The sequence below is a fragment of the Acinetobacter pittii genome, from assembly GCF_034067285.1.
In the GTDB taxonomy this organism is placed as follows: domain Bacteria; phylum Pseudomonadota; class Gammaproteobacteria; order Pseudomonadales; family Moraxellaceae; genus Acinetobacter; species Acinetobacter pittii_E.
The window spans coordinates 519,045-576,715 of sequence record NZ_CP139286.1 but is presented as its reverse complement, the minus strand read 5'-3'; the positions used below and the strand labels follow the sequence as shown (position 1 = coordinate 576,715).

The following is a 57,671-nucleotide window of genomic DNA, read 5'->3' as shown; positions in this document are numbered from 1 at the left end:
TTTACAGCGTGCCGAAGGTGGTCAAGAAGTGCTTTGGCAAAAAAATATTAATGAGATTATTTAAAAATAGATTAGATTAAACATGGTCTCTACTTTTTAAAGAGACCATAGGCAAAAGATTTTATAGAAGAAAATTATGCGCATTATTGGTCATCGTGGTGCACGCCGAGAAGCCCCTGAAAATACATTAGGTGGGTTTCAGCACATAAAGAATTTAGGTATTCGCGGTGTCGAATTTGATATTCGTCAGCTTCAAGACGAAGAGTTGGTTGTCATTCATGATGACAATTTTTTACGTACAGCCGGAGTCGATCAAATTGTAGAGCAATCGACATTGGCTCAAGCGTTATCATTTGACCATCGTCAAAACTGGCCTGACTGGCCAAATTCAGAGCCAACACCTACACTCACAGGCGTTTTAAACTTACTTAATAAATTCGATCATATTGAAGTGGAAGTGAAAGCTGTAAGAGACATGGCTTTAGCTGAAAAACTCGTTCAAGAGCTTGAGACTGAATTACAGGGTTTTGAGAAAGTCGTCACCATCACAAGTTTTGATCTTCAAATTTTAACTGCTTTACGCGATATAAACTCTCAATTTAAACGCGGATTGTTAGTCGAGCTTCCTGTTGGGGTAACTGCGATAGAACTCGCCCATCAATATGGTTGCTGTCATATTGGTTGGCACGATCAGCTGGCAACAGATGAAATGATTAAACTGTCTCATCAAGCTAATTTGAACATTAGTGTGTGGACAGTCAATGATGTAGAAAGAGCAAAAAGGCTACGTGATTTAGATGTTCAGGGCTTAATTACAGATATTCCGACCACGATGTTACAGGTCCTATAAATATAAAAAAGGTGGTAAAAACCACCTTTTACTTCTTTTGTGCCTGAATGAGGCGTTGCCCATTCTGATCAAGTAGATATAGCGTATTACCTACGAGCTGGAAGCGTTGAATACGTTGCAAAGCATCTACCAATTCTGCCTCTTGCGCCAAAGCACCATCACAACTTGAATGGCCTGCATTTACTTGCATATCAAGTTTTTGCTGGCTGAAATTAAATGTATAACGACCAAAAACTCCATTACAGCCAGTATGTCCAGACACTGTTTTGACCGAAGAATTTAAAGATAGAGTCGGCCACTGTGTAAAAAATTTTGCCTTATGACCGCTGATCTGAGTGATCTGCCAATCAATATCTTGAATGCCATCCGGACTCACTCTCTTTTTTACAATAGGAGCTTGAATCTGATGAACTGTTCTTTTTGCTTGAACGTTTTTTGTATTCTGTTCGGGTGCACTTTGACATGCGGCTAATACAAGACTGATTGTGACCAAGACACACTTCAAAGATAATTTTCTTGAAATATCAATGCGGTTCTTTTTTTTCAATCGTTGTACGTTCATTAAACAACTTCTCCTGCTTGAAAAACTCTCTGACATAGTTTAATTCTGTTACGGTTCTTTCAATACATCTGTACAATAATGCTAGTGATTCTCACTAAGCACGTGCTAATATGAAGGATAGAATAGCAATATATCTTGATGATTGGTTTTGCTATGTCGTTTTGTCTTTGTACCTTGTTTCACAAGGATTCTAGGAGCGCTGCCGGATATGACTTCCGCCCCACTCAAAGCCCCAATTAACTGGACCGCTAGCATTACCTTAATTGGTTTACCAATTCTTGCCGCAATCATAATCCCGATTTATGCGTATTATTATGATTTTAGTGTAAGCGCATGGGTAAGCCTATTTTTTCTTTTAGCTCTAAGTAGTATGGGGATTACTGCTGGTTACCATCGCCTTTGGGCTCACCGAGCTTATGAAGCGTCGTTACCGCTTAAAATTCTTTTAATGATCGGTGGTACATTTGCCGTGCAAAATAGTATTTTGTTCTGGGCATCTGGTCACCGTACTCACCATCGACATGTTGATGATGTTGATGAAGATCCATATTCAATTGAGCGTGGTTTTTGGTATGCCCATATGGGTTGGATGATCCGTGATCATTCACCATCTGAGCCGGATTTTAAAAATGCACCAGACCTACTCAACGATAAATTGGTCATGTTCCAACATAAATACTATGGTTTATTGGTAGTTGCAGTTCATGTTGGTATTTTAGGCTTAATCGGTTGGGCGACTGGCGACCTATGGGGTGTAGTACTCTTGGGTGGTTTAGTACGTTTAATCATTAGCCATCAAGTGACTTTCTTTATTAACTCACTTTGCCATATGTTTGGTAAACGTCCTTATACAGACGAAAACTCAGCACGTGACAATTTCTGGTTAGCCATCGCCACTTGGGGCGAGGGTTACCACAACTATCACCATATCTTCCAATATGACTATCGTAATGGTGTGAAATGGTGGCAATATGATCCAACTAAATGGTTGATCTGGTCATGTTCTAAAATTGGTTTAGCTAAAAATTTACGTCGTATTCCAAGCTTTAATATTAAAAAAGCAGAATTGGCGATGAAATTTAAATATGCTGAACAAGACCTTGCTATTTATGGTCATGATGTAAATGCAGACATTACTCAAATGAAGCAACGTATTGCACAAGAGTACGAAGCATTTACACACACCTTAAATGATTGGGCGAAACTTAAAGAACAAGAGTTACAAGCTAAAAAAGCAGCAATGGCTGAAAAGATTCATAGAATGGATCATAAGCTTAAAGTTGATTTCCAATTGCTTGAACATCGTCTAAGTCATCATCGTGAATGCTTAGAAACACTTATGCGTAGTGTTAAAAAGAATACCAATGTAGTATCAGACTAAATTAAATTCTGATCTAAAATAGCTCTTTCGGGAGCTATTTTTATGCCTGCTTTTTAACTGTGTTATAGTGAAATCCGCTCTCTTTATTTTGCTAAGCCTATGCAGTTTAATCCGCTCTACCCTTCACTTCCGTCTAAATTATTTCATGTTCAGCAGCCATCACCGTTACGTGGTGCAAAGGCAGGACATTTTAACAGCGCATTGGCTGATGAACTGCAATGGTCAGAAGACGATAAAAATGCATGGGTTGAGATCTGTAGTGGACAACGTACTTTCACTGAATTTCCTCCACTTGCGATGGTTTATGCTGGCCATCAATTCGGACAATGGGCAGGTCAACTTGGTGATGGTCGTGGTTTACTGATTGCGCAAATATTGAATACAAAGGGCCAAACCATCGACCTTCATCTCAAAGGTGCAGGCCCTACGCCTTATTCAAGAATGGGAGATGGGCGAGCAGTATTACGTTCTGTGGTCCGTGAATATTTAGCAGGACATGCGCTAAATGCTTTAGGCGTCGCTTCTAGTCACGCAGTCGGTTTTACAACCTCGACTCAAGGTGTACAGCGTGAAAAACTAGAGTTAGGTGCAATGCTACTTAGAACATCTGAATGTCATATTCGTTTAGGACACTTCGAATGGATTAATCAATATGCACCTGAGTTGCTGTCAGAATTTACTCAAAAATGTATTGAATGGCACTATCCAGAATGCCTAGAAACTGAAAATCCAATTTTATCTTTTGCAAAAAAGGTAGTTGAACGTACTGCAATTATGATTGCGAAATGGCAATTGGTTGGATTTGCTCATGGTGTAATGAATACCGACAACTTAAATATTACAGGTTCAACACTCGATTTTGGTCCATATGGCTTTATGGAGCGTTTTCGCCCAAACTGGATCAACAATCACTCGGATTACCAAGGTCGTTATACTTACCAAAATCAACCAAGTATAGGCCATTGGAACTTATGGACGTGGTTAAATAACTTAATTCCTCTTGCTGAACCTGAACAAAAAGATCAGTTCAAAGAAGAGTTAGCACGTTGCTTAGAACAATTTGAACCGATCTTTTTAGAGCACTATGGGCAAGGTTTATGTCAAAAGATGGGACTTCCTCATTTCCATAAAGACAGTCTTGATTGTAGTTTTGCTTTTTTAAGAATCTTACAAACTGAACAACTCGATTACACGCAAAGTTTTATTCGTCTTCAAAACAAAGAATACAAAGCTTTACGAGATGATTGTCTTGATATTCGTCAATTTGATGCGTTTATTAGCCAATATGACAGCATCCGTGAGCATCAAGATATTGATGAACTTGATGCCAATATGCAAAAAGCAAATCCAGTTTATGTTTTACGGAACCACATGGCGCAGCGTGCTATTGAAGCAGCTGAGAAAGATGATTTTAGTGAAGTTGACCGTTTATTTAAACTACTCAACCATCCTTACACAAGACAGCCAAATTTGGAAAACCCGGAAGATTTAGGCCCGTTACCAAGCGATATGCCTGATGTGGCAGTGAGTTGTTCGTCTTAATTTTTTATCCACATTTTCTGTGGATAACATTGTGGTTATCCACAGAATAACTTTTATGAAGACTTACTCTTCAGGATATTCGAAGCGGTAACCTACACCATAAACAGCTTGAATCCATTCATGGCGGTTACCAGTTTCAGCCGCTTCACTAATTTTTCGGCGCAAGTTTTTGATATGGCTGTCAATCACGCGATCGGCAACATCAAAGCTATCCGGATTAATATGATCCAATAATTGTGCACGCGAATAAACTTGCCCCACATGCTCTAAAAATAGCTCAAGTAAGCGAAATTCGGTTGGCGTTAAGCTCAATGATTTTTGTTGATACCAAATTCTTTGCTGAGCTTTATCGATTCGGAACGAATCATTTTGTTCAGGCTCTGCCTTACGCTCTAAACGGCGTAGCACAGCTTGTACGCGAGCAACAAGTTCTTTTGGACTAAATGGCTTACATACATAATCATCAGCGCCCATGTTGAGACCTAGTACACGGTCAATTTCTTCGGTACGGGCAGTGACCATAATAATCGGTAAATCTGACTGCTCACGAACTTTACGGCAAATAGTCAAACCATCCATTCTTGGAACCATTAAGTCCAAAATCATCAAATTTGGTTTACGTTGCTGGAAACTCGCATAGGCATCCTGACCATCATGAAACATACTTACTTCAAAACCGGCAGCTTCAAGATAATCACGTACCAAATGCGCTAATTCGACTTCATCTTCAACCAACATCACATGTTTCATGAGATTTTTTTCCTTTTATATTTAACTCTGCTTTTTGAAAGTAAGTACACAACGTAAACCACCTAACGGTGAATGTTCAAAACTAAGTGTACCACCAAGCGCTTGCGCAATTTTACAAGACAAAGCTAAGCCCAGCCCTGTTCCACCTGTACTACGCGTACGCGAATCATCTACACGATAGAAGCGCTCACCTAAACGGGATAATTGCTCATCACTTAAACCAAACGGGCTATCATCAACATATAAAGTCCACTCTTGAGGAGTCTGGCTCGTATGAATATGAATTTTGCCACCTGTTTCTGTGTAACGAATACTATTACTAATTAAATTAACAACAATCTGTTTAAACCGATCACGATCTAATAATAGCGGAGAACTTGTTCCTTCAACTTGAATTTCAAGCCCAGCTTGCTCAAGTTTTGGTTTAAAGTTTTCAACTTCCTGTAATACCACTTCCCATGGATTTACAGAACTCAAATAACACTTAAGCTGCTGAGCATCTGCCTGTGCCAAGTCGGCAAGGTCTTGGGTTAATTTTTTCAGGCTTGATACCTGACGCATCATCGCATCTAGATGTTCAGGGGTTGCTTTTCGAATCCCATCTTGCATGGCTTCAATTTGAGCTTGCAATACAGCCAGCGGCGTTTTTAATTCATGAGAAGTATCTGCTACCCATTGACGTCGCGACTCTTCATGCTGATGTAAAATTTCTGCTAAATGGTTCAATTGAGTGGATAGGTCGCCCAGCTCATCATTTCGTTTAATAACAACTTGATGTTGATAATTTCCTTTCGTTAATTCATTGGTTGCATTTAATAAACGCTGAATCGGTTTTTTAAAATAAGTCGCCATCAATAGCGCTGCAACTAAACTTGAAAGTAAGGTTAAGGCATAAATTAAGAGCAAATAGCGCTTTTGATTACTAAAGAAGTTAATACTCAAAGCATCTTCTTTATCCAAAACGGGTTTCAAACCCAAATATCCAACCACTTGATTGTTTAAGATAATGGGACGAAATGACATCTGATCTGAAGAAGGCGGTTCACCCACTACAAACTGGTGCTGCGCGTCATATAGAGATAAACGTGAACTCAATCCTAAGCGGTCTGGTAAAGCGATAAAACGCTTCTTACCATTTTGAGTTTCAATATCTTTTAAGCTTCCCTTCTTTGATTTATTTTTATCATCACTTGGACGAAACTGGTTTGCACTTAAAGGGAAACGCAATCCTTCAAAGGGTTGATATTGAGAAGGTAAATTTTGCTCAAGCGTTCTTAACTCTTCATCACTAAAAATACTATTTTTATTAGTTGGTGCAACTTCAGGCGAAATATTAATAAGCGCATGCTCATCAAAAGAATGCTGTTGTATGGCAATATCATATTGACGACGAAGCCACCACTGCGAAAGACGATCGTAGTCATCGGGAGCCGCGGTTCCTTCGATTTGTAAAATCTGTGCCTGAATCGCATTCCCCCAATCATGGTAGACCGTATAGACATCACCCAAATTGGTAATGAGGCGGTCGAGCTTCTGCATTTCAACGTCAGCCACATATTTGGCAAAGTTCTTTTGCATTGTCCAGTGCAAAACGCTCAAGCTTGCAGTCGCAATAAGTAATGTGGTGAGCAAGACTGTCAAAAATAACCGTAATGCAATGGGAACACGTAGAACGTTCAAAAGCACTCTCTCATTTTTACCCTATATTTGGCATTGTAACCAACAACGAAAAGAAAAACTCTCCATTGTTTCTACATCTTTATTATCTAATCTTTAAGGCATCGGTAAACACAACATTAGAGGGCTTTAAATATGAAAATGACGGCAAAAATTGCATTATTCAGTGCGGCAATTGTAACAATGGGCAGTTTGGCGGCGTGTCAATCGACAACTCAACCACCTAAGCCAGAGCGCGGAATGATGCAAGATGGCCCGCGTGAGGGGCACCACCGTATGAAGCACCGTGAATTTACTCCAGAACAAAAAGCAGCATGGGAACAACATCGTGCAGAACGCAAAGCGCGTTTTGAACAAATCCAAAAAGCTTGTGATGGCAAGGCCAATGGACAAACAGTAAATGTTCAAGTTGGCGATAAAACACTTGAAGGAACATGTAACCTTCGTTTTGAACCAAAACGTCCTCAACCACCCGTTAATGCCCCTGCTCCTGCAGCTGTTCAAGCAAAATAATTCTAAAAATCATCAAGCAAAAGGCGCCCATAGGCGCCTTTTGCTTATACATAACTATTTACGATTTTGACTATTTGTATCATATAAACATAACCAAAAGTATTTACACTCAAAGCACTTACATCATTTAAGTATTTTTTTCTTGACTTTGCAGTCACAAAGTAAAGGTACTGAGGTGCTTGTGCAGTTATGCAAGTTGTTGCACGATGTAGTAGTCCAAGGTGCCTCATGGCACATTATCATAGATTAAGATTATAACTCTGGTTTCACCAGTATTGAGGAACCCGATATGCCACAATACAAAGCGCCCTTACGTGATATGCAATTCGTTTTGCATGAATTATTAAATGCTGAAGAACACTATGCAAAATTACCTGATTTCCAAGGTAACGTAAGCCGTGAATTGGTTGATCAATATTTAGAAGCTGCGGCGGATTTCTGTGAAAATGAACTTTCTCCTTTAAACCAAGTTGGTGACCGCGAAGGTTGTACTTGGAATGATGGCGTAGTTACTACTCCAACAGGTTTTAAAGAAGCTTATCAAAAATATATTGAACTTGGCTTTCCGTCTTTATCAGCAGAAGAACAATACGGTGGCCAGGCTTTACCTAACTCTTTAGGTATTGCAATTTCTGAAATGGTAGGTAGCTCTAACTGGGCGTGGGGTATGTACCCAGGCTTGTCTCACGGAGCTGTCCGTACATTAGAACATCACGGTTCTGATGAACAAAAAAATACTTACTTACCAAACCTTGTTTCAGGTGTTTGGACGGGTACGATGTGCTTAACTGAATCTCATGCTGGTTCAGACTTAGGTATTATCCGTTCTAAGGCAGAACCAAATGCTGATGGTAGCTATGCAATCTCTGGCGAGAAAATCTTTATCTCTGCTGGTGAACATGACATGGCTGAGAATATCATCCATATCGTTCTTGCTCGCCTACCAGGTGCGCCAAAAGGCACTAAAGGTATCTCATTATTCATCGTTCCTAAATTCCATGTAAATGCAGATGGAACTATTGGCGAACGTAATGCGGTACGTTGTGGTTCTATCGAACACAAAATGGGTATTCATGGTAATGCGACTTGTGTCATTAACTTTGACCAAGCGAAAGGTTACTTGATTGGACCTGAAAACCGTGGTTTGAACTGTATGTTCACCTTCATGAACACAGCACGTATTGGTACTGCTGTTCAAGGTTTAGCAGCATCTGAATCATCTTTCCAAGGTGCGTTGACTTATGCGAAAGAACGTTTAGCAATGCGTTCACTTTCTGGTCCTAAAGCTCCAGAAAAAGAAGCAGACCCAATTATCGTTCACCCTGCTGTGCGCAACATGCTTTTAACTCAAAAAGCGTTTGCTGAAGGCGGTCGTGCACTTGTTTACTTACTTGCTCAATACGCTGACATCGTTGAAAAAGGCGAAACAGAAGAAGAGCGCAAGTTTGCTGACAACATCTTGTCTTTATTGACTCCAATTGCGAAAGCATTCTTGACTGAAACAGGTTCTGAATCTGCTAAGCACGGTGTACAAGTCTTCGGTGGTCATGGCTTTATTTCTGAGCATGGCATGGAGCAAATCGTACGTGATACACGTATTGCTTGCTTGTATGAAGGTACAACTGAAATTCAAGCACTTGATTTGTTAGGTCGTAAAGTATTGCAAACTCAAGGTGCAATGCTACGTGACTTCACTAAGATCATCCATAAATTCGTAGAAGCAAACAAAGACAACGCTGCTATGAAAGAATTTGTTGAACCGCTTGCGGCTCTTAACAAAGAATGGGGCGATCTGACTATGCAAATCGGTATGCGTGCGATGCAAAACCCAGATGAAGTAGGCGCTGCTGCTGTAGATTACCTCTACTTCTCAGGTTATATCACTTTAGCTTACCTATGGGCTCGTATGGCGCTTGTAGCACAAGAGAAATTAGCAGCCGGTACTACCGATGTTGACTTCTACAATGCGAAAGTAACTACTGCTCGCTTCTACTTTAAGAAAGTATTACCACGTGTACGTTCTCATGTAGATGTGATTGCGGGTGGTCTAGATCCATTAATGTCATTAGACGCTGAACATTTCGCTTTCTAATCATAGTTAGTTGCGATATGCAATGTTAAAAAACAAAAAAGGACTGCTCAGTTTTGACGGTCCTTTTTTTATAAAATCAATGATAAATTTACACTTTAAATTCCATATCCATTTCGTTTTACAGGATATCTAGCACAGGCCAATGTGCACAAAAAAGGTGAACGATTATGCCAATTTACAATGCTCCTTTAGCTGATATGAAATTCATCTTAAATGATGTATTTAAAGCAGAACAATTTTGGCAGTCTAATGAGAAACTTGCTCATGTAGATGCTGCAACAGCTGAAGCAATTTTAGAAGAAATGGCTAAATTTGCTCAGAACGTGACTCATCCATTAAACCGTACCGGTGATGAAGAAGGCGCTCGCTATGAAAACGGTGAGGTGTTCACACCAGCTGGTTTTAAAGATGCATTTCGTCAATATGCAGAAGGCGGCTGGATTGGCTTAGGTGCCGATGAAGAATGGGGTGGCCAAGGCATGCCAAAAATGCTCACCGTTCTTTCTGATGAAATGTTATTTGCGACAAACCCATCATTTATGCTCTACCCGCTTCTTTCAGTGGGTGCAGGTATGGCTTTAAGCAGCTACGCATCTCAAGAGCAAAAAGAAACATATTTACCTAAGATTTATTCAGGTGAATGGTCTGGCACAATGTGCTTAACCGAGCCACATGCAGGTACTGACTTAGGTATTATCAAAACTAAAGCAGAACGTAATGAAGACGGTACTTATAACATCACAGGTACTAAAATCTTCATCACTGGCGGCGACCACGATTTAGCTGAAAACATCATTCACTTGGTCCTTGCTAAAACTCCAGATGCCCCTGCTGGTTCACGTGGTATATCGCTATTTATTGTACCGAAGTACCTTGTAAATGAAGATGGTTCTTTAGGCGACCGTAACCATGTTGGCCCAGGTTCTATTGAACATAAAATGGGTATCAAAGCATCTGCAACTTGTGTGATGAACTTTGATGGAGCAAAAGGTTACCTCGTTGGTAAAGAGAACGAAGGTCTTGCTGCCATGTTCGTTATGATGAACTACGAACGTTTATCAATGGGTATTCAAGGTTTAGGTGCATCTGAATTTGCTTATCAAAATGCTGCTCAATACGCGACTGATCGTTTACAAGGCCGTAGTGCAGCTGGTGTTCAATCACCAAATAAACCTGCTGACAGCATTTTAGTCCATGGTGATGTACGTCGTATGTTGTTAAACGCACGTGCAAATAATGAAGCATCTCGTGCATTTGCTGTATATGTAGGTCAGCAACTCGATATCACTAAATTCTCAACTGATGCAGCAGCAGTGAAAAAAGCCAATGACCGCGTTGCGCTTTTAACTCCAATTGCAAAAGCTTACCTCACAGATACAGCATTCCAAGCAACTTTAGATGCTCAGATGGTGTTCGGTGGTCACGGTTATATCCGTGAATGGGGAATGGAACAATGTATTCGTGACCTTCGTATTGCTCAAATCTACGAGGGAACTAACGGCGTTCAATCTCAAGATTTAATTGGTCGTAAAACCATTAAATGTGGCGGTGCGTTCATTGCTGAATACATCACTGAAATTCGTGACTTCGCAAATGACTTAGATACTGATTTAAACTTCATTAAAGATGCAACTTTAGATGCTGCAACTGAAATTGAAGCGATCACTCAGTTTATTATTGAACAAGCTGCTGAGAATGTAGATTTCCCGAACTCAGCTGCGGTTGATTATTTACATGCAGTGGGCTTACTCAGCTTCGCATATATGTTTGCGAAAATTGCTGCCGCTGCTAAAGATAAGTCTGGTGATTTCTATCAAAATAAACTTGCTTTGGCTCAGTACTTTGTTGAACGCATCTTGCCAGATATTGATGCGCGCATTGCTAAGATTAAAGCTGGTTCAGACTTAATTATGGGCTTTAGTGAAGATTACTTTACAAATCAAGCTTAATTAAGTTTTCCACAAAAACGCCTGACAATTCAGGCGTTTTTTATTTTATATTTACTATTTCAATTGGCATGAAATTTGTTTAATTTCTAAGCATTATTAAGTAAACAAAAGACCTTACTATGCCCGATTCCAAAAAGTATGAACGTATTCTGGACCGATTTGGTCATTATGCCGTTGAAGCTTTTCATTATTTAGCCCTGTTTATTATTGGCTGTATGGTGGCCTGGTCCGCAGCCAATACAGTTTTTGAAATTCTGACCGTCAAAAAGTATGCTTCAATTGATGATATTTTATTATTATTTATCTACTTAGAGCTGGGAGCAATGGTTGGAATTTACTTTAAAACCAATCATATGCCAGTGCGATTTCTTATTTATGTCGCGATTACGGCCTTAACCCGTCTACTCATTTCAGATATCCAACATGACCACAAAGCGGATATCGATCAAGTCATTATTACTGGCTCAATTTTGATTTTAGCCTTATCTATTCTTGTCGTACGATTTGCTTCATGGCACTACCCATCAGTAATGAAAGAGAAACACGCAAAAACCTCCAATAACTTGAAAACCCCTCAACCGCAAGATGACGAGTTAGCATAAAAAAGGCCTCAATATTGAGGCCTTTTTATTTTTACATTTAACGAACTCGGTAAATGTTGTGTCTTGAGTCGACCAATAAGTATTGATTAGGGGTTTTAACCCAATGGTATCCACGTGGTGGCGCATATAAACGGTGTGCACGCCAGTCCGAAACATAATAACGGCTATTGCGATATTGAGTAGGAATGCGTTCACCACGTTTAAAAGCAACATAGTTGCCATAGTGTTTACCACGATCAGCATTTGACCAAACTGGCGCCCGATGATCATTACGGTAATCATGACGGCGGTCATCACGATGCTCATATCGATCATAGTGTTTACCATGGTTATTGTCCCAACGGTGCCCAGAATCGGCCATCGCGGTAGCTGACATACCTAACATTAATGTCGAAAGTACAAGAACGATTGGCTTTTTCATGGCCTATTTCCTTTTAATCTTGATATGAAGCTAGATTAGAAGAGACTCAAGGAGAAACCATGTATAAAACCGCTTTGATTGCTAAACTTTGTAATGACTATAAAGAAAATATGAAGAATCTGTATCTGTGCTACCATTACCATTTTTCAAACTAGGTCAATTGCTGTGTCTGAAATCAGTTTTGAGCGTCTTCATCAATTTTTTTGCAAAGTTCCAAGTGTACAAGAAGCCCGAATTATGGCTCATGGAGCAGATGGCGAACATGCTTGGTGGTTTAAGTTCAGTATTGACGTAGAGCATGCCCTTGCATGGCAAACTGTTCAAGAATTAGGACATGTTTTAAACTATCTCTCGACGAATGAACGTCTACCGACTTTATTCTTTCCTGTTTCTCCACCACCGTATATGAACGGTGAAGCTAAAGACTTTTTATCGTGGATTATTCAATGTAATCATCCTGAATTTTCTCCTGATGTGGTCTGTGACTGGCTTGAAGCACGTTTACCGAACCCTGTAGATGATGAGACACAGTGGAAAATTAAGACTGATTTGAGTGAAATAGAAAAACTTGATGATAAAGCGTTGGATCAATTGATTCCGCCAGCGCCTTAAATCGGACTTATGGCACAGCCTTTACTTACAGTGATATTCTAATTTCTTTTGTATAGGCTAATGCCTCACTTTTGAGAGGTCAAAAGTGACAAAAACCTTTGTTTCACTGATGTTGCCTCCCTGCCACACAGTGAAACAGCGACATCCATGTCGCTAATCACATTGCTACTTTTTGGAATACTCCAAGGCTGTTCTCGTTAGAAAGTCGACAATCCTGACCATTCCATAAAGCGGTAAATCCAATACTTCACTTTAGACTCATCTGCATACTTCGCGTAATCCACGCTCATCTGTCTACCTTGTAAGTTTGACCAAGAAGTATTGAAGTAATCTTGCGCATCTTTAAAGACTTGGTCTTGAACTTTGCCAATGACCAACATATCTGTTTCAAGGTTGTAATTTTTTAAATTACGGGCTGTAAAATTGGCAGATCCTACAATCAACTCAGCTTGTTGAGCACTATATTTTAAGATCATTTTGCTATGGTTTTGCTCACCATGGGTATCACACCAGCGGATTGGAATGCCGGCAGCATGTAGTTCTGAAGCTACCTGACGGTTAGGAATACCATTCTTTTGTCGACCAAACGCATCTTTATTTGGGTCAAGTAAAACTCGGACAATAACGCCTCTCTCTTGAGCATTTTTTAGTGCTTGAATAATTTTACGTTCAGACAAATAGAACATACTTAAATCAAGATGCTCTTTCGGCTTCGCTGAATTAATCAATTTAAGTACAGATTGATAAATCGCCCCTTCAGTTAACACCTGAACTTGAGGTTTGGTTACGTCTTTTTCAAAATCGCCTAATATAAGTGATGGTGAACTACTGCCTGACATTTGCGCAACAGCAGCTTCAGTTTGGAGAACATCAGCCGCTGTTGCCCCTGTTACAACCAACGCGACATTAGAATGTCTAGAGCTGCCATCATGTGGATTTGCTGAGGTCACCAATGACTTCCAACCAGCATCAGTATCGACTACCACAGTTTTACGGTGATTTGCTTTAAAGTTAAATAAATTTAAATAGCTGCGCAGTGTAATTTTTTCATCACCGAATGGATTTGGTAACCAGCCCTTTTCAGGATTATTGCCAACATTTTGACAGCAGATGTACCAGAACCCTGACCAAAACGGATTAGAAGCACGCAAAGGAGCTAAATTGGTTTCAATCACATCGACACCTGCCTGACGTAATTGACGGTAGTGTTCAGGGCTTAGACCACCATAGACTGAGTTAATCGGGTCGGTAATCATAACGATCTGAATTTGGCGGTTCTGTCTTTTCTTACTCACTAATGCATCGGTTAACTCTTGCATTAACGGTCTTTGCTTGAGTTTCGAGTCACCCACTTCTGAATTAAATAAGAACATATCCACCACAATCGTAGATTTTGCCTCATCAATCATTTTTAAAATTTCATCAAAAATGTGTTGATCAACCTGTTGCTGTCCTTTGGCATCAAGATAGGTTTTATCAGCTAAAAATTTGATATCGGCATGTCTAAGCTTGCCACTAAAGTTAATCCCTTGTGGTAATGGTTTTACTGTGTGGTAAATCGCCGATGCAAGATATGCAAGAGCAACAACGCAAAGTAATACCGCCATATAACGACGCCCTGACCAATTTATTTTTTGATGAATTCGTTGAAAAATACGCATAAAAAAGACCTAACTTGATGCTTTCAAATTAGGTCTTTTAGATTGATTTTTCAAGTTTAGTTTCGTGTTAAAGCCTTAGAAACTAAAATCAACACCTACTGTAAAATTGCGTCCAACTTGTGGAATATTTGATAAGAACGAAGCATGTTGATAAACCGTGTCATCTAACAAGTTATTCGCTTTCATATAAACACGATAATCTGTTTTTGCACCATATTGTCCAGAATATGCCAGACCAAGATTGAGCATGTTATAGCCTTCAGTTTCAGTCTCGTAAGCTGCGATCTTATCTTGATTAAAGACATGGTAGTACTCGGCAGAACCACTAAAGCCATCGCCAAAATCTGCATCAACTTTAGTCCCTAAACGTCCCGCTGGAATACGTGGAGCGTTCCCTTCTGCATCAATTTTACCGCGTACATAGTCACCAAAAGCACTGACCTTGTACATTGGGGTAATTTGATAACCAATTTCACCCTCAGCCCCATAGAAACGTGCTTTATCTTGAGTATATTGGACTAAACGGAAGTCTTTATAACGGTCAAGGGTTTGTGCATAGATGTAGTCATCAAACCAGTTATGGTAAACATGCAGATGATAATCAAGTTTGTCATTATCAAAATGTAAACCTAATTCAACATTATTCGATTTTTCCTTACTGAGTTGATCATTCCCCAACTCATAAGTATTCGTCGCAAAATGTCCACCATTTGCATATAACTCTTGAGCTAAAGGTAAACGCTCTTGATGTGAAGCAACAAAAGACAGTTTATAGTTCGGTGCAAACTCCCAATTCGCAGCACCTGCGTAAGAAAATGCCGAACCATCAAAATCTTGTTTAGAATTATCGTCTACATCAATCTCTTGCTGATCTGCACGTGCAGAAAGCTCAAAATGTACGTCTTTCCATTGTTTATGTTCTAAAGCAAATATGCTCCACTTTTTGGTAGTGGTCGGAGCCATAAAAGCTTCTTCACCAGTTAAATCTAATTTTTGTTGGCCTAGCTGTGCTCCGATCACCCCTTCCCAACTTGCAATCGGGTTATGCACTAACTCAATACGACCATCATAGCCTTTGTTTTGGAATCTGGTCGCAATTGTTCCTTCTTCAATTTCGTCGTGCTGATAGTCAGTATAGCTCGCTTGTGCACGTAACTTTTGGAAGCCTGCGAATGGATCATTTAACTCGGTTTTAAAATCATAACGCTCAGATTTTAAGTCAATCCATGGACCGCCATGTTCGTGATCATGTTCTTCATGTCCATGATCGTGAGCTTCTTCCCCATCTTCATGCTCATGTTCATGTGGATCACAATGCAAATGTGGTCTTCCACCTAGATGAGCGCTACAACTTTCGTATTCATGGCTATGCCCAGGCAAACCATATTGATCCCGACGATTGCTATAAGAAATACCCGTATAACCACGGTCATAAATCCAAGACAAACCAACGTTAACTGAATCACCCTGAGCAAAAGTATTGTCTACACGGCGCTCTTTTTCACCTTCATGAATATAATTTGGTGCAATATAATTATTTGCATCACGTGTTAACCCCTCAACACGTAAAGCAACTTGGCTACCCAAGCCAACAGTTACGCCAGCGCTTGCCAGTTTTTCATCACTTCCAGTGTTATAACGTAAGCCAACTTGTCCTTCATAACCGTTTTCAGGCATTTGCGTAGGGATCTTGTTATCAATTACATTGACTAAACCACCGACAGTTCCAGCGCCAAACAATAAAGTTGAAGGTCCCCGAATCACTTCCACTTGTTTTGCAAGCACAGGATCTACAGTTACCGCATGGTCAGGAGACAATGTCGAGACATCAATATTTTCTGATGAGTTTTGAAGAACTTTAACCCGTGGTCCATCTTGCCCACGAATCACTGGACGACTCGAACCTGCCCCAAACTGATTGGCATAAATTCCAACTTCACTACTGAGTGCATCCCCAATGGTGGCAGCACCTTGCGCTAAATGCTTTTGATCAACCACAGTATCTGCAACGGCAAAATCTTGTGACGTTTGCTCAAGTGGATGGGCCTTAATCCGAATAGTTTCTAACTTTTCAACATTTTCACTTTCTGCTGCAAATACAGGTATCGATATTGCTGCCAAAATGGATATGGTCAAAATATTTTTATAGAACAACATGAGGTGATTCTCTGATCGCTACGCCTTTTGTTTTGTTATATTATAACATTTCAGTTGTTTTGCAATAAAAAACATTTCTAATCAGATGATTCGTTAGACTGGCCAATTAAATGATGTGAGTAAATCCTAATTTCTAATGCCTTTTACCATCTCTCATGCCGTTATAGCACCACCTCTTTCCAAGCTTAGTCAAAACACTTTACCGATTGCTGCATTAGCAATTGGCAGTATGACGCCCGATCTTTACCGCTTATTTACAATGCAATCAGGTATGTTGACTCATCAATGGAAAGGACTTTTCTACCCAAATCTTGCATTAGGCTTATTATTCTGTGCTATTTGGTATTTACTTTATCGGCCTGTAATGTATCGTTTTTTTGGCATTCAACATGATCTTGACCTCCACTCTATAAAACGTATTTTTTTATTTTTGATTGGAACATTACTTGCACTTATTTTAGGGATTGCAACTCATTTAATTTGGGATGGTCTAACACATTCTGACTTTCGGACTTTTGCATTTAAAGATGTATTAGCAACCACAGTTCATCTTTTCGGGCATCCTTATCCCTTACATCGTCTTTTGCAGCTAGGCACCTCAGCTCTTGCCTTACCTTTTATTGTCTGGATGAGTGTTCACTATTATCAGCGCTATAAACAACACTGGAAAGTAAACTATAAAATTAAAATTTTCGCATGGTGCCTGTTAATTCTATCTACACTGCTAGGTTTATTCTCTTTTTGGGATTATGCCCGCTACATTCCTCATGAAGTTTGGCATGCCGATACTTATTATTTCACTGGACGTTCTATTAATGAATTTATGCAAGGCTGGCTAAGTACCTTTAGCTTAGGATGCTTACTATTCTTGGTTTTAGATCGACAAAAAAGAATGGGGTGAATACTTAAAGTTGCTGCCAAATTGCTCATTTTCAGCTTAATTTCTGCGGTTTTTTGATCTAGTTCTTGTGGCAAACCATCCAACAAGGCATAATCGAAAACTTACTTTTTTGACGGTGCGCGGTTTACGCATCCGTCCTTTCAGCCAATATAGTTTGGATAATCTTCATCATGATGCGAACTCATTACTGTGGCTCTTTAACTGAAGCCCAAATCGACCAGACCGTTACACTATGCGGTTGGGTACATCGTCGCCGTGACCATGGCGGTGTTATTTTCCTTGATATGCGTGATCGTGATGGTCTCGTTCAAGTGGTTATTGACCCAGATACTCCAGAAGCATTTGCAACTGCAGATAAAGCACGTTCTGAATATGTATTAAAAATTACAGGTCGTGTTCGTCGCCGTTATGAAGGTACTGAAAACCAAAATATGGTGAGTGGTCAAATCGAAGTTTTAGGCAAAGAAATCGAAGTTCTTGCTGCTTCTGAAACTCCGCCATTCCCGTTAAATGATGACACTATCAACGTGTCAGAAGAACACCGTTTAAAATATCGTTTCTTGGACATCCGTCGTCCAGAAATGTTAGATCGCTTACGTTTCCGTTCTAAAGTAACTAACTTGATCCGTAATTATTTAGACGATCACGGTTTCTTAGACGTTGAAACTCCGATTTTAACTCGTGCAACTCCTGAAGGCGCACGTGACTATTTAGTACCAAGTCGTGTACAAAATGGTAGCTTCTACGCACTTCCACAATCACCACAATTGTTTAAACAATTATTGATGGTTGGTGGTATCGATCGTTACTACCAAATCGCAAAATGTTTCCGTGATGAAGACTTGCGTGCTGACCGTCAGCCAGAATTTACTCAAATCGACATTGAAACTTCGTTCTTAAATGACGATGAAATCATGGATTTGATGGAAGGCATGACTGTTAAACTATTTAACGACTTGCTTGGCGTAAAATTTGAAAAATTCCGCCGTATGCCATATAGCGAAGCAATGCGTGATTATGCATCTGACAAACCAGATTTGCGTATTCCGTTGAAACTCGTTGACGTTGCAGACTTAATGCAAGAAGTAGAGTTCAAAGTATTTGCTGGTCCTGCAAAAGATCCTAAAGGTCGTATTGTTGCGTTACGTGTTCCAGGTGCAGCATCATTGCCACGTAGTGCAATCGATGAATACACCAAATTCGTTGGCATCTATGGTGCTAAAGGTTTAGCGTACATTAAAGTTAATGAACTCGCTAAAGGAATTGAAGGTCTTCAATCTCCAATCGTGAAATTCATTGAACCGATTGTACTTGAACTGTTGGAACGTGTTGGTGCACAAGATGGCGATATCGTATTCTTCGGTGCTGATAAAGCTAAAGTCGTAAATGATGCAATGGGTGCACTTCGTGTCAAGATTGGTCACGACTTGAATCTTTCAACTTGTGAGTGGGCTCCACTTTGGGTTGTTGATTTCCCAATGTTTGAAGAAACTGATGATGGCAAATGGACTTCTGTTCACCACCCATTCACTCTACCTAAATCTAGCGTAGAAGATGTGAAGAGCAATCCGGGTGAAGCACTTTCTGTTGCTTACGACATGGTATTGAACGGTACTGAAGTTGGTGGTGGTTCTCTACGTATTTACACATTAGAAATGCAAAAAGCGATTTTTGAAGCGCTTGGTATTTCTGATGAAGAAGCAGAAGAGAAATTCAGCTTCTTGCTGAATGCACTTCGTTACGGTGCTCCTCCTCACGGTGGTTTGGCATTTGGTCTTGACCGTTTAGTTATGCTTATGACTGGCGCGACTTCTATTCGTGACGTTATTGCATTCCCGAAAACTAAGACTGCTGAATGTCCACTTACTCAAGCACCTGCTCCTGTTGAAACAAATCAGCTTCGTGACTTGGGCATCCGCTTACGTGAAAAGCCAAAAGCTGAAGAATCTAAATAATTTTTAGATTTGTAAATTAAAAAACCCTGCTCATGCAGGGTTTTTTAATGAAAAATATCAGCCACATATTCGGTTTATCTAAGCTATGCTTTGCGAATAAGCAGGTCAGTGGCATAATAGGTTGCTTTTAATTTAGAGGTCAGCTTTATGGCTATGCGCCCTGATGTACGTCGACATGCTTTAATCGTGATTGTATTCTCTCTTGCGCAATGGTTTTTGATGCGCTATATCCTTGCAAATGAATTATTTAACATCACTACAAGTCAACGTATCCTTTATTTCTGTGTAAGTAGCTTAGCAGGTGCATTGCTTATTTTTGTTGCGCTGATTTATATGGTTTTAAAAGGAAATGCGGATAAAAATTAATATCCGCATTCCATATAAAATTTAGAAAATCTTAAATTTATTTCCCAACATAATTATCACATAACTGAAGTAGTTCTGGATGTCTGTCATGTTGATGGACAATAGGAATAATTTCTTCATTACGATTGATAATAAAACCTTGTTCATTAACTGCAATTTGATCTATTGGGTATAACCCAAGAGTTACAATAATTGATTCAAAGGGCTGACAGCGAGTTACATCAGCTAAATTATTAGTAATTAATAATTTATTATGCATGGCTTGATCATAAATTCTTTCAGACATTTTGTGATATGGCTGTTTGCAGAATTCTTCAATCATCTTATTGATATAGACTTTAATTGATTCATGATCACCAATAGTGACACCTGAACAAGAAACTTGCTCATCTTTTGCAAAATTATAAAAGTCCTCTCCATAGGCATCCTTAATCCATTTTTGGTTATATTGCTCAGTACCAATCGTATAATCTGGATTTTCCATCCCTACCAATAGTCCTTTGCCAAGATTTTTGAAAGGGTTACTTTGGAAAAAAACATCTCGAACATCGCTAAGCAATACATGTGAAGCATCAGGATGACTTTCTACAATTTCCTTATATTCAAAGAAACGGCTCACATGTGGATAACCAGTAATTTTAAGAGCTTTAATTTTTGAATCAGGAACTGCTTCATTTACAGTTAAGCTAATAATTTTTTTTAAAAGATTTTTTACAAGCTTAAACTTATAAATACCTGAATATTTTGATTTTGATTTAAATTTTCCAATAGTTGAAACTTTAAATTCAATTTTAAAACCTTTGATATCTGAGAATGCATTCACAAACTCAGTCATTTGCTCTTTATAGATAATTAAAGACAATATTCCATCAAAGTTAGCCTTTTCCAAAGAATAGACAAAAGAAGAGATGAGGTCAGCATTGTATCCCGTTGCCGACCCGATAATAATATTTTTGTGCTTAATCATAAAATTAATATAAAACCGAAAAAACGGCTAAATTATATATTTATTAAGTATATATTTCTTTAATTTAACTCTTAAGTAACGTAATAAATCACCGTCATCTTGTGAAAGCGGAGTGATTAAGCTTCTTTCCTTTTCTAGATAACTTAACGCATCATCATTTTCAATAATTGGGTGATCGAATAAAAAGCTAACATAGAAACTAAAATCTCCTCGTCCCACCAGCTCTTGCCAATGGTCATAAATTTTTATCGGTTGATGATAATCAACTAACATTTGAGCCATTTTACGATCTACAACATAGGCATAAGCATAGGCAAGTTTTTCAAGATAGTCGTAATCAACTTTTAAAACTTTTTGGTTATACAATTCTTCGAGTAAAAACTTCCCACGAACACGATTGCATATTTTCATTTGAATACCGCCTAAGCTTAGGAAAAAGCAAGGCCCTAAGTTCAAAGAACGAATATGTTTTTCTAAATCTTGGAAATCAATTTCAAAACGTTCAATTACATCATCTTCAAAAATAATGGCATATTCGTCATCAGAATTTAAAAAATCTTTTAATGCAGCAATATGTGACATTGCACAACCAAGTTCACCAGGCGTCATTGGTTTTTTCTTGCCTGCTACACCCTGTTGAAAATACTCACTCACACTTAAATTTTTACCTATAACCCCAAATTGCTTAAATTCATCGCGATATTTGTAAAATGTTGCTTGAGAGTACAACTTTTTTAAACGTTCACTATTAGCAGATTCAATACTGATTAAATATTTTTTCATTTCATTCAAATGTTAAAATGAGTCAGGGATAGTCTATCTAATTATAGTTATATCGAGTGTAAAATTTAATGCTAAATCGCCTGATTCAAAAAAAATGGTACAAGTACCAACAAGCAAAAAAAGCAAAATCTTTTGACTCTCATTGGTATATGCGTTTTGGCTGGTTAGAACAACCTTTTACAGCACTTAATCAATTAGACTCTCTGTTTGAGATCCATTCCCCTAGAAAGTTTACCTTTGCAGATAGCTTTTATGCTTATGAAAATGGTCGTCATTTCATTTTTTTTGAAGAAGTTGATGACGAACATCCGGTAGGTTTTCTTTCTGTTTTAGAAGTCTTTAAAGATGGCACCTACACACCGCCTGAAACTATTTTAAAACTTGATTATCACCTCTCCTATCCTTGTGTATTTAAAATAGATAACACTTGGTACATGGTCCCTGAAACATCGGCCAATAAAACAATTGAACTTTGGAAATGTACTGAGTTTCCACTGAAATGGGAAAAGCATTCTAATCTGATCGAGAATATCGAAGCAGTCGATAGCACCCCTTTTTACCATGAGGGCTTATGGTATCTTTTTACCTCAACGCGTCGTGATTGTAAGAAATTTGGTGACCGCCTAGACCTTTTCTTTACCGAAGATATTTTAAATCCTAACTGGCAAGAGCACCCAATGAATCCAGTGTGTCGAGGCAGTCAGCAGTTCCGTATGGCAGGTAAACCTTTTATTTATAAAGGGCAACTTGTTCGTCCAAGTCAAGATTCATTAAAACGTTATGGCGGCAATATCGAATTAAAAGCGATTACTCAGCTTAGCCCTACAGCTTATGAAGAAAAATTACTAGAAGTGGTTTTACCAGATTGGAATCAAGCAGATGACGGTTGCCATACTATTAATGTTGAAGATAACTTCGTGGTACTCGATGCTATCCGCCTTACACCAAAAAATAATTAAGTCTTTAGCAGGCCTTTATAAATATTAAACGTCTGCTCGGCCATGGCTGGTACAGTCAGTTCAGCCTTGGCTTTTGCATATAGCGAGCTAAAGTCACTTTGTGCCTCTGGTTGAAGTGCACATTGAATCGCTCTTGCTAAACCTTGTGCATCTCCAATTTCTGCCAGATATTGTTCTGGCAACCACTCGATCACACCATTCACTTTGGTTGAAGCCATTGCTTTATCGGCCTGTAAAGCTTCAACCATAACAAGTGGAAAACCTTCTCGGTCTGACGATAAAACTACAATATCAGCCAACTGCACCAGATCACGTGCATCAGTTCTAAACCCAAGAAAAGCGACCCGATTTTGCATGTTTAATTCACTGACTTGTTTTTCCAAACTTGCTCGAAGTGAACCATCACCAATAATCCATAAATTGGCATCAATCTGCTGCATCGACTCAATCAGTAAACTGATATTTTTTACTGGCTCTAGGCGCCCAATGCATATAACTACTTTTTTGCTTGTGTCTAGCTCAGCAAAATCTTTTTGAATCGATTGAAGTAACTTTTCTTTATTTTCAGTTGTAAGTACGGGCTGAGGATATACCCCGTTATAAACTACGTGTGCTTTAGACTCTGGGATGCCTTGCGTAAGCGCTTGGCTCACCGCAATAACTGCATCACCTGCTAAATAAACAGACTTATTCTTTTTAGTACCATGAACAGTCGTTACAAACTTTGGACCAGATAAAAATGGCTTAATGCGGGCAATCAGCTCAGCCGCTTTTCCTGCTTGTGCATGAACAATGGCGGGTTGAATTTGCTGGATAAGATTTTTAAGTTGCCAGAGTAAAAGAATATTCCAACGGCTACGTGCAAAATCGACGGCATGAAAATGTACTTGTTGGCTAAACTTGTCTACATAGCAAGGATGTGCAATCACATGTACTTCATGATTTAAAGCAAGCTCATTAACAAGGTTAAAAGTGTGCTGCTCTAAACCACCAACACCACCACTAGTTGCTAATACCTGAACAATTTTCATAGCTTGCCTACTTATTTTTTATCTTTATTCATGGTCTGTTCAAACAGCTTGGCTTCTTTTAGAAAAGCATAAAACGCGTTAATCATACTATTTACGAAACCACGCCAACCATTTAAGAAACTACGGCGAATAAAATAAGACTTCATAAAAGTCACAGGCATCACCAAAATCAATTTAGCCACACTTGGAGACTTTCCTTTTTGGTATTTCTCTAATGCTTTCAAGTTGGAATATTGGTTATTTTTTTCGACCTTAACGAAAATGCTCGACTCGCCATAATGATAAATATCATGTTGAGCACGCTGAGACTCTCCCTCTACAATCACATTTTCATGGACTTTATTGGCAAGGTCATAATGCCCTTTAGACTTACGAAAAAAACGCACTTTTGCATGTTTTTTAGTATGTTTACTGTTCGGAACACCTAAGAACACATCATTAATTGGTGTGATTAATGCATCAAGTCTGTTCTGCTGGATGGTCTCAACAATTTCTTGTTTTAACTCGCTAGATAAGACTTCATCGCCATCTAAATTGAGTACCCAATCATTTCGGCATTTTGCTAGAGCCAAACTTTTTTGCCCTGCATAGCCTTGCCAGTCTTGATGTGAAATTTGCGTATTTTCAAAACTCTGAGCAATTTCATAAGTATTATCAGTACTGCCCGAATCTAAAATAATTACTTCATCAAACTCACTAACACTTTGCAAAGTTCGTTCTAACCAAGCACCACAATTTAAGGTGACAATATAGACACTACATGGAATTTTATTCATAACTTATAACGTCCTTTAGCAAGGGCGATACGCATCTGTAAAGCATTCATGGCACCATGCGTGCTGACACGTGGAATATTAAATTGATTACTTACTTCATACGCTTCGATTTTTTTACGAGTCGATACGGCGTTTTTAAAGCCAATCTCTTGAGCCATTTTCTGGTGCTTTTCGTTAAATCGGCCAAATGGATAAGCAAAGCTCGGACATTTTCCAACTAACGCTTCAACGTCACGTTTAGACTGCAGCATTTCATCATAAGCGGTTTGGTCATCAAGCTTAAGTAAGTTCACATGATGTTGGGTATGCGCACCAAACTCAATGAAACCAGATTTGGCCATTTCATGGATTTGCTCATGAGTTAGCTTTTCAATTCCTTCAATTTGAGTTGCCAAATAAATGGTTGCTTTTGCATTATATTTTTTAAGTAATGGATAGGCATACAGATAATTGTCCATAAAGCCATCATCAAAACTTAAAGCAACGACATTCTTTTGATTACGGTATTGTTCAAGCTCAGAAACAAAGCAAAAAGTAGCCTTTTTACGCGTCAACAACTGTAAGAGTTGCTCAAACTTTTCAGGAGGCATGTTCATACCTGAGGCTGCATCTTTAGGAGTAACCTGATGCAACATCACAATGCGTGGTAGTTTAGTCGAACGAAACGGAAGCCAGAATGTATAATTACCCAGCACATATAACAGTGCAGCAAGTGCTAGTAGGCCTACCGCAACGGACAAAAACCACATCATGCATACACCTCATGTGACCATTCATAATCTTCTGAAAAGGGCTGCTTAAATGTCACCTCAACCATAAATTGGGTGATGCGCTTAGCATTGAAAGATTTGCGTGTTTTCTCCCAGCCTTCTTTCGCTATTTTTTCAGCCTGATCTGGGTTTTGATTAAAGAATTGGATCTTCTTGGCCAAATCAAACTGATCATCAAAGTACACCACTTCCTGCTCGGTATAGAGCTTCTCAAAGCCCGGAATTCGTGGACTAAAGGTGAGTAAACCATTACCAGTCAGTTGTACAATACGGTCAGAACTATACAAGGTAACATCATTACGGCGTGAGTAATTAAGTCCCATTTTTGTTTCAGAGAGAACTTTATAATACGCTTTACCATAAACACCAGGTTGTTCAAAACAACCATAATATTGATAGTTCACATGACCTTGTTGCAATGCATCTGCCAAGTCCTTTAAGAACTTTTCACGCTCAGGTTCTTTATAGACCACACCGCAGAAAATAAAAGTCTTGTCAGTCTTAGAGTTTGAAAATTGCTGTAGTGTTTCTACATTACGGTGACCGACATTTGGCAAATAGGCCACGCTTAAATGAGGTTGCTTTAACTTTTGTAGATATTCTCCGCCTGTTGTACAGAAAATAGCATCTAAATATGGCGAGAATGCTTTGACAAAGTCGAGTTTGTTTTCAAGATAAAGCGGATCAACATACCAAAATGCAATTTTAGTATTTGGATAAGATTCTTTAATTTGTCTTAAAACGTCTGGACTCATTAAGTCACTATGCCCAATGAGCACCAGATCAGGTTCAATATTATTAACGACCTTTAGAACTTCTTTATTAGCCCAATTGGCACCCAGTTTTTTTGTTTTAAAAATGGTTCCCATACGAGCCATGTCACGAAAACTAAAATCATAAACGAAATGGCCATTTTCAATTAATCCGGCAGAAATTTTACGGTCTGTGCAGTAAAAGTGGGCGCCTTGTTTATTAAAGCCAAAATTTGCAATATGCAATATTTTCATTTATTTACTCAAAATAAAAAATTTAATTCTTTGATAAAAGATATGTTGCCACACGGTCCGCTTCTTTAAAAGCATAAGGTTGTGGTAACTGTACAACACAAGTCTGCTGTGAAATTAATTGTGATTCTAACATTTGATCAACTGAGTGCGTAATCCGGTCGTCTTTCAAACGGTCCATTGCCATCACCCCAACTCGACAACCTGCAGTAAGTGCCTCAAAAATCATAGACACGCTGTCTTCTGTGACCCAGACAGCTTCTGCTTTTTGCATTTCCTCAAAAATCCAGCCTTGAGGTGTTTGCTCAACTGGAAATATATGTAAATGCTGGGCAAAGCTTTGTTGCTTTAAAATATCGACAAACTCTGCCGGAGTTCGACGTGAAGTCGTCAGAATAATTTCAGCGTCTGGATTATTCTCAACAATTTTTTTAACACTACTTAATACTTTATCTTGGTTCCATTGATGTCGTTTAGATGAACCACCTAATGCAATTAAAACTCTAGCTATTTGATGTCGATTTTCATTACGAATAGGATTTAATGCGCCACGTGTGACAATCACATGGCTATTGGCGTGAATGCCGTCATGCTCTGGAATAACCGCATAATCAAAGCAACCAATCGGTAAACTCGGCTTCATTAGAATAATCGTTTTAGCCTTTTTAAAAATTTTACCGACTAACCAAACACGAAAATGTGTATGACTTCCCACGCCAAATACAAAATCAGGCGCTTGTTTAAATAAGGAGGTTTTTGAAGAGAAAAGTGCCTGAATTAAAGAAATAATCGGCAAATCAGTAATTAGGACCTCTTCAAAAGTTGTTTCTGGCTGTTGTCTTTGCATTGCCTGAAATAAGCCTAATGCTTGTGAGCGGTGTCCTGCCTTACCATCAGACACATAGACAATATGCATAGAAGCTCCCTAAGCCAAAAAATAAAAAAAGGCGAAACCGAAGTTCGCCTTTTTATGTTAACGGATTAACTTATTTTACGTAAGTTAACCAGTGTTCATATTTCGGGTTTTTACCTTGAACTGCATCAAAGAAAGTTTTTTGGATTTCAGTGGTAATTGGACCACGGCAACCTTCACCAATTTGACGATCATCGTACTCACGAATTGGTGTTACTTCTGCAGCAGTACCTGTAAAGAAAGCTTCATCTGCAATATAGAATTCATCACGTGTAATACGGCGCTCAACGACTTGATAGCCAAGATCTCTAGCGATCGTCATTACTGTTTGACGTGTAATACCATCAAGTGCACCACCAGCGATATCTGGAGTATGTAAAACGCCATCTTTAATCAAGAATACGTTTTCCCCTGAACCTTGGCATACATAACCTTGTGGGTCCATGAGCATTGCTTCATCGTAACCTGAGTGTGCAACTTCTTGGTGAGCAAGAATTGACAATGTGTAGTTACCAGATGCTTTTGCTTTACACATGGTCACGTTTGGATGGTGGTGAGTAAACGATGAAGTTTTAACGCGAATACCTTTTGCCATCGCTTCATCACCAAGGTAAGCACCCCACGCCCATGCTGCAACAGCGGCATGAATTGTGTTATTTGTTGCTGCAATACCAAGTTTCTCTGAACCGATCCAGATGAGTGGGCGTAAATAGCAAGAAGCTAATTTATTTTCACGAACAACATCGATTTGTGCTTGTTCAAGCGCTGCTTGATCATACGGCACTTTCATTTGATAAATTTTTGCTGAATTTAACAAACGTTTTGTGTGGTCTTGAAGACGGAAAATGGCAGTACCTTTAGGAGTTTCATAAGCACGAACACCCTCAAATACGCCCATACTGTAGTGTAAAGTATGGGTTAAAACGTGAATCTTTGCATCACGCCAATCAATTAATTGTCCATCTTGCCAAATAAAACCATCACGATCAGCCAAATTCATGGAACACTCCAAATTGTTATAAAATCATTCACTATCCAACTCAACCGAAGCGGTTGGGTCTATTAATCTTTGCCATAAATTGCAAACGACCGCACGGGTACTACGCCAGTCCGCTGCGCTTACTTGCATGGATTGATTTGCAAGGGCTAAACGGTGGCTTTCGGCACGTTCACTAAGATAGGCTCGAATTAATGCTGTGGCATCTTCACTGGATAAGCAGTCTGCTTTAGCAGCATCTTCTAATATTCTTACATTATCAGAATAATGGGCGAGATCGGGTTTCGTCCCGCTCCATGCAAGTACAGCATACTGTGCCATAAATTCGATATCTACGATACCACCTGCGTCCTGTTTTAAATGAAAAATACCATGTTTTTTTTGTTCAGAAGACGAACCTAGGTGGTCTTTCATTTTCTGACGCATTTTCAACACTTCTTCACGAACATAAGCCTCATCTCTAGATTGAGTCAATATCTCGCGGCGAAATATTTCAAATTTCTGGCAAAGTGCCTCATCACCAGCAATAGAACGTGCACGAACCAATGCCTGATGCTCCCAAAGCCATGCACTTTTCAACTGATAGTGTTCATAAGCCTTAAGACTGGTCACCAATAAACCAGCCTCACCTGAAGGTCTTAACCGTGTATCAATTTCATAGACACGACCATCGAGTGTTTGCGTAGTCATGAGTGACATAAACTTTTGAGCAACACGCATCGCAAACTCAAAGCCACTAATAGACTTGGTTCCATCTGTATCAGCTTGTTCATCTAGATAGTGAATAAAGACAAGGTCTAAGTCAGAACCATAGCCCAACTCAATACCACCCACTTTGCCATAACCAATGACAGCAAAAGCTTTATAGTCGAGTGAGCAGCGTTTTCCATCAACATCGCACGGGTAACCATGACGTTTTGCTACTGTCTGATAAGCCAAATTCAGTGTTGCATTCACACTAACTTCAGCAATATCAGTTAATGCATCAGATACCTTCATAAGAGGACTTTCAGCTAGCACATCACTTGCAGCAACAGTCAATACATTGCTTTTTTTAAAGAGGCGAAGTGCTCGCATTTGGTCTTCAACCTGATCAATCTCAATACGAAGTAACTGCTGACGTAATGAGTCTTCTAAGTCCTTACGTTTTGGTAGCTCAAAGTCCATCGACAAAAACTCATCCAGCAGTACCGGATATTGAGTTAACTCTTCACAAATCCACGGGCTTACAGTCGCCATTTTTACTAAGCGTTGTAAAGCCCCTTTACTTTCAATCAGCATCACCAAGTACACGGTTCGACGCATAACCGATTCAATAAGCGGCATTAAACGTAATAATGCAGTTTGTGGGTGTTCTGACTGTAATATCGCTTCAATTAAATGAGGCCAAAACGTTTTTAAACGTTGCACAGCATTTGAAGGAAGTTTTTTGAGTGCATGCCCATGCCAAAACTCATGAATCAGATTTTTCGCATTGTCATCTAGTACTTCATCTAGCTGCTGCTCTAACTGCCCATAATTCTCTGTTGCTGCATTAGAGCTGGTATCTTCAATGAGTTGCTTAAATTGAACTTTGACTTTTTGACGTTTCTCATTAAGAACATCAATAAAATCATTCCAGCTTGCGAAACCCAAAGTATCGATAATGCGTTGTCTTAGGTCTAATTCTTCTGGCAATAACTGGGTTTGCTGATCGTTAAGAGCTTGAATTGCATGTTCAACACGGCGTAAGAACAGATAAGCATCTTCAAGCTCTAATACGGCCTGTTTTTCTAACAAGCCTGCCTCACCAATATGCTCAAGACTGACTAAACATTGACGGTCTTGCAGCTCACGTTTAGAACCGCCGTAAATAAGCTGGAACACCTGCACAATAAACTCAATTTCGCGAATACCGCCTGCTCCGAGTTTAATATCATCCTCAATATGACGACGCAGAACTTCGCGTTCAATCATCGCTTTCATATCACGCATGGCAGCAAACGCCGTGTAATCGACATAACGGCGGAATACAAAAGGACGAGTCATTTCTAACAAGTCCTGTCCTTCTTTACCACCGGTTACTACACGCGCTTTAATCCATGCATAACGTTCCCATTCACGGCCATGCTGGCTTAAATATTTTTCCAAAGCTGCATGACTAATCGCTAATGCCGAGCCATCTCCCCAAGGGCGCAAGCGCATATCGACTCGAAACACAAAACCATCAGCAGTAATGTGCTCAAGTAAATAAATGAGTTTTTGTCCCCACAAAATACAGAACTGCTGTACATCAATACATTTGCGGCCATTGGTTTCGCCTTGCTCATCAAAGGCAAAAATTAAATCGATATCACTCGATAAGTTAAGCTCTTGAGCACCAAGTTTACCCATGGCAACCACAATCAAGTCTTGGACTTTGCCAGAATAACTTAACGGTTCCCCATGTTTCGCCACAAGTGCTACACGCGCAAAATCCTTTGCTGCACAAATACTGGCATCGGCAAAATCAGAAAGTTCGCGAGTAAGTGTAACAACATCGGTAAGCTGATTGGCATCCTGCCAGATCCAGCGGAACATTAATCGACTACGTAAAATGCGCAATCCACGCATCCAAAACGTTTCATCACCAATCCCATCTAATGTGGTTTGTACACATTGGTAAATCTGTTCTGTCGAGAGCGGTGCAGTAAATTGATCTATTTGATAATCTTGTTCTAAAACAGCTTGATGCAAGCCTAAAACTTGTTCTGCGTACTGACTCGCACGCAATGTTTTTTGTAACTGCTCCGCATTCATATAAAAAGCTCTTTTCCTCGTACTCTCTTTTTAGTTATAGCAGTTCGAGTAGTGCCAGGAAAAGGGATTAGACTAATTTTGCCTCCGATGAAGAATGATGTTCGGTAAGCGCCTCATGACTTTCTTGGGCCGAAGGTAGTAAAACTTTAAAAGTTGTTCCAACTCCTTTTTGGGAATTTACACTAATTTTTCCCTGATTAATCTCGACAAAACGCTTGCAAAGACTCAGACCTAAACCCGCACCTTTTTCCCCTGCAGTGCCTTTAAAGCTAGCGGTAATACGTGGATGGAACAAGTTTGCCATTTGTTGCTCGGTCATGCCCAGACCTGTGTCTCGAACAGTAATTTCTACATTTGCATCCGCTTGTCGAGCTTCAATAAAAACTTTCCCCGATCCATCAACGTCGGTAAATTTCAGCGCATTTGATACTAAGTTTTGAATTACAGAGGTCATCATGTTGATATCGGCATAGATTTTTAGATCTTCCGGAACATCATTCACCAGTTCAATATTTTTCTTTAAAGCTAAGGTATGCAGTACATCACAAACGATATTGCTGACTTGTCTAAGCTTAAAGTTAATTGGGTGATAAACAAAACGCCCGCCCTCTGCCATCGCCCATGTCAGCAAACTTTCAAGTAAGTTATAGGTCGATTGTGAGGTGTCATATAAATAATCTGCAATATTTTGAATACTCGATTCATCTAAAGTTTCACGCTCTTTGGCGAGTACCTCAGAGAATCCAAGCAATCCATGAAAAGGCGCACGCAAGTCATGCGAAATAATTGAGAAGAATTTTGTTTTACTTGAATTAATCGCAACTTGTTGTTCATAGAGTTCGTTTAACTCTTCATAGTTAAACTTCAACTCAACCTGCTGCATAAAAGTAGAACAATAATCGAGCAACAATTGAATATCATCATCTTCAAATGTTGCTGCATCATCATCAAAAAACACAGCAAAACCCATTGAGGTTTTATCGGGGTGTAAAAGATGTACAGCCAGTGCCCTGCTGCACTCAATATTTAATTCTTTTAAATAATTGATTAAGTTTTGATATGAAGGATGTAAATGATTAATAAACTGTTGCTTTGCAAAGCACTGTTTTAAATGTTTCGAAGGCTTAAAAGAGATTGCCGTCATACCTTCAGGGCAACGGTGCCAAAAGTAAGGTTCCTGATTAAAAGTCAATAAGGCTTTTTTACAATTCAAAAGACGAAGACTAAATCGGAAAAATTGCTCGATATAGTTCTGCTCGGCATTTAATCCAAGCAACAAAGATATTCTACAAGCACTTAACTGCTCAACCTGATTTAGTTCTAAACGTTGGAATGTCATTGCCCGCCTCACAGATTTTGTCGTTTTTGGTCGGAACCGCTCTCAAGAAATGTACTTATAATCATTATGATCTACTACAAACTTTAACACAGTACATTAAAAGAGCAACGTTCTTTTCAAAATAGAAATGTGAAGTTTCAATTAAAGGTTTTCAGATACATAAAGTGGGTATGCTTTAGAAAAATACAACAAATGTTTGAAGGTGAAGAGTTGAAAGATGTGGGAAATGCGAGTTTATAAAGCGGCTTTAAGAGTACTATTTGAATAAGAGCTTAGGGGGCTAGACCGAGCAAGGTTAACATACCTATGAGCACGCAGTGAAAACGGTGGATATAAAGCCCTCTCATACGATCTCTTCTATAAAAAGGCATAATGAGCTATTCAAGCGAAAAATATGGTTTTTTAGCAGAGGTTTGTCTGCTGGATGTTCATGGCTAAACGCCAATCTCGTTCCGCATATAGATGGTAAATTTCGAACGGCTTAGATACTATTAATTATCAACCACTTTCTAATATACAAATTAATTAACAAAATATGGAACTTACGACTTCTTTAGATATTATTAAAAGCCAATTAGGCCCAGATGTTGCCAATAGTATTGCTCTTATAGTATCTATTATTGTTATATATGGTTTTCTAGTAAAAACAGGAATTATTGAACATATATCATTAATTGCATCTTATAAACAGAGAAAAAAAGACAAACTAATAGCGAATATAGATAAACTAATATCCGAATCAAAACTCGATGATAAAACTAAGGTTGATATCGAATATCACCAGAATGTACTTTATTTGCAAAAAGAATTAGGTATTGAAGAAAAAAATTTAGATAAACTTAAATATTTAAATGGAATTATTGAAAGAGATAAAGGCACTGATACATATGAGCGATGTAAAGATGTATTTACATTCAATAAAGACACTCAAAAATTAGCATTCAAAGATGGAGTAAATCCTGAGAATGCCGACAGAAATAGCCATATTGGTATTATTTTATATTTTATAATCATTGTACTTTCGTTCGTAGCAATGTTTTTTATTAATGATGCGTTTAAAGATAGCATTACCACTAAAAAAGATCTTTTATATTTAATAATTTTTTCTACATCAGTCTTACTAATCGGAGTTTATATTGCATTTAAAGTATTAACTTACTCTATGAAATTAAAATATGCCAAATGGTTATTAGAAATGGATCGTATTGATTGAATAATTAGTTATAACCTATTCAAGATTACAATATAATTTAATTTTATTAAAAATTCTAAATTTCTTTAATTTTCTCGACGGAGTGTATTGAGATCGTTTACTATAAACAGTACACTCTACGTCCGTTGCACTGGGGAAAGTGTATATTGAATTTCTATATTCAATCACTTACTTTACAATTTTAAAACTAATAAGATATATTCTTTATGCAAATAAATTTTCTTTGTTTTCATACTTGTAAGAATGAAAACTCGAAAGAATATATTCTTCAAAATGCACCATTTCACAGTGATCCAACTGCAACTCAATGGTTAGGTCAGGGTTACTATTTATGGACGGATTCAGACTACTTTGCTCATGAATGGGGGAAGTATCCTCCAAGAAATGGTAAATATGCCATTACAAAATTTGATTTTGTTCTGGATAATGATGAAGTATTCTTAGATTTAGTTGGAAATGTTGAAGATCAATTAGCTTTTAGAGATTTAGTAGCTATATACAGAGATGGTTTACAAAGCGTAATTGATAAATGTAGTGATGTTGATAAACAGAAAACAGCACGTAAGAAACTTTCTGAATTATGCGTTTCTACAGTTATTAATTTCTTTTTGAGTAAAAGAAAATTTCCATATATAGCTGTGAAAGCACAGGATATTGATTCAAGAGAAACTGATAAATTACGATTTGTTTTGAGTGGAAAGGGTAACAATTCTTCACTGTTTTACCCTACAAGACAGCAAATTGTAGTGTACGAAGATGGTAAAACTGTATTGAAAAATAAAGTTCTTCACCATATTCAATAGCAATTAGTCTACTTAAAATAGGTGACTTATGAAAAAGCATCATATAGATATGCTAGAAGCTGCAAAAAATCTTCTTGCAAATATGAGTTCAGATGAATTACTTGATGAATTCTTAGAGCTTCAAGAAAATTCTTGCGGACCAACTGTACATGATTTTTTTCAATCTTTAATGTTATCTACAAATGATCTTTATGGTTTTAAACCAATAAAAAATGATAAAGATTTTTATGATGATATGTATAAGTTGGACCTTTCTGAATGGTCAATTCGTTGTATATTAAGATATAGTGCAGATTTCAATATTAAATCTGCTAATGACGAAAAATATCATCTTCATCCTCAAGAAATGAAAAAGAATAATTCTTTTCTTGATGAGGACTTTGATTTTGCTTTAGCGTCTTAAGAGCTCAAATATGAATATAAGTCTTGTTTCCACAAAAGCTCTAAAAATTGATTTAGAACCTCTACTTGAAGAGGATATTGTGGATTTGGATGAGGAGTTTGATTTCCGCTTCGATTATTCTGCACACCGTCCAGATAGAGTAGATGTAAAAAATTCTTTTGCTATTGCATTTAAAGCATTACTTCAGGCTCCTAAAGATTCTGTACAATGTAGTATAGTTTTTTTAGCCCAATTCCATACCGATACAGATTTTGAAGATGATTTTTTAGAAACTCATTTTGCTTTAATTAATGCACCAGCAATCGGTTATCCTTTTTTGAGAGCGTTTATTGCAAATATCTTTGTTAATGCCGGATATGAACCATTAATGCTTCCAACTATTAATTTTGTGAATTTATATAAAAATAAAATTAAAGATTCTGATTCAAGAGATTAAAAAAACCCACTTCGGTGGGTTTTTTATCACATTTTAGATGGAGACAGGATTAACTTCTCCAAAGGATTTGAATCCTACTATTTTGTCACCAGCCCACTCATTAACAGTATTTTCAATACGGTTCTGTTCAGGAATAATTTCATTAAACCAATAAGCTTCTCTTGCATCCTTAATTGATCCAAACCCACCAGCATTCGATGGAATGATTCCTAGCAGCTGTGGTGGTGTTCTAAAAGCCACCAAAATATCATCACGAGTAATAGATTTGATATTCAAAAACTCGTCCTTTGCAGCAAGTTCACTAATTGGAATGAGTTGAAGCCCATCTTTTTTCCACCTAGTGCATGAAGAAGTAATTTTTTAAAGTTCCCAGGTCCACGTGGTTATATTTCATTGCTTAATTTTACATAACAACGTTCCCAACTTTTCATGAAATATCCCCCTATTTAAACTATTTACCTTATGAATTAGCTTTTCCACTATCAGGCGTTTTTACATTTTTAACAGCTTTAATAAAATCGGTATTAGCTTTAATATTCTCATGCATCAAGTTTTCACCACCTGTATAACTTTCATGATGTATGCCATTGCCAAAATATTTATAAGCTAGGTCAAAGCGAATCTTTTCTTTCATTTCGTCTGGCATTCCTTCCATATAACGTGGTAATGCATCTAACTCTTTAGCTGTACGATAAGCTTCATCTGCCAAACGACGGTTCATAAAAGAACGTTTTAAAAGGAAAGCAGCTAATGTGGTAGATAAAATTAATAAAGATATTTTTTGGATATAAAAAATAGTTGAGTGATTTTCATAAAATTGTTCAGCTAACTTAAACTTAAAAATAGTCGTATTAATTTCAATATACCAACCGAAGAAATATAAGAATAAAAGTGCTAATGAGAAGTAAAATGCAATTTCATATCTCTTCGCGAGCATTTTAAACTTCTCAGAATCATCGGCAAAGATTTCATGTACCTTTTTATTTTTTAAATCATCATTTATTATATCGACTTGTTCAATTTTATGAGCTAGTTCATTATGATTCGTCTTAAGTTCATTTATTATTTTTTCTGCATCATCTTTATACAATTGAAATTGTTGAACTAAGTCAACTTTATTTATATAAGCTTTCATATCAGTGATATTTGAATCAATGATATCGATTGATATTGACCATAATTTTTCATCAAATTTATTATCTTTAATAAGATTTTCTAAATCTAAAACAACCTCATAAATTTTTTTAGATTTTCTTATAATAAAATTTAAAGAAGGCAAATCAATATCATTTAGATCAATTAACCTTTCAATTATAATTTTAATATCAGATTGGAAATAATTATTTAAATCCTTAAAGTTTTTTATATCCTTATCTGTAAGAGCCTTTTTTATTATATTAAAATAATCAGTTAATTGTTCAAAAAGGGACTGAATTTCTCTTTTATTGTCTTTTAAAAGGGCAATAGCGTTATTTTTAATTTCAGTTAAATCGTTTACAGGAACTGTCACAATATCCCCTAATAAAAATTATTTTATAAAGTCTTGACGCGTAATAGTATCTAAGCTTTTCTAAACTTTCTACAATAAAAATCAGCCCAACAAAAAAACCCCTAAGCCGTTAACTTAGGGGTTTTCGTAGAATCTTACGATTCTGAATATGGTCCCGAGGGTCGGACTCGAACCGACACGTCATCTCTGACAGCGGATTTTGAGTCCGCCGCGTCTACCAATTTCACCACCTCGGGAGAGGAAGTATGTTTGTGTTGCGTATATTAGCGCGTTTGTAAAACTTGTCAAATCCTAAGTGAATATTATTGTTCACTTTTAGATCATTTAAACATTTTTCATGATTTCGGCTAGAAGCACAGCCATACAAAAGTGAAAAAGTTTATACTAGGCGCAATTTTTGCGGTGTTTTTTCTCAAATATGCAACTGTCTGACTTTTCCTTTGAATTACCTGATGAACTTATTGCCCGTTATCCTCTTGAATCACGTAGTGCTTCACGGTTGTTGCACTTAGACTCAAAAAGTCAATATCACGATCACATGTTCACAGACATTATCGATCTGTTCGAAGAAGGTGATTTGTTAGTGCTTAATGACACCAAGGTCATGAAAGCTCGACTTAAAGGAAAACGCTCTACAGGTGGTGCGATTGAGATTCTGGTTGAGCGCATCCTGAACCACACCACAGCGTATTGTCATATTAAATCAAGCAACTCGCCTAAAGCAGGTGCCGAGCTTTTTGTCGGTGCAGATAATATTCCTGTGATTGTACGTGGTCGTCATGAAAACTTATTTGTGGTTGAGTTTTCACAGCCGATCTTGCCTGTACTTGAGCAATATGGTCAGTTACCTATTCCGCCTTACTTCAATCGTGAAGCAGAGGAAATTGATACGGAACGCTATCAAACGGTTTTCCATAATCCTGAAAAAATTGCCAGTGTTGCCGCTCCTACTGCAAGCCTGCACTTTGATGAAGAGTTATTAGCAAAGTTAGAGCAAAAAAATGTTCAAAAATCTTTTGTGACTTTACACGTCGGTGCTGGCACCTTCATGCCTGTTCGTACTGATGACATTACCAATCATGTCATGCACAGTGAATGGTGTGATGTACCTCAAGAAACTATTGATTTAATTTTGGCGACTAAAGCACGCGGCAATAAAGTGATTGCTGTGGGTACAACCGCGACACGTGCTTTAGAAAGTGCAGCTCAAGCGCATGGCGGTAAAATTGCAGCTTGGACTGGCGACACGCAAATCTTTATCTATCCAGGTTATGAGTTCTGCATCGTAGACCGTTTAATTACCAACTTTCATTTACCAGAATCTACCCTGCTTATGTTGGTATCAGCACTATCAAATCGAGACAACATTTTGGCTGCCTATAAACATGCAGTTAAAGACCGCTATCGTTTCTTTAGCTATGGCGATGCAATGCTGATTGATAAACTTGAAGTTTAAAAATTAAAATTCTGATCGATATTGTTAATCATCTATACACATTCTCTATGAAAGAACGTAAATATTTAGCAATATCGATTAGCTTTACCAAGCCGATTATAATTTTTACCAGCCTAAATTTTAGATATTTCCTTCTTTAAAATATCTATGCCATAAAATCTATCCTTAGTTTCTCCCACCTTTTTATATAACGGCTACATTTAGTAGTAGAACTACGTCGCAGAATCAAGGAAAATAGCCCTCTTTTTAGCAGCGAACTGTTTCTTCGCCTCTGCTCGTGTTCAGGATTTTTAGATGAAGTTTGAAAAATTAGGTCAGTCGGGGCGCGCCCGTCGTGGTCGTTTAACTTTAGAACATGGTGTTGTTGAAACACCTGTTTTTATGCCAGTGGGGACTTACGGCACAGTCAAAGGTATGTTACCTCGTGACATCGAAGACATTCAGGCACAAATTATTTTAGGAAATACCTTCCATTTATATTTGCGACCGGGTCTCGAAGTAATTAAAGAGCACGGTGGTTTGCATGACTTTATTAAATGGAATAAGCCAATTTTAACTGACTCTGGCGGTTTCCAGGTTTTTAGTCTTGGCGCAATGCGCAAAATCAAAGAGGAAGGCGTTACTTTCCGCTCACCGATTGATGGTTCAAAAGTATTTTTATCACCTGAAATTTCTATGGAAATTCAGCAGGTTTTGAACTCTGACATCGTGATGATTTTTGATGAGTGTACACCTTACCCTGCAACCCATGAAGAAGCACAAAAATCATTGCAGCTTTCTTTACGCTGGGCAAAACGTTGTAAAACCCATCACCATGATGAGCTCAAAAATCACAATGCGTTATTTGGCATTATTCAAGGCGGCATGTATGAAGACTTACGCGATGAGTCTTTAAATGGCCTTTTAGAAATCGGTTTTGATGGTTATGCCATTGGTGGTTTATCTGTAGGTGAACCTAAAGAAGAGATGATCAAAGTTTTAGATTATCTGCCGAATAAAATGCCACATGATAAACCGCGTTATTTGATGGGCGTTGGTAAACCAGAAGATATCGTTGAAGCGGTGCGCCGTGGTGTCGATATGTTTGACTGTGTAATGCCGACTCGTAATGCTCGAAACGGTCATTATTTTGTCACGGATGGTCTGGTACGTATTCGTAATAGTAAATATCGTCATGACCAAAGTCCGCTCGATCCACATTGCGATTGCTACACTTGTAAGAACTTTACCCGTGCTTATCTATTCCATCTTGAAAAATGTGGAGAAATGTTAGCGTCTATGCTCGGTACTATTCACAACTTACGTTATTACCAACGTTTGACTGAAGGTATGCGTGATGCATTAGACAATGGCACATTTGATGAATTTGTTCAGGACTTTTATGCCCGTCGTGGTTTAGAAGTTCCACCATGTCCTGTTGATGAATAAGCCAGATTTGCGCTCAACCTCAAGACAAGGTAAATTGCAAAACGAATTAGGATTATGTCAGTTATCTGACTCATATTTTTAACTTTAGGAAATCAAAATGAGCTTTTTAATTTCTGCTGCTCATGCAGCACCGGCAGCTGGCCCAACTAATGGTATTTTGCCAAACATCTTGATGATTGTCGTATTCGTTGCAATCTTTTATTTCTTAATTTGGCGCCCTCAAGCAAAACGTGCTAAAGAACACCGTTCTTTAATCGAGAGCTTAGGTGTAGGTAGTGAAGTTGTTTTCGCTGGTGGTTTAATGGGCAAAGTAACCAAAATTGAAGGTGACTATGCAGTTGTTGAACTTAGCCGTGGTGTAGAAGTAAAAATTCAGCGTGCCAGCGTAATTTCAGTATTACCTGAAGGCACTCTAAATAACCTTTAATCATAAAACAGTCGTGCTTTAGCACGGCTTTTTCATTTAAGAAGAAAGCGAATGCGTTACCCTGCATGGAAATATTTACTGATTCTGGTTGTTCTGGTAATCAGTACATTATACGCACTGCCAAGTCTATATCCGGATGAGCCCGCTGTTCAAATTTCCGGTGCCAAAGCTGGTACCCAAATTGATCAAAGTGTGGTGAAAAAAGCAGAGCAAATTTTAAAAACAGCTAATATTGCAAGTCATGACAATACTTTTACAAATAATGCTGCCCTATTGCGTGTCAGTTCATCTGAAGCACAGTTAAAGGCAAAAGAAGTATTACGTCGTGACTTAGGTGATGAATATGTTGTCGCCCTAAACCTTGCACCAACCACACCGGAATGGCTGCAAAAGATTGGGGCAAAACCAATGAAACTTGGTTTGGACTTACGTGGTGGTGTCCACTTCTTGCTTGAAGTAGATATGGACAAAGCCGTTGCCCAACGTATGGAAACCTCTGCCACCGATTTGCGTCGTCAGTTCCGTGAAAACAAGATCAAATTTAACAGTCTTGCATTAACGAATAATGTGATCACTGTTCAATTTGCTGACAATGCTGACCGTGATGCAGCAATGGATTTTTTACGTCGTAATGGGAATGAATATACCCAACAGGCATTAGCAAGCTCTACAGGTTCTACTTTAAAGCTTACTTATACTGATGTACGTCGCCAAGAAATTCAGTCATATGCGGTAAATCAGAACTTAACAACATTACGTAATCGTATTAACGAACTTGGTGTTGCAGAAGCATTGGTACAAAGTCAGGGTAGCAACCGTATTGTTGTTGAATTACCGGGTGTACAAGATACTGCTGAAGCTAAACGTGTTTTAGGACGTACTGCGAACCTCGAATTCCGTTTAGTTTCTGACTCAAATGATCAATATATTGATCCATATACGGGTAAATATAATGGTCAACCTTTACCTCCGGGTACAGAAGTTTTTGCTTATGAGTCTTTAGATAGCGGCCGTCAACTCTTGTTGCAACGTAACCGAATCTTGACTGGTGAGCGTGTTCAAAATGCAAGCTCTGGCTTTAGCCAGGACTCTGGCGGTGCCGAGGTAAATATTACGCTCGACAGTGCTGGCGGTAAGCTAATGTCTGATGCAACCCGTAATGCTGTTGGTAAACGCATGGCGGTATTGTTCATCGAGAACAAGCAAAAAATTAACTATGTAACAGATCCAAAAACTGGTGCACAAACAGAAGTTCGTACGCCATACACTGAATCTGTAGTCATTAACGCAGCAACAGTTCAGGCTGTTTTAGGTTCGACTTTCCGTATTACAGGCTTAAGTTCTCCTCAAGAAGCATCTGAACTTGCATTAATGCTTCGTGCTGGTGCTTTGGCTGCGCCAATGTACTTTGTTGAAGAGCGTGTAGTTGGTCCAAGCCTTGGTCAAGAAAATATTGATAAAGGTGTATTATCTACTCAAATCGGCTTCTTGCTCGTTGCAATCTGGATGGTAGTATTCTTCCGTCTATTCGGTTTAATCGCGAACTTTGCGCTTGTATTTAACTTGGCAATGATTTTAACCGTCATGTCATGGATTGGAGCTTCTCTCACCTTACCGGGTATTGCGGGTATCGTTATTACCATTGGTATGGCGGTCGATGCCAACGTATTGATATGTGAGCGTATTCGAGAAGAAATGCTCTGGGGGGCCTCACCCAAACAGGCCATTGTGGCCGGTTATGATCGAGCCTATAACACCATTTTTGACTCGAACTTAACCACGTTCCTCGTTGCATTCATCCTGTTTGCAATTGGTACAGGCCCAATCAAAGGTTTCGCCGTAACATTAATGATCGGTATTATTTGTTCAATGTTTACTGCAATTACAGTAACTCGTGCAATCGTACAAATCATTTATGGCAAACGCCGTAACTTGAAAAAGTTGAGCATTTAAGGAGATCGATGATGACTAAAGTGACTCAACAAGATTCAAAACAATATGGTCGTCCGGATGATTCGAAAATCATCCCGTTCATGAAGATTGCCAAACCTGCGGCAATCTTCTCGATCCTTATTACTTTAGCGAGTATTTTCTTTATTGCGACTAAAGGTCTTAACTTAGGTTTGGACTTTACAGGTGGTGTTTCAGCTGAGCTTAACTATGCTCAACCAGCCAATCAGTCAGAAGTTATTCAGGCGCTCGATAAAGCTGGTTTTAAAGATGCTGTAGTACAAACCTTAGGTAGTAATAAAGACTTACTTGTGCGTATGCCAGTACAAGAAGTTAAGGTTGAAGATCTTAATAACGCAATAACTAAGGCTGTACAATTACCGAATAATGCTGCCGAAGTTCATAAAGTGGACTCTGTAGGTGGTCAAGTTGGTAATGAACTCTATGTTCGTTCTGCTGGTGCGGTTGCACTTGCACTTATCTTAATGTTGATCTACGTGACCATTCGCTTTGAGTTTAAACTCGCGATGGGTGCCGTAATGTCTTTATTCCACGACATCATCATTATCATTGGTGCTTTTGCATTATTCCAATGGCCATTTGACCTTACAGTTTTAGCTGCGGTACTTGCTGTTATTGGTTTCTCGCTTAACGATAACATTGTAGTGTCAGACCGTATTCGTGAAAATTTCCGTAAGATTCGCGGTGCGACTCCTCGTGAAATCGTCGATATTGCGTTAACTGAGACTTTACGTCGTACCATTCATACCTCGATGACATTATTACTTGTTGTACTTGCGATGATGTTCTTAGGTGGTGATGGTCTACACTGGTTCTCTGTGGCAATGTTTGTTGGTGTATTTGTCGGTACTTATTCTTCGATTTATATCGGTACTGCATTTGCATTATGGCGTGGTCTTAACCGTCAAGACTTCATTGTTCAGGTTAAACCTGAATTTGAGGATGAAATTCCTTAAGTTGTCTAAACCAAGACATATAAAAAACCGCGATTTATTCGCGGTTTTTTTATTTAAAATATATTATTTACGGCGTAGAGCATCCGAAATTGCTTCAACTAATTGTTGAGAAATTTCTTGTTTAGAGGCTTTCTCTAATTCACGCTTTTTCATGTGGTAGCTTTCAGCAAAGAAAACTGTCATCGCATTCTCATCAGAAGCAAAACCAATATCTGCACGTGATACATCGTTGCACGCAATCATATCTAGTTTTTTAGCCACTAGTTTTCCTGCCGCATATTCTTCAACATTTTGCGTTTCGGCTGCAAAGCCCACCATAAATGGACGTTTTTCCTGACCTGCAATTGTTGCCACAATATCTGGATTTTTTACAAGGGAAACATTCAGCTCATCCCCTGCTTTCTTAATTTTGTGCTCAGCAACTTCTGCTACGCGATAGTCTGCGACTGCGGCAGTTGCAATAAAAATATCACAGCCTGTTTCTAGTGAATCCATACTGACATCAAGCATTTGTCGTGCTGAGGCAACATTTACACGTTGAACACCATTTGGTGTATCTAAACTCACAGGCCCAGCAATTAGAGTCACTTGCGCACCAGCAGCATAACAAGCAGCGGCTAAAGCGAAGCCCATTTTGCCAGTACTATGGTTTGAGATATAACGAACAGGGTCAATCGCTTCACGTGTCGGTCCAGCAGTAATAACCACTCGCTTACCTGCTAACAAACCAAATTTTTCAGCGATGGCACGTTGAGCTTGATGGAAATAACCAGCGACTTGGCGAGCAATTTCTTCTGGCTCTGGCATACGGCCTAAACCGACATCACCACACGCCTGCTCACCCGCATCCGGCATGATCACATGTACGCCATCTTCAACCAGAGTTTGTAAATTTCGCTGAGTTGCTTTAGCAGCCCACATTTGCTGGTTCATGGCTGGAGCTACCCAGACAGGAGATTTTGTTGCCAAAAACACAGTACTGAGTAAGTCATCTGCTAAACCATTCGCAAATTTAGCCAATGTGTCACAGCTTGCAGGTGCGACCAGTAACAAATCAGCCCAACGCGCTAATTCAATATGTCCCATACCAGCTTCAGCCGCAGGGTCTAGAAGTTCAGTATGAACAGGATTACCAGAAAGAGCCTGAAAAGTTAGTGGTGTAATAAATGCCTGAGCACCATGTGTCATCACCACACGCACGTCAAAGCCATAATCTTTGAGACGGCGGACTAAGATGGCACTTTTATAGGCAGCAATTCCGCCAGTAACAGCTAAAACAATGTTTTTATGAGGAATAACACTTAGATCAAAGCTCACGAACAGGATACCTTTCTGTTGCAGTGGCGCTCACAATAGCATTAAATACGCGCAGACCCAAGATTGATTGGGCAAACAAAATAAAATTTTAAGCGAATTATGCTGGGGAATATGAATACTTCTATTAAAAATTGGCCTGAACAAGAACGGCCAAGAGAACGGTTATTGCAACAAGGTCCACAAAGTCTATCCGATGCAGAGCTACTGGCGATTTTTCTTCGCTCAGGTTCACGGCAACATTCAGCAGTCGAGTTATCACGTTTACTCATTCAGCACTTTGGTAGCCTTAATGCAGTTTTTGATGCGCCATTAAGTGAGTTAACTCAATTTAATGGGATTGGAGCAACGAAATATTCACAATTACTGGCAGTCAAAGAACTAGGACGGCGTTATCTCGATCATCACTTTCAGACAACTCACCTCAGCCTCCATTCTTCTAACTTAGTTTTGGATTATCTGCGTTACGAATTAAAGGGCGAAAAACAAGAAGTCTTTGCGGTCTTATGTCTAGATCCTGAACTAAGAAAGATACATTTTAAAAAGCTATTCTTTGGTTCAGTTCAGCATTGTTCGGTTTCAGTCAATCAAACACTACGCTATGCCTTACAGCAACATGCTTGTCAGCTCGTTATTGCACACAATCATCCATTTGGTTCAGCACAACCATCTTCCGAAGATATTGCCTTAACTCAGCAACTTGAACAAGCTTGTCAGCTTGTCGAAATTCGTTTGCTTGACCATTTTATTATCTCACCAGAAGGGAGCTTTTCCTTTGCTGAACAACAACTGCTCAACCCAGCAACAATATCAGTTCAATGATATTGACAAAGTACCACTAAGCCTAGAAGATCAAAACAAAAATAGCGACGTTTAAAATAAAATGATTGTTCGGGAACAGCCTAGTATTTTCAAAGTTTTATTCTCTTGGCGAGGCACAATTTTACCCAAAATTTTACCTTCCCTAGGCGTTGTGATGCTGATCTCGGCAATCATTGGTGGAGTAGAATATATCAATCTTTATCGCTTTCCAGAGATCCCTTTGGTTGGCTTTACACTTATTGGTGTTGTACTTTCTATTTTTCTAGGATTTAAAAATACTGCGTGTTATGACCGTTGGTGGGAGGCCCGAAAATTATGGGGCGTTTTGATTGCAACGTCACGCCATTTTGACCGTGACTGCCGTATTTTAACTCAAGCTCGCCGTGAGCGCGTTATTCAACATGTGATCGTTTTTGCTAATGTATTGCGTGATCGTTTACGCCGTCAGACAGCGAACCCAACTGAATTAATACGAACCAGTGGTATGAGTCAGCAAGCACTAACTCAACTCTACCAACAAAATAATGCCCCTCAGTACACGCTCAGTCTCATTCACTGGGAATTGTTGCAGGCACTTAAAGAAGGTGAAATTTCAGACATTATTTATGCACAAATGAATAAAAATGTTGCCGACTTAAGTGTTGTACAGACTGGCTGTGACCGAATTGCCAATACACCCATTCCATTTGCTTATTCAGTTTTACTCAACCGCACAGTCTATTTTTTCTGTTTTATGTTGCCATTTAGTCTAGGTTCATTGCTTGGATTAGCAACTCCTTTACTCGTCGGAATTTTGGCATACACTTTTTTAGGTCTGGATGCACTAAGCTCTGAAATTGAAGAGCCTTTTGGTACTCAAAGTAATGATTTACCGTTAGATGCTATGGTACGTAGTATCGAGATTGAACTTTTAGGGACGCTCGGTAAACCCACTCCACCGCCCATTCAAGCTCAAGATAACAACTTACTGTAAAAAGTTTAACGAAAACGCTCCCAAATCCCTTGCTGCTTATCATTGGGTTTAGGTGTATTTCCGAGTTTAATCCAGGGCATATTTTCACCATGAAAATCACTGCCAATTGAAACTGCCAACTGATATTGTTCAATCATGCGGTCAATCATTTGGCGAGTAGATAGAGGTTCCATAGGTGGAGGTAACTCAATTGCATCTCCACCTGAAGTTGCAAACAATTCAATTAAATAGCGAACGTTAGTTGCAGATAAATCATAACGGGTCGGGTGAGCTAATATGGCAAACCCTTTACTTTGATGAATCACATCAATTGTTTCTTTTAATCCTAAGCCTTCAAACTTTACAAAAGCACGCTTTCCTTCCTTTAAGAAACGGTCAAATGCTTGTTGAGGTCGAGCCACGACATTTTTCTCGACCAATGTTTTAGCAATGTGTGTTCTTGTTACTCTGTCAGCCTGATGTTCTACTTTGGCAAGAACATCATCATAAATCTGAAAACCAATACATTTTTCTAGCAGTTCACAAATCACTTTAGCTCTTTGCGCCCTAACTCTTTTTTGTTGTTCTAATGCTTCTAAAATTGGGGCTTCGTCTTGCATGTTTAAAGCAACAATATGCACACCATAACTCTTTTTAGTGGTTGGGCGTGACCACTGGCTTGAAATCTCTGCACCAGAAATGATTTCTAAATCATGTTCTTGCGCAGCAATTTTAGCACGCTGTAACCCATCCATTGTATCGTGGTCAGTTAAAGCCAAAGTGTGCAAGTTCACATCAATAGCAGCTTGCACCAGTAATTCCGGAGACAAAGTTCCATCAGAAATATTGCTATGTGTATGTAAATCTATGCCTTGCATCTTTTATACTATGCCATTCACCAAACCTGATCAGATACTCTAACATGAAAGCACTTCTGGACTTTGTTCCATTAATTATTTTCTTCTATTTATATAAAACAGTTGATCCAACCGACACACAACATCCTTTACTTAAACTGATCGGGTCTGCTGGCGGTGTCGATAATAATAATATTCTTGTAGCGACGACTGGCTTAATTATTTCGATGCTTGTGGTATATGGTGCTCTGTTTATTTTCCAAAAATTCCGTCTAGACAAACAACAATGGTTTGTATTGTTCATGACTGTCATTTTCGGTGGCATCACGCTCATGTTAAGTGACGATTTTTATATTCGTCTTAAAGCTGCAATTTTAAATTTAGTTTTCGCTGGCGCATTCTTGGTTTCACCTTGGTTTGGTAAAGACCGTAAGCCACTCATACAACGCTTATTTGACCCTATTTTAGATTTGAGTGAAAAAGGTTGGAAAAATCTCAATTTTGCTTGGGCAGCGATGTTTGTTGTGATGTCTTGTCTGCATGTATTCTTCGCATTTTTATTTCACGGTGGAAAATATTGGGGTGAATTCACTGCATTTGGTGACATGATTGTGATGTTTTCATTTATCATTATTCAGTTCATTATTTTACGTAAACATTTTAAGTCACCAGATGCTTAAAATACTTCCTGATTGTTTATAGAGAAAGATTACATGCCTTTTTTTGTACTAAGCTGTACCGATAACGAAGGAACTTTAGAAAAACGCTTAGCAGTACGTCCTCAGCATATCGAACGTTTACAAAAACTCGATGATGAAGGCCGCCTTGTTACAGCGGGTGCTATGCCAAAAGATCCTAATGATCCGCAAGCAGGTTTCTATGGCAGCACCATGATTGTTGAATTTGACAGTCGCGAAGCATTAGATGAATGGTTAAAAGAAGAGCCATTTGTTAAAGAAGGCATTTATGCTCATGTTGATGTAAAACCGTTTAATAAAGCATTTCCAAAAGGGTAACCGCATGCAGCTTGCAATCAAAAGCTTTCTTGGCTTGTGTTTGATATGTTCAACTGCCGGAGCAGTTGAACCTGCTGCGACACCAGCAACGCCTTCTCCAAGTGCGCCTTCAACTCAGGCCACTAAACTAGCTGCGACAACCACTAAACCACTGACAGCAGAGCAACTTGCAAAGAACAAGCAACAGCAAGATGCAAAAATTAAAGCTTTAGTTCAAGATCAGGCATCTCGCTTAAAACAGTTAGAACATGCCAACCTTGAGGCACTAGCTCAGAACCAAGAGTTACAGCTCAAAAATGATAACCTCTCTGTTCAGGTTCAAGTCTTACAAAGCGAACGCAGCGCTCAAATGTTTTTATATGGTGCTGTGACCTTAGCGGGTGGCGTATTGCTAGGTTTCTTTATTGCTAGTTATATTCATACAAAACGTCGACGCCAGTGGTAATTCCAAGCGATCTATTAAACCCAATGAACGTATCAAATCGTATCCAAACAGCAGAACTGGACTGGGAAGTCATCGATGGTATCGAGATTCCCATTTCCAAACAATTTGGTGATGTCTACTTCTCTAAAGATAATGGCCTACTGGAAACAAGACATGTTTTTCTCAATGGTAACGACTTATCAGAACGATTAGCCAATTTAAAAGATTTTGAATATTTCAGTGTAGGAGAAACCGGTTTTGGTACAGGTTTAAATATTCTTGCACTCTGGCAACTTTGGCAGCAAGTCCGTCCCGACAATCAAAGCCATTTACATGCAATTAGCGTTGAAAAGTTTCCATTAAGTAAAGCTGATCTTATTCGCGCTTTAAATGTCTGGGATGAGCTTAAACCACTTGCAGAACAGTTAATTGAACAATATCCCCTGCCTATTGCTGGATGTCATCGCTTAACTTTCCCTAAAGAACGTTTTAGCATCGATTTATGGCTTGGAGATGCGCAAGAGATTTTCCCAAGCATGGCTAAAACTAAAGCTGTGAATGCATGGTTTTTAGATGGCTTTGCACCTTCGTGTAATCCAGACATGTGGGAAAAAAACGTTTTAAACAATATTGTCCGTCTTTCTGACTATGGCACTACATTTGCCTCTTTTAGTGTCGCTGGTATTTTAAAACGGGGATTAAAAGCACACGGTATCGATATTTCTCGTCCACGTGGTTTTGGACATAAACGAGAAATGCTTAAAGCGGTCTGGAAACTGCCTGAAATTGATGATGAGTTATTATCATTGGCGCAAACCTCATTTGGTACAGAGCAACAGCATATTGCGATTGTAGGGGCTGGTGTAGCTGGTTTAACCACGGCGTGGGCATTTGCAGCACGTGGGCATCAAGTGACCTTATATGAGCAAACAGAAGCATTATCTGGCGCTTCTGGAAATCCTTTAGCCTTACTTAATCCAAAACTATGTCCAATTGAACAAAGTCATGAACATCTCATGACCTTAAGTTGGCAACATGCTTTAAATTTTTATAAAAATTTCAAAGCATTCCGTACACTGCAAATACAGCAAATTGCATTGAAAAATGCAGATGAACTTCTTGATCTGGTAAATCAATATCCAGCTCAGGTAATTACCCACCCTGTGAACTCACTTGAAACTGCATATTCAAGTATTTTACTTAACGAGGCAGGTTCCGTTTCACCACATCAATTACGTGATGAAATTTTGCAACATCCATCTATCGATCTCAAAATTGCCCATGTTACAGCACTTGTTTCTTCTGAAAATAAAATTCAATTGCAAACTGACAAAGAAATTATTGCAGAAGTAGATCATGTCGTCGTGTGCTGTGCGCGAGAAAGTGCGGCTTTATTTGAAAGCTATCCACAGTTAAAACCAATACGTGGACAAGTGAGCTGGGTTGATAATACGTTTGCTCCCCTGCCGTTAAATAAAGCCTATAGCTATGGCGGCTATTGCATGCAACTTGATGCCTCGCAAATGATTTTAGGTGCGTCTTTCTATCCAAATCGTGAGGATCAAGATGTACTTACCGAAGACCATGTGCATAACTTTGAATTAATCCACAGTATATTCCCTGAATATGCAGAAAAGCTCCCATCACCTTCGACATGGCAAGGCCGTGCATCGATACGGGCACAAAGTTTGGATTATTTTCCTCTGGTTGGAAAAATGCTTGAGAATAGCCGAATTGCTACTTTTGCTGGACTTGGCTCTAAAGGTTTCCTTTTTGCCCCGCTATGCAGTGAAATCTTAGTGGCTCAAATACTAGGAGAAGCTTGTCCAGTGCCGGACCGCCTATTACAAAAATTGAATCCTCAACGGTTCCAAAAGAAAGTCAAACCTAAAAAGCCTTATTTTAAGCCGCAATAATTTACTTCAATAAAAAAGCACCCGAAGGTGCTTTTTTTTATGCGCCCTGCTCTAGGGGCAAGCCAGCATCACGAGCTGCACGTGTCCCGCCCATCAGCACGACATATTCACGCGAGGCATCCAATCCTTCTAGTTTCTCAGCTGCACGAGGAGCTTTGCTACCACCACCACATAAAATATAAATCGGCTGACCCGCAGAGACCTGGTTTAAAATATCAGCATTCAAATCATTAATTGGGCGATTTACCGCACCTTTAACATGCCCTTCTGCATAAGCATTAGTATCACGGACATCCCAGATAACAGCATTTTCTGGGAATTCAAATGTTGTAATTTCTTGTTTACGGATCATTGTGCACTCCTTTGATGTAAACAACACTTGGCAAATGAAGAAAACCCTCTTAGCATCTCAAATATTCTTTCACTTTGTAAAGGTCTAAACTATGCCTTCTTTCGATATTGTCTCTGAATTAGAGTTATTTGAAGTTAATCATGCTGTACAAAACACACAAAAAGAGATTGCAACACGCTTTGACTTCCGTGGTCACGATGTTTCTATCGAATTAAATGAAAAAAATAAAGAGATTAAAATCAGTACCGAAAGTGATTTCCAGTGTGAACAAGTTTATAACATGTTGGAAAATCATTTTTATAAACGTAAAATTGATGTGCAAGCACTTGACCCACAAAAAGCCGCTGCTTCAGGCAAAAATTTTGTACAAGTCATTAAACTTAAAGACGGTCTTGACTCTGATACTGCAAAAAAAATTAATAAAGCCATTAAAGAAAGTGGCGTTAAGGTGCAATCTTCTATTCAAGGCGACAAAATTCGTGTGACTGATAAAAAGCGTGACACTTTACAACAAGTCATGACTTTTTTACGTGAACAACAATTCGGTGTGCCATTACAATTTAATAACTTCAAAGATTAATATCTTATCGGCCATTTAAAGCTAAGGTAATTCCATGTCTCAATCCAACCGTCTATCAAAACTGGTAAAAGCAACTTCAAAATTCCCAAAAGGTATTCGGAGTACGCTTTGGAGCAAGGCGTTTGGTCGTATCGTGCCAATGGTGGGTACAGCAAATATCCGCTATCTGGAAGTAGACTCAAACCACGTTATTGTCCGTTTAGATAACCAAAAAAATATGCAGAACCATATTAAAGGAGTTCATGCTGCGGCTATGGCTCTTTTAGCAGAAACTGCTACAGGCTTTCTAACCGGTTTACATATTCCTGATAATCGAATTTTATTAATCAAATCGTTACATGTAGATTATTTAAAAGTGGTTGAAGGCGGTTTGACTGCTACAGCAACGTTATCTGCTGAACAACAAAAGTTTATTGCAGATAACGAGAAAGGTGAACTTGTGATCCCAGTTACTGTAATTGATGATGCAGGTAACGAACCAATTCAATGTCAAATGCTGTGGGCATGGTTGCCTAAACGTAAGAAATAAAGATAGAAAAAAGCCCAAATTCATATTTGGGCTTTTTTATTATGGTTCTTGAGAGGCAAGAAACTTCTGTTTGGCTTCTTCAGGTATTTGACGCTTATTCCCTTTTACATCTACTGCTACAAAAGTAAAGACTCCTTCAGTAATACGTATTGGCTCACGAGAGTCATCATGACTGTCCCAAACTTCAATTTGCATCTGAATAGAAGTATTTCCAACTTTTAAGATTTTGGTATAGCAGCTAAGGACAAAGCCAACTTTTACCGGAACCAAAAAGGTCATTTGATTAATGGAAATCGTAGCACAGCGACCACGACTGAAACGTTCTGCGTGAATTGCTCCAGCCAAGTCCATTTGTGACACAATCCATCCACCAAATACATCACCACTCCAGTTTGTATCTGCTGGCATGGCAATCGTTTGTAAGGACAAAATTCCTTCTGGTTTGGTATAAGCTTCTGACACCTTAGCTCCTGAAATTCGTTTGAAGTTGTTGATCGAGCCACTGCTGTAATTCAGGCGCACGTAATGCACCGCTAATACGCGCGACCTCTGTCGTTTTATTCATTAAGACAAGGGTTGGAATACTTCTCACGTGAAACGCTTGGCTTAAGCGAGGAGATTCTTCGGTATCAATCTTGGCAAAGATAACGCCTGGATTTTGTTTTGCGACCTGCGCAAAATGTGGAGCCATCATTTTACAGGGTCCGCACCATTCTGCCCATAAATCTATAAGAATAGGTAGATCACTATTCGTGATGTAGTTACTAAAATTTTGCTCATTTAGTTCAATAGGTGCAAGCGGTATTAATGGCTGATGACATTGCCCACAGCTTGGTTGCTCGGGAAGTTTATCTTCCGGAACGCGGTTTTTAGCACCACACGATGCACATACAATAATCATTTACATCACTCCTATATGCTGATGTAAAAATTCTAATTGGGTTATCACTGCTTTTTCAAACCATGAACCGTGATAGATATCAAAATGTTTCATATCCCACTCATGATAACTCACGAAAGGCGCAATATTTGTCGCAGCTTCACGGCTTGACTCAATAGGAATAAGCGAATCTTTTTGAGCAGCAATAAATAAAACAGGAATATTAATTTGGCGCACAACTTGGATTGGACGGTATCGCATCAGATTAAAAAAGACACGTGCCGGGACTTCCCCACTCCAGTAGTAATCAGGATTCACAATCGATAGATAGCCATAATAACTATCTGCCGTAGGCATAAAGCATAAATTATGTTGATCAACTACAGGTAATCTTTTGGGATTAAGTCCCATTTTTGATCCCATATAATCCTGACTTGATAACTTCAATGCTTGAGGATAGCGCTGCAATGGATAAAGCTTGGCCGTTTCGGCTCCATCTACATAAGGAATTTGTACTAAAATTGCCTGAATATTCTTTAACTCTGACGCTAAACTTAGCGCATATCCCCCACTTAAAGAAGTTCCCCACAGTACAATTCTTCGGTTATCTACAAGTTTGCAATTCGAAGCATATTGAATAACTGTTTTCCAATCTTCTAACTGGGAATTGATCGAGACCATTTCTCTCGGCTTGCCGGTACTCCCGCCCCAATATCGATAATCAAACAAAATAACAGCGTAACCTGCTTGCGCAAATCGCTGGGCATACTGAATAAGTTTGAATTGACGCAATCCGGCAAAACCATGCGCCATAATAATTACTGCAGATTTCTTATTTGTTTTTGGAATATAAAAATCAGCTGCGATCACTTCCTGATCACATGGAACATATAAAGGCTCAACCGTATAAGCGTGCATATGTGCTCCGTGGCATTATAGTCGAAGTAATGAATTTACAAAAAACATCCTGATTGCCTTTTAAAAATCTATAGCTGTTCTATGACATAAGTTTTATCTATGTAGGAACAACGTTTTAGTGTCTTGTATCTCAGGTTAAGCTTAATGCTATGATACAGCATAAGAGGTTTTGTTAAATTTTGGAGTGACGAAATGTCAGATAATGTTGGTTTCGCAGGTCAAATTGGCCCAGAACATGTTGGCCAAGTTGTAGAAAAAGGATTCAAATCTATTATTAATAACCGACCAGATATGGAAGGCGGTCCAGAACAACCTACAAGTGCTCAAATTGAAGAAGCAGCCCGTCAAGTCGGTTTAGACTACGTTTATCAACCTGTTGTAGCTGGACAAATCACAGAACTCGATGTACGTACTTTTGCTAATCATTACAATGAATTACCAAAACCTATACTTATGTTCTGTCGTACAGGAAACCGTTCAAACAACCTATATCAATTAGCAAAACAAATGGATTTGTTAGACGACTAAGTTTAAGAAACTTTTACTCTTTAAAACCCTATTTCTTTATAAAGTAGGGTTTTTAGATAAATTATTTTGCATATTTCTGCACGAACTCAACAGAACTAGAAATAATATTAATTTAGAGTACTTAAATCTTTTGATTCATTGATTAATTTTCTATGAATAAATTTATATTCATTCTTTTAAGCTGTTTAATCGTTACCGCATGTTCTTCAATGCAAGTAAAACCTACAGTTGGAGTAACGATGGGTACACACCTTTAAAAAAAAGAAGCAGCTTATATGCTGCTTCTTTTTATATTAATTACCATTTGTACAATTTGGATCTATTCCATATGGGCTTAATATATTCGGAGCAATACGATCACTAACAGTGACATCCTTTTTCAAGTAATCTAAAGTAAGAGATGTAGACCCTTTAATCAAACTTCCCGAAACTGTAGATTTAGCCGTTAGCTGAACAGTTAACCAAGACGCATAAATTTTAGGATATTGAATCTTAAGATCAAAGCGTCCATTCCCATCCGTTGTGTATTTATTATTGGTTGCAGCGGTACCTGCACTATTAATATACGATACAACCTGAACTGTTGAATTTTCTTTAAGCGGCTTTAATTGATTAATGACCTCTCCATTAGTATTTACAGCTTGAACTGGTGCCGTACATGCTGACCTAATAATTGATAGATATTCATCTGGTTTGTCATCAGCTGGAGTAGAGGTGTCAACAAAATCAAATACTCCTTTATAGTAGGCAAGAGCATTAACCCCCATAACTACATCTTGATTTGGTATCGGCTTACCATCCACATCCGTTACTTGTACTGAGATATTTTTATAGTAATAGACGCCATCAGTTGTATCTTCCATAGTTGTAGGATTATACGCTACAAGAATTGCACCTACTGCTACTGGCACATCAGAATTAACCACATCAAGTTTATAAGTATAAATTTTTGTTGATTGACCAAAGTTAGCTTCTAAAACAAGATCATCTGACACAAATTTTGTAGCGCTATATGATGAAGCTCTTTGATTTTCATTAAAAGATAAAGTATAGGTGATCTGACCATTGGCACCAGTTTGCGTTGCATTGGGTGTAAATTTGACACCGTTTGAGACTGAATTTCTAACTTTAAGCGTAATTGCCTGATTCGCCAAAGTTGAACCATTTGCATCTACAGCTGTTAATGTAACTGTTGTTTGATCGCCTCTAACATTTAAAGAAGTCTTAGTAGCGTCAAACAATACGATACTAGTGGTATCAGCCTCGACAGTACCGTTGCTGCCTGTCACTGTTACCATCTGTTCTTGAGTAAGCGTACCATTATTTGTAGATGCAATTAATTTAAAACCATTTTTCACCAATTCACTTATTGAACCTGATGTTTTTGGAGTCTTTATAATGTATACAGCATTACCTGCTGCATCTGTAATTTGAGATGATACCCCTTCTATAGATACATTATTTGTTGGATCAACTAATGCCAAAGTAACATTAGCGCCAGCAACACCACCTTTATTTTTGTCTAAAGCCCTAACAGTAACTGTTAAAGTATCATTCGTCGCTGCAACTGATAATTTATCTAATTCTATCTTTAAAGCAGTAGCAGCAGCTTGCTGCGATCCACTATTATTACTTCCAGATGAGTTATTATTTGATGAACCATTTTGATAATAACCATCACCGCCTCCCCCACCACAACTTGCTAACATAATTGATATAGCAATAGCCGACAACTTCAAGGCAAGTTGTTTTTTATACATACTTTTCATTTCCCCAATCTTTCCTAAAGGTATAAGATTTATTAATTATTTATATTATTAGTGTAATCATATTCACTATACTCTGTAAACATAAATTACCTTATGTTTTATTATGTAACTTATAGAATGAAAAATTCAGATATTGGGATTTATAATGTTCGATATTATTATTATTGGCGCAGGCACTGCTGGTATTAGTGCCTATAAAGAAGCCGTTAAACATACCAATAATATTTTAATTATAAATGATGGTCCATGGGATACCACTTGTGCTCGTGTAGGCTGCATGCCAAGTAAAGTCCTCATCTCTACAGCGAACCGTATGTTTGACATTCAAAATGCTCAAGAAGTTGCTTTGGATGTATCTGCAAAAATTAATACAAATCAAGTGATGCAGCATGTACAAACTTTACGTGACCGATTTACACAAGCCACTTTAAAAGATGTAGAACAATGGCCAACTGAGCACAAAATTTCTGGCAAAGCACATTTTATTGATGCACAAACTATAGAAGTTAATAGGCAACAGTTCCAAGCAAAAAGTTTTATTTTAGCTGTCGGTTCAACTCCTAATTATGATAAAAATTGGAAAGAGGAACTTGGTAATCGACTTATAACTACAGACCAAATATTTGAGTTAAAAACACTGCCTAAATCTATTGCTGTCATTGGCAGTGGTGTGATTGCCCTTGAAATTGCTCAAGCAATGCATCGTTTAGGCGTAGAAACTACAATCTTCGCTCGCAGTAAACGAATTGGAGTACTTACTAGTGCTAGGCTTCAACAACTTGCACAAAAAGAACTAGGCAAAGAGTTAAAAATTCTATTCGAAACTCTGCCAAATGAAGTTAAATGCAGTGATGAAAACGCTTTATTAACTTACCAACTTGATGAAGAACAGAAGACTCTCAAAGTTGAATATGTTTTAGCGGCAACAGGCCGTACAAGTTTACTTGATACTTTAAAACTAGAAAATATAGATAACTCTTTTAAAGATATTAAGTTATTACCTATAAATGCAAAAACTAAGCAATTAGAAGCATATCCAATTTTTGTTGTTGGTGACGCTTACACCTCAACGCCCCTACAACATGAGGCAGCACAAGAAGGTAAAAAAGTTGTTTATAACTGTTTGAATTATCCACAAGTTAACTCAGTTAAGACACTTACCCCACTAGGCATTGTATTTAGTCATCCTGAAATGGCGATTGTAGGGCAAAGTTATAAGCAGCTAAAAGACGAAGGCATAGACTTTATTACAGGCGAAGCCTCTTATGAACGACAAGGAAGAGCTATAGTTCTTGGAAAAAATAAAGGAGCTATTGAAGTATATATAGAACGGGAAAGCCAAAAGCTTCTCGGTGCTGAGCTATTTACAGAAGCAACTGAACATATGGCTCATTTATTAAGTTGGATAATCGGTGAAGAATTAACACTAAGTGATATTTTAGAAAAACCTTTCTATCATCCGACTTTAGAAGAAGGCCTTCGAACTGCCTTAAAACATGCGCGTAGACAGTTGAAATAATCAATTTTAGAAGAGCCCTTTATTAATAAAAGTTAGCTCTTCTCTATTTCTTCTTATTAATTACCCTTTCTAGTTATAGTTTTTATTGAATTTAAAGATTTAAATCCATAAATCTAATTTAGATTTTTAATATCTTATAGGCATAAAAAAACACCCCTGACCATTGAGTCGGGGGTGTTTAGAATAATGAGCTGGCGATGACTTACTCTCACATGGGTAACCCCACACTACCATCAGCGCTAAGAGGTTTCACTTCTGAGTTCGGGAAGGGATCAGGTGGTTCACTCTTGCTATGGTCGCCAGCACAACTGGTATGGATACTTGCTTCGTTTTATTCACATGGTGATACGTTGCGTTTTCCAAATCTTTACAGACGGGCTGATT

General features: G+C 38.6%; 57 protein-coding genes, 1 tRNA gene, 1 rRNA gene and 1 pseudogene (1 of these 60 only partly in view). 33 read left to right on the top strand and 27 right to left on the bottom strand.

All coding sequences use genetic code 11. From position 1 onward, the window contains the following. Positions 1-64, top strand: partial view of a cob(I)yrinic acid a,c-diamide adenosyltransferase gene (locus SOI81_RS02815; RefSeq protein ID WP_016143460.1) — the 3' portion only. Its footprint begins 515 nt before the window's first position; 64 of the gene's 579 nt are visible here — the last part of the coding sequence; its start codon lies off the left edge, out of view; the stop codon is at positions 62-64. Positions 65-136: 72 nt separating this feature from the next. Beyond that, a complete protein-coding gene (ugpQ, locus tag SOI81_RS02810; RefSeq protein WP_320541208.1) occupies positions 137-850 on the top strand; it encodes a glycerophosphodiester phosphodiesterase in 714 nt (237 codons plus the stop codon). 28 nt (positions 851-878) lie between these two features. Here the strand turns inward: ugpQ and SOI81_RS02805 are convergent, their stop codons facing one another. Continuing rightward, entirely contained in the window at positions 879-1,412 is a 534-nt protein-coding gene (locus SOI81_RS02805; RefSeq protein WP_239967394.1) for an META domain-containing protein, read from the bottom strand. Positions 1,413-1,620: 208 nt separating this feature from the next. Here SOI81_RS02805 and SOI81_RS02800 point away from each other — a divergent pair, with 208 nt between their 5' ends. Both SOI81_RS02800 and SOI81_RS02795 read left to right on the top strand, forming a co-directional pair. Further along, complete coding sequence (locus tag SOI81_RS02800) at positions 1,621-2,793, top strand: acyl-CoA desaturase (RefSeq protein WP_016143072.1); 1,173 nt, start codon at positions 1,621-1,623, stop codon at positions 2,791-2,793. Between the two features lie 99 nt (positions 2,794-2,892). Then, positions 2,893-4,335, top strand: a complete 1,443-nt coding sequence (locus tag SOI81_RS02795) for a protein adenylyltransferase SelO (RefSeq protein ID WP_262457639.1) — start codon at positions 2,893-2,895, stop codon at positions 4,333-4,335. A 63-nt stretch (positions 4,336-4,398) separates the two neighbouring features. Here the strand turns inward: SOI81_RS02795 and baeR are convergent, their stop codons facing one another. Both baeR and baeS read right to left on the bottom strand, forming a co-directional pair. After that, positions 4,399-5,085 carry a response regulator gene (baeR, locus tag SOI81_RS02790; RefSeq protein ID WP_002116101.1) on the bottom strand — a complete coding sequence of 229 codons (687 nt, stop codon included), beginning with the start codon at positions 5,083-5,085 and terminating at the stop codon, positions 4,399-4,401. 21 nt (positions 5,086-5,106) lie between these two features. Continuing rightward, positions 5,107-6,765, bottom strand: a complete 1,659-nt coding sequence (baeS, locus tag SOI81_RS02785) for a sensor histidine kinase efflux regulator BaeS (RefSeq protein ID WP_262457638.1) — start codon at positions 6,763-6,765, stop codon at positions 5,107-5,109. Positions 6,766-6,897: 132 nt separating this feature from the next. Between baeS and SOI81_RS02780 the strand changes: the two genes are divergently transcribed. The 4 genes from SOI81_RS02780 to SOI81_RS02765 all read left to right on the top strand — a co-directional run bounded on the left by SOI81_RS02780 (position 6,898) and on the right by SOI81_RS02765 (position 11,918). Further along, the gene (locus tag SOI81_RS02780; protein ID WP_016143069.1) at positions 6,898-7,275 is read left to right on the top strand and encodes a hypothetical protein; all 378 of its coding nucleotides are present in this window, start codon (positions 6,898-6,900) and stop codon (positions 7,273-7,275) included. A 289-nt stretch (positions 7,276-7,564) separates the two neighbouring features. Further along, positions 7,565-9,367: an acyl-CoA dehydrogenase C-terminal domain-containing protein gene (locus SOI81_RS02775; RefSeq protein WP_239967398.1), complete on the top strand. Its 1,803-nt coding sequence runs from the start codon at positions 7,565-7,567 to the stop codon at positions 9,365-9,367. 167 nt (positions 9,368-9,534) lie between these two features. Then, positions 9,535-11,316 (top strand): acyl-CoA dehydrogenase C-terminal domain-containing protein, encoded by a 1,782-nt coding sequence (locus tag SOI81_RS02770; protein WP_224992695.1) that lies wholly within the window; start codon positions 9,535-9,537, stop codon positions 11,314-11,316. Between the two features lie 119 nt (positions 11,317-11,435). Next, a complete protein-coding gene (locus SOI81_RS02765) occupies positions 11,436-11,918 on the top strand; it encodes a phosphate-starvation-inducible protein PsiE (protein ID WP_086265224.1) in 483 nt (160 codons plus the stop codon). A gap of 37 nt (positions 11,919-11,955) precedes the next feature. On the opposite strand, the gene SOI81_RS02760 is transcribed toward SOI81_RS02765, so the two are convergent. Continuing rightward, complete coding sequence (locus SOI81_RS02760; protein WP_239967402.1) at positions 11,956-12,339, bottom strand: RcnB family protein; 384 nt, start codon at positions 12,337-12,339, stop codon at positions 11,956-11,958. Between the two features lie 165 nt (positions 12,340-12,504). Here SOI81_RS02760 and SOI81_RS02755 point away from each other — a divergent pair, with 165 nt between their 5' ends. Next, positions 12,505-12,951 (top strand): hypothetical protein, encoded by a 447-nt coding sequence (locus SOI81_RS02755; protein WP_262457636.1) that lies wholly within the window; start codon positions 12,505-12,507, stop codon positions 12,949-12,951. 197 nt (positions 12,952-13,148) lie between these two features. Here the strand turns inward: SOI81_RS02755 and SOI81_RS02750 are convergent, their stop codons facing one another. Next, the gene (locus tag SOI81_RS02750; protein WP_320541207.1) at positions 13,149-14,612 is read right to left on the bottom strand and encodes a phospholipase D family protein; all 1,464 of its coding nucleotides are present in this window, start codon (positions 14,610-14,612) and stop codon (positions 13,149-13,151) included. Between the two features lie 75 nt (positions 14,613-14,687). Then, complete coding sequence (znuD, locus tag SOI81_RS02745) at positions 14,688-16,769, bottom strand: zinc piracy TonB-dependent receptor ZnuD (protein WP_320541206.1); 2,082 nt, start codon at positions 16,767-16,769, stop codon at positions 14,688-14,690. 136 nt (positions 16,770-16,905) lie between these two features. Here znuD and SOI81_RS02740 point away from each other — a divergent pair, with 136 nt between their 5' ends. The 3 genes from SOI81_RS02740 (at position 16,906) to SOI81_RS02730 (ending at position 19,991) form a co-directional block, all read left to right on the top strand. Next, positions 16,906-17,670, top strand: a complete 765-nt coding sequence (locus SOI81_RS02740; RefSeq protein WP_320541205.1) for a DUF4184 family protein — start codon at positions 16,906-16,908, stop codon at positions 17,668-17,670. A gap of 170 nt (positions 17,671-17,840) precedes the next feature. Next, the gene (gene aspS / locus SOI81_RS02735; RefSeq protein ID WP_016143060.1) at positions 17,841-19,625 is read left to right on the top strand and encodes an aspartate--tRNA ligase; all 1,785 of its coding nucleotides are present in this window, start codon (positions 17,841-17,843) and stop codon (positions 19,623-19,625) included. 147 nt (positions 19,626-19,772) lie between these two features. Next, entirely contained in the window at positions 19,773-19,991 is a 219-nt protein-coding gene (locus SOI81_RS02730) for a hypothetical protein (protein WP_009389608.1), read from the top strand. 37 nt (positions 19,992-20,028) lie between these two features. On the opposite strand, the gene SOI81_RS02725 is transcribed toward SOI81_RS02730, so the two are convergent. Further along, complete coding sequence (locus SOI81_RS02725) at positions 20,029-20,958, bottom strand: lipooligosaccharide outer core biosynthesis glycosyltransferase GtrOC6 (RefSeq protein WP_320541204.1); 930 nt, start codon at positions 20,956-20,958, stop codon at positions 20,029-20,031. Positions 20,959-20,985: 27 nt separating this feature from the next. Beyond that, complete coding sequence (locus tag SOI81_RS02720) at positions 20,986-21,741, bottom strand: glycosyltransferase family 25 protein (protein ID WP_320541203.1); 756 nt, start codon at positions 21,739-21,741, stop codon at positions 20,986-20,988. 68 nt (positions 21,742-21,809) lie between these two features. Between SOI81_RS02720 and ghy the strand changes: the two genes are divergently transcribed. Further along, positions 21,810-22,700: a glycosyl hydrolase Ghy gene (ghy, locus tag SOI81_RS02715; protein WP_224992686.1), complete on the top strand. Its 891-nt coding sequence runs from the start codon at positions 21,810-21,812 to the stop codon at positions 22,698-22,700. Here ghy and lpsE read toward each other — a convergent pair. The 8 genes from lpsE to bvgS all read right to left on the bottom strand — a co-directional run bounded on the left by lpsE (position 22,697) and on the right by bvgS (position 32,308). Further along, the gene (lpsE, locus tag SOI81_RS02710) at positions 22,697-23,731 is read right to left on the bottom strand and encodes a glycosyltransferase (RefSeq protein WP_320541202.1); all 1,035 of its coding nucleotides are present in this window, start codon (positions 23,729-23,731) and stop codon (positions 22,697-22,699) included. The genes ghy and lpsE overlap by 4 nt on opposite strands. Positions 23,732-23,742: 11 nt before the next feature. After that, positions 23,743-24,507 (bottom strand): glycosyltransferase family 2 protein, encoded by a 765-nt coding sequence (lpsC, locus tag SOI81_RS02705; protein ID WP_320541201.1) that lies wholly within the window; start codon positions 24,505-24,507, stop codon positions 23,743-23,745. Further along, positions 24,504-25,259, bottom strand: a complete 756-nt coding sequence (gene icaB / locus SOI81_RS02700; protein ID WP_320541200.1) for a polysaccharide deacetylase family protein — start codon at positions 25,257-25,259, stop codon at positions 24,504-24,506. Before icaB ends, lpsC begins: the two co-directional genes overlap by 4 nt. Then, positions 25,256-26,284: a glycosyltransferase gene (locus tag SOI81_RS02695; protein ID WP_239967416.1), complete on the bottom strand. Its 1,029-nt coding sequence runs from the start codon at positions 26,282-26,284 to the stop codon at positions 25,256-25,258. The genes icaB and SOI81_RS02695 overlap by 4 nt, the downstream gene beginning before the upstream one ends. Before the next feature lie 22 nt (positions 26,285-26,306). Further along, positions 26,307-27,197 (bottom strand): mitochondrial fission ELM1 family protein, encoded by an 891-nt coding sequence (locus SOI81_RS02690; protein ID WP_239967417.1) that lies wholly within the window; start codon positions 27,195-27,197, stop codon positions 26,307-26,309. A 70-nt stretch (positions 27,198-27,267) separates the two neighbouring features. Further along, positions 27,268-28,194, bottom strand: coding sequence for a branched-chain amino acid transaminase (gene ilvE / locus SOI81_RS02685; RefSeq protein WP_016143051.1), 927 nt, complete (start codon positions 28,192-28,194; stop codon positions 27,268-27,270). Positions 28,195-28,218: 24 nt separating this feature from the next. Then, the gene (glnE, locus tag SOI81_RS02680; protein ID WP_320541199.1) at positions 28,219-30,969 is read right to left on the bottom strand and encodes a bifunctional [glutamate--ammonia ligase]-adenylyl-L-tyrosine phosphorylase/[glutamate--ammonia-ligase] adenylyltransferase; all 2,751 of its coding nucleotides are present in this window, start codon (positions 30,967-30,969) and stop codon (positions 28,219-28,221) included. 67 nt (positions 30,970-31,036) lie between these two features. Beyond that, positions 31,037-32,308: a HAMP domain-containing sensor histidine kinase gene (gene bvgS / locus SOI81_RS02675; RefSeq protein WP_320541198.1), complete on the bottom strand. Its 1,272-nt coding sequence runs from the start codon at positions 32,306-32,308 to the stop codon at positions 31,037-31,039. A gap of 535 nt (positions 32,309-32,843) precedes the next feature. Between bvgS and SOI81_RS02670 the strand changes: the two genes are divergently transcribed. The 4 genes from SOI81_RS02670 to SOI81_RS02655 all read left to right on the top strand — a co-directional run bounded on the left by SOI81_RS02670 (position 32,844) and on the right by SOI81_RS02655 (position 35,163). After that, positions 32,844-33,521 (top strand): hypothetical protein, encoded by a 678-nt coding sequence (locus SOI81_RS02670; RefSeq protein ID WP_320541197.1) that lies wholly within the window; start codon positions 32,844-32,846, stop codon positions 33,519-33,521. A 206-nt stretch (positions 33,522-33,727) separates the two neighbouring features. Beyond that, on the top strand, positions 33,728-34,324 hold the full coding sequence (locus SOI81_RS02665) for a hypothetical protein (protein WP_320541196.1): 597 nt from the start codon (positions 33,728-33,730) through the stop codon (positions 34,322-34,324). A gap of 28 nt (positions 34,325-34,352) precedes the next feature. Continuing rightward, entirely contained in the window at positions 34,353-34,727 is a 375-nt protein-coding gene (locus SOI81_RS02660) for a hypothetical protein (RefSeq protein ID WP_320541195.1), read from the top strand. A gap of 10 nt (positions 34,728-34,737) precedes the next feature. Beyond that, the gene (locus SOI81_RS02655) at positions 34,738-35,163 is read left to right on the top strand and encodes a protein-export chaperone SecB (protein ID WP_320541194.1); all 426 of its coding nucleotides are present in this window, start codon (positions 34,738-34,740) and stop codon (positions 35,161-35,163) included. A 33-nt stretch (positions 35,164-35,196) separates the two neighbouring features. Here the strand turns inward: SOI81_RS02655 and SOI81_RS02650 are convergent. From SOI81_RS02650 to SOI81_RS02640, 3 genes and pseudogenes are all read right to left on the bottom strand, one after another. Beyond that, positions 35,197-35,543: pseudogene (locus SOI81_RS02650) on the bottom strand (phage portal protein); the annotation flags it as partial. An 80-nt stretch (positions 35,544-35,623) separates the two neighbouring features. After that, the gene (locus tag SOI81_RS02645) at positions 35,624-36,673 is read right to left on the bottom strand and encodes a hypothetical protein (protein ID WP_320541193.1); all 1,050 of its coding nucleotides are present in this window, start codon (positions 36,671-36,673) and stop codon (positions 35,624-35,626) included. Positions 36,674-36,822: 149 nt separating this feature from the next. Next, positions 36,823-36,909: transfer RNA gene (locus SOI81_RS02640), tRNA-Leu, on the bottom strand. 182 nt (positions 36,910-37,091) lie between these two features. On the opposite strand from SOI81_RS02640, the gene queA reads away from it, so the two are divergent. From queA to secF, 5 genes are all read left to right on the top strand, one after another. Then, the gene (gene queA, locus SOI81_RS02635; RefSeq protein ID WP_320541192.1) at positions 37,092-38,129 is read left to right on the top strand and encodes a tRNA preQ1(34) S-adenosylmethionine ribosyltransferase-isomerase QueA; all 1,038 of its coding nucleotides are present in this window, start codon (positions 37,092-37,094) and stop codon (positions 38,127-38,129) included. Positions 38,130-38,423: 294 nt separating this feature from the next. Next, positions 38,424-39,557, top strand: coding sequence for a tRNA guanosine(34) transglycosylase Tgt (gene tgt / locus SOI81_RS02630; RefSeq protein ID WP_002116306.1), 1,134 nt, complete (start codon positions 38,424-38,426; stop codon positions 39,555-39,557). 97 nt (positions 39,558-39,654) lie between these two features. After that, positions 39,655-39,984 (top strand): preprotein translocase subunit YajC, encoded by a 330-nt coding sequence (yajC, locus tag SOI81_RS02625; RefSeq protein ID WP_002116168.1) that lies wholly within the window; start codon positions 39,655-39,657, stop codon positions 39,982-39,984. A 51-nt stretch (positions 39,985-40,035) separates the two neighbouring features. After that, positions 40,036-41,937 (top strand): protein translocase subunit SecD, encoded by a 1,902-nt coding sequence (gene secD / locus SOI81_RS02620; RefSeq protein WP_224992644.1) that lies wholly within the window; start codon positions 40,036-40,038, stop codon positions 41,935-41,937. A gap of 8 nt (positions 41,938-41,945) precedes the next feature. Further along, positions 41,946-42,911, top strand: coding sequence for a protein translocase subunit SecF (gene secF, locus SOI81_RS02615; protein WP_224992643.1), 966 nt, complete (start codon positions 41,946-41,948; stop codon positions 42,909-42,911). 63 nt (positions 42,912-42,974) lie between these two features. On the opposite strand, the gene coaBC is transcribed toward secF, so the two are convergent. Next, positions 42,975-44,228 (bottom strand): bifunctional phosphopantothenoylcysteine decarboxylase/phosphopantothenate--cysteine ligase CoaBC, encoded by a 1,254-nt coding sequence (gene coaBC, locus SOI81_RS02610; protein WP_057105036.1) that lies wholly within the window; start codon positions 44,226-44,228, stop codon positions 42,975-42,977. A 99-nt stretch (positions 44,229-44,327) separates the two neighbouring features. On the opposite strand from coaBC, the gene radC reads away from it, so the two are divergent. Both radC and SOI81_RS02600 read left to right on the top strand, forming a co-directional pair. Beyond that, positions 44,328-45,047 carry a RadC family protein gene (gene radC, locus SOI81_RS02605; RefSeq protein WP_320541191.1) on the top strand — a complete coding sequence of 240 codons (720 nt, stop codon included), beginning with the start codon at positions 44,328-44,330 and terminating at the stop codon, positions 45,045-45,047. A 61-nt stretch (positions 45,048-45,108) separates the two neighbouring features. Beyond that, positions 45,109-46,020 (top strand): bestrophin family protein, encoded by a 912-nt coding sequence (locus tag SOI81_RS02600; protein ID WP_239975470.1) that lies wholly within the window; start codon positions 45,109-45,111, stop codon positions 46,018-46,020. A gap of 5 nt (positions 46,021-46,025) precedes the next feature. Here the strand turns inward: SOI81_RS02600 and trpH are convergent, their stop codons facing one another. Continuing rightward, the gene (gene trpH / locus SOI81_RS02595) at positions 46,026-46,877 is read right to left on the bottom strand and encodes a PHP domain-containing protein (RefSeq protein WP_320541190.1); all 852 of its coding nucleotides are present in this window, start codon (positions 46,875-46,877) and stop codon (positions 46,026-46,028) included. Between the two features lie 44 nt (positions 46,878-46,921). On the opposite strand from trpH, the gene ispZ reads away from it, so the two are divergent. Genes ispZ through mnmC form a run of 4 tightly spaced genes read left to right on the top strand, consistent with a single transcriptional unit; the run spans position 46,922 to position 50,212 of the window. Continuing rightward, the gene (ispZ, locus tag SOI81_RS02590) at positions 46,922-47,536 is read left to right on the top strand and encodes a septation protein IspZ (protein WP_224992637.1); all 615 of its coding nucleotides are present in this window, start codon (positions 46,922-46,924) and stop codon (positions 47,534-47,536) included. A gap of 33 nt (positions 47,537-47,569) precedes the next feature. Then, positions 47,570-47,872 (top strand): YciI family protein, encoded by a 303-nt coding sequence (locus SOI81_RS02585; protein WP_005804733.1) that lies wholly within the window; start codon positions 47,570-47,572, stop codon positions 47,870-47,872. A 4-nt stretch (positions 47,873-47,876) separates the two neighbouring features. Further along, positions 47,877-48,317 carry a hypothetical protein gene (locus SOI81_RS02580; protein ID WP_016143041.1) on the top strand — a complete coding sequence of 147 codons (441 nt, stop codon included), beginning with the start codon at positions 47,877-47,879 and terminating at the stop codon, positions 48,315-48,317. Positions 48,318-48,340: 23 nt separating this feature from the next. Further along, positions 48,341-50,212, top strand: coding sequence for an FAD-dependent 5-carboxymethylaminomethyl-2-thiouridine(34) oxidoreductase MnmC (gene mnmC, locus SOI81_RS02575; RefSeq protein WP_320541563.1), 1,872 nt, complete (start codon positions 48,341-48,343; stop codon positions 50,210-50,212). Positions 50,213-50,249: 37 nt separating this feature from the next. Here mnmC and glpE read toward each other — a convergent pair whose 3' ends face one another. Then, entirely contained in the window at positions 50,250-50,564 is a 315-nt protein-coding gene (gene glpE / locus SOI81_RS02570; RefSeq protein WP_002116171.1) for a rhodanese-like domain-containing protein, read from the bottom strand. 91 nt (positions 50,565-50,655) lie between these two features. Between glpE and SOI81_RS02565 the strand changes: the two genes are divergently transcribed. Both SOI81_RS02565 and SOI81_RS02560 read left to right on the top strand, forming a co-directional pair. Then, the gene (locus SOI81_RS02565) at positions 50,656-51,144 is read left to right on the top strand and encodes a YajQ family cyclic di-GMP-binding protein (RefSeq protein ID WP_002051423.1); all 489 of its coding nucleotides are present in this window, start codon (positions 50,656-50,658) and stop codon (positions 51,142-51,144) included. Positions 51,145-51,178: 34 nt separating this feature from the next. Beyond that, entirely contained in the window at positions 51,179-51,673 is a 495-nt protein-coding gene (locus SOI81_RS02560) for a DUF4442 domain-containing protein (RefSeq protein ID WP_016143039.1), read from the top strand. Between the two features lie 39 nt (positions 51,674-51,712). On the opposite strand, the gene SOI81_RS02555 is transcribed toward SOI81_RS02560, so the two are convergent. The 3 genes from SOI81_RS02555 to SOI81_RS02545 are packed head-to-tail and all read right to left on the bottom strand — an operon-like array spanning position 51,713 to position 53,471. Continuing rightward, positions 51,713-52,135, bottom strand: a complete 423-nt coding sequence (locus tag SOI81_RS02555) for an acyl-CoA thioesterase (RefSeq protein ID WP_320541189.1) — start codon at positions 52,133-52,135, stop codon at positions 51,713-51,715. Position 52,136: 1 nt separating this feature from the next. Next, positions 52,137-52,574: a thioredoxin TrxC gene (trxC, locus tag SOI81_RS02550; protein ID WP_320541188.1), complete on the bottom strand. Its 438-nt coding sequence runs from the start codon at positions 52,572-52,574 to the stop codon at positions 52,137-52,139. Further along, entirely contained in the window at positions 52,575-53,471 is an 897-nt protein-coding gene (locus SOI81_RS02545; RefSeq protein WP_016143036.1) for an alpha/beta hydrolase, read from the bottom strand. A gap of 192 nt (positions 53,472-53,663) precedes the next feature. Here SOI81_RS02545 and SOI81_RS02540 point away from each other — a divergent pair, with 192 nt between their 5' ends. Together SOI81_RS02540 and SOI81_RS17445 are read left to right on the top strand one after the other, a co-directional pair. After that, positions 53,664-53,999 (top strand): TIGR01244 family sulfur transferase, encoded by a 336-nt coding sequence (locus SOI81_RS02540; RefSeq protein WP_016143035.1) that lies wholly within the window; start codon positions 53,664-53,666, stop codon positions 53,997-53,999. 152 nt (positions 54,000-54,151) lie between these two features. After that, positions 54,152-54,256, top strand: coding sequence for a lipoprotein (locus SOI81_RS17445; RefSeq protein WP_410374417.1), 105 nt, complete (start codon positions 54,152-54,154; stop codon positions 54,254-54,256). Positions 54,257-54,292: 36 nt separating this feature from the next. Here SOI81_RS17445 and SOI81_RS02535 read toward each other — a convergent pair whose 3' ends face one another. Beyond that, positions 54,293-55,768, bottom strand: coding sequence for an Ig-like domain-containing protein (locus tag SOI81_RS02535; RefSeq protein WP_320541187.1), 1,476 nt, complete (start codon positions 55,766-55,768; stop codon positions 54,293-54,295). A 145-nt stretch (positions 55,769-55,913) separates the two neighbouring features. Here SOI81_RS02535 and pdhD point away from each other — a divergent pair, with 145 nt between their 5' ends. After that, a complete protein-coding gene (gene pdhD, locus SOI81_RS02530; RefSeq protein ID WP_320541186.1) occupies positions 55,914-57,287 on the top strand; it encodes a dihydrolipoyl dehydrogenase in 1,374 nt (457 codons plus the stop codon). Between the two features lie 189 nt (positions 57,288-57,476). Here the strand turns inward: pdhD and rrf are convergent. Continuing rightward, positions 57,477-57,591, bottom strand: a 5S ribosomal RNA gene (gene rrf / locus SOI81_RS02525). Positions 57,592-57,671 lie beyond the last annotated feature (80 nt).

What these genes read in the sequence shown, in the direction of transcription:
- ugpQ (WP_320541208.1), top strand. Translation starts at nt 137, where the DNA reads ATGCGCATTATTGGTCATCGTGGTGCACGCCGAGAAGCCCCTGAAAAT.
- SOI81_RS02805 (WP_239967394.1), bottom strand. Translation starts at nt 1,412, where the DNA reads ATGAACGTACAACGATTGAAAAAAAAGAACCGCATTGATATTTCAAGA.
- SOI81_RS02800 (WP_016143072.1), top strand. Translation starts at nt 1,621, where the DNA reads ATGACTTCCGCCCCACTCAAAGCCCCAATTAACTGGACCGCTAGCATT.
- SOI81_RS02795 (WP_262457639.1), top strand. Translation starts at nt 2,893, where the DNA reads ATGCAGTTTAATCCGCTCTACCCTTCACTTCCGTCTAAATTATTTCAT.
- baeR (WP_002116101.1), bottom strand. Translation starts at nt 5,085, where the DNA reads ATGAAACATGTGATGTTGGTTGAAGATGAAGTCGAATTAGCGCATTTG.
- SOI81_RS02780 (WP_016143069.1), top strand. Translation starts at nt 6,898, where the DNA reads ATGAAAATGACGGCAAAAATTGCATTATTCAGTGCGGCAATTGTAACA.
- SOI81_RS02775 (WP_239967398.1), top strand. Translation starts at nt 7,565, where the DNA reads ATGCCACAATACAAAGCGCCCTTACGTGATATGCAATTCGTTTTGCAT.
- SOI81_RS02770 (WP_224992695.1), top strand. Translation starts at nt 9,535, where the DNA reads ATGCCAATTTACAATGCTCCTTTAGCTGATATGAAATTCATCTTAAAT.
- SOI81_RS02765 (WP_086265224.1), top strand. Translation starts at nt 11,436, where the DNA reads ATGCCCGATTCCAAAAAGTATGAACGTATTCTGGACCGATTTGGTCAT.
- SOI81_RS02760 (WP_239967402.1), bottom strand. Translation starts at nt 12,339, where the DNA reads ATGAAAAAGCCAATCGTTCTTGTACTTTCGACATTAATGTTAGGTATG.
- SOI81_RS02750 (WP_320541207.1), bottom strand. Translation starts at nt 14,612, where the DNA reads ATGCGTATTTTTCAACGAATTCATCAAAAAATAAATTGGTCAGGGCGT.
- znuD (WP_320541206.1), bottom strand. Translation starts at nt 16,769, where the DNA reads ATGTTGTTCTATAAAAATATTTTGACCATATCCATTTTGGCAGCAATA.
- SOI81_RS02740 (WP_320541205.1), top strand. Translation starts at nt 16,906, where the DNA reads ATGCCTTTTACCATCTCTCATGCCGTTATAGCACCACCTCTTTCCAAG.
- aspS (WP_016143060.1), top strand. Translation starts at nt 17,841, where the DNA reads ATGATGCGAACTCATTACTGTGGCTCTTTAACTGAAGCCCAAATCGAC.
- SOI81_RS02730 (WP_009389608.1), top strand. Translation starts at nt 19,773, where the DNA reads ATGGCTATGCGCCCTGATGTACGTCGACATGCTTTAATCGTGATTGTA.
- SOI81_RS02725 (WP_320541204.1), bottom strand. Translation starts at nt 20,958, where the DNA reads ATGATTAAGCACAAAAATATTATTATCGGGTCGGCAACGGGATACAAT.
- SOI81_RS02720 (WP_320541203.1), bottom strand. Translation starts at nt 21,741, where the DNA reads ATGAAAAAATATTTAATCAGTATTGAATCTGCTAATAGTGAACGTTTA.
- ghy (WP_224992686.1), top strand. Translation starts at nt 21,810, where the DNA reads ATGCTAAATCGCCTGATTCAAAAAAAATGGTACAAGTACCAACAAGCA.
- lpsE (WP_320541202.1), bottom strand. Translation starts at nt 23,731, where the DNA reads ATGAAAATTGTTCAGGTATTAGCAACTAGTGGTGGTGTTGGTGGTTTA.
- lpsC (WP_320541201.1), bottom strand. Translation starts at nt 24,507, where the DNA reads ATGAATAAAATTCCATGTAGTGTCTATATTGTCACCTTAAATTGTGGT.
- icaB (WP_320541200.1), bottom strand. Translation starts at nt 25,259, where the DNA reads ATGATGTGGTTTTTGTCCGTTGCGGTAGGCCTACTAGCACTTGCTGCA.
- SOI81_RS02695 (WP_239967416.1), bottom strand. Translation starts at nt 26,284, where the DNA reads ATGAAAATATTGCATATTGCAAATTTTGGCTTTAATAAACAAGGCGCC.
- SOI81_RS02690 (WP_239967417.1), bottom strand. Translation starts at nt 27,197, where the DNA reads ATGCATATTGTCTATGTGTCTGATGGTAAGGCAGGACACCGCTCACAA.
- ilvE (WP_016143051.1), bottom strand. Translation starts at nt 28,194, where the DNA reads ATGAATTTGGCTGATCGTGATGGTTTTATTTGGCAAGATGGACAATTA.
- glnE (WP_320541199.1), bottom strand. Translation starts at nt 30,969, where the DNA reads ATGAATGCGGAGCAGTTACAAAAAACATTGCGTGCGAGTCAGTACGCA.
- bvgS (WP_320541198.1), bottom strand. Translation starts at nt 32,308, where the DNA reads ATGACATTCCAACGTTTAGAACTAAATCAGGTTGAGCAGTTAAGTGCT.
- SOI81_RS02670 (WP_320541197.1), top strand. Translation starts at nt 32,844, where the DNA reads ATGGAACTTACGACTTCTTTAGATATTATTAAAAGCCAATTAGGCCCA.
- SOI81_RS02665 (WP_320541196.1), top strand. Translation starts at nt 33,728, where the DNA reads ATGCAAATAAATTTTCTTTGTTTTCATACTTGTAAGAATGAAAACTCG.
- SOI81_RS02660 (WP_320541195.1), top strand. Translation starts at nt 34,353, where the DNA reads ATGAAAAAGCATCATATAGATATGCTAGAAGCTGCAAAAAATCTTCTT.
- SOI81_RS02655 (WP_320541194.1), top strand. Translation starts at nt 34,738, where the DNA reads ATGAATATAAGTCTTGTTTCCACAAAAGCTCTAAAAATTGATTTAGAA.
- queA (WP_320541192.1), top strand. Translation starts at nt 37,092, where the DNA reads ATGCAACTGTCTGACTTTTCCTTTGAATTACCTGATGAACTTATTGCC.
- tgt (WP_002116306.1), top strand. Translation starts at nt 38,424, where the DNA reads ATGAAGTTTGAAAAATTAGGTCAGTCGGGGCGCGCCCGTCGTGGTCGT.
- yajC (WP_002116168.1), top strand. Translation starts at nt 39,655, where the DNA reads ATGAGCTTTTTAATTTCTGCTGCTCATGCAGCACCGGCAGCTGGCCCA.
- secD (WP_224992644.1), top strand. Translation starts at nt 40,036, where the DNA reads ATGCGTTACCCTGCATGGAAATATTTACTGATTCTGGTTGTTCTGGTA.
- secF (WP_224992643.1), top strand. Translation starts at nt 41,946, where the DNA reads ATGATGACTAAAGTGACTCAACAAGATTCAAAACAATATGGTCGTCCG.
- radC (WP_320541191.1), top strand. Translation starts at nt 44,328, where the DNA reads ATGCTGGGGAATATGAATACTTCTATTAAAAATTGGCCTGAACAAGAA.
- SOI81_RS02600 (WP_239975470.1), top strand. Translation starts at nt 45,109, where the DNA reads ATGATTGTTCGGGAACAGCCTAGTATTTTCAAAGTTTTATTCTCTTGG.
- trpH (WP_320541190.1), bottom strand. Translation starts at nt 46,877, where the DNA reads ATGCAAGGCATAGATTTACATACACATAGCAATATTTCTGATGGAACT.
- ispZ (WP_224992637.1), top strand. Translation starts at nt 46,922, where the DNA reads ATGAAAGCACTTCTGGACTTTGTTCCATTAATTATTTTCTTCTATTTA.
- SOI81_RS02585 (WP_005804733.1), top strand. Translation starts at nt 47,570, where the DNA reads ATGCCTTTTTTTGTACTAAGCTGTACCGATAACGAAGGAACTTTAGAA.
- SOI81_RS02580 (WP_016143041.1), top strand. Translation starts at nt 47,877, where the DNA reads ATGCAGCTTGCAATCAAAAGCTTTCTTGGCTTGTGTTTGATATGTTCA.
- mnmC (WP_320541563.1), top strand. Translation starts at nt 48,341, where the DNA reads ATGAACGTATCAAATCGTATCCAAACAGCAGAACTGGACTGGGAAGTC.
- glpE (WP_002116171.1), bottom strand. Translation starts at nt 50,564, where the DNA reads ATGATCCGTAAACAAGAAATTACAACATTTGAATTCCCAGAAAATGCT.
- SOI81_RS02565 (WP_002051423.1), top strand. Translation starts at nt 50,656, where the DNA reads ATGCCTTCTTTCGATATTGTCTCTGAATTAGAGTTATTTGAAGTTAAT.
- SOI81_RS02560 (WP_016143039.1), top strand. Translation starts at nt 51,179, where the DNA reads ATGTCTCAATCCAACCGTCTATCAAAACTGGTAAAAGCAACTTCAAAA.
- trxC (WP_320541188.1), bottom strand. Translation starts at nt 52,574, where the DNA reads ATGATTATTGTATGTGCATCGTGTGGTGCTAAAAACCGCGTTCCGGAA.
- SOI81_RS02545 (WP_016143036.1), bottom strand. Translation starts at nt 53,471, where the DNA reads ATGCACGCTTATACGGTTGAGCCTTTATATGTTCCATGTGATCAGGAA.
- SOI81_RS02540 (WP_016143035.1), top strand. Translation starts at nt 53,664, where the DNA reads ATGTCAGATAATGTTGGTTTCGCAGGTCAAATTGGCCCAGAACATGTT.
- SOI81_RS17445 (WP_410374417.1), top strand. Translation starts at nt 54,152, where the DNA reads ATGAATAAATTTATATTCATTCTTTTAAGCTGTTTAATCGTTACCGCA.
- SOI81_RS02535 (WP_320541187.1), bottom strand. Translation starts at nt 55,768, where the DNA reads ATGAAAAGTATGTATAAAAAACAACTTGCCTTGAAGTTGTCGGCTATT.
- pdhD (WP_320541186.1), top strand. Translation starts at nt 55,914, where the DNA reads ATGTTCGATATTATTATTATTGGCGCAGGCACTGCTGGTATTAGTGCC.